Origin of the sequence: Aeromonas sp. R2-2 (assembly GCF_040908355.1) — a bacterium.
Lineage (GTDB): Bacteria > Pseudomonadota > Gammaproteobacteria > Enterobacterales > Aeromonadaceae > Aeromonas > Aeromonas veronii.
Map to the genome: position 1 here is coordinate 1 of NZ_JBFODQ010000089.1, position 57,164 is coordinate 57,164.

53 protein-coding genes (1 of these 53 running past the window's edge) are annotated in these 57,164 nt (G+C 60.1%); 21 read left to right on the forward strand and 32 right to left on the reverse strand.

Annotation, left to right across the window (positions count from 1 at the left end; genetic code table 11):
* From AB5Z09_RS18530 to AB5Z09_RS18540, 3 genes are all read right to left on the reverse strand, one after another.
* Positions 1-2,430, reverse strand: a 2,430-nt coding sequence (locus tag AB5Z09_RS18530) for a retention module-containing protein (protein ID WP_368195961.1), incomplete at its 3' end; no start/stop codon positions are given.
* A 231-nt stretch (positions 2,431-2,661) separates the two neighbouring features.
* On the reverse strand, positions 2,662-4,323 hold the full coding sequence (locus AB5Z09_RS18535; protein ID WP_005335335.1) for a putative transporter: 1,662 nt from the start codon (positions 4,321-4,323) through the stop codon (positions 2,662-2,664).
* Positions 4,324-4,450: 127 nt separating this feature from the next.
* Positions 4,451-5,086 carry a hemolysin III family protein gene (locus tag AB5Z09_RS18540; RefSeq protein ID WP_005335337.1) on the reverse strand — a complete coding sequence of 212 codons (636 nt, stop codon included), beginning with the start codon at positions 5,084-5,086 and terminating at the stop codon, positions 4,451-4,453.
* A 175-nt stretch (positions 5,087-5,261) separates the two neighbouring features.
* Between AB5Z09_RS18540 and AB5Z09_RS18545 the strand changes: the two genes are divergently transcribed.
* The 3 genes from AB5Z09_RS18545 to AB5Z09_RS18555 all read left to right on the forward strand — a co-directional run bounded on the left by AB5Z09_RS18545 (position 5,262) and on the right by AB5Z09_RS18555 (position 7,760).
* Positions 5,262-6,785, forward strand: coding sequence for an aminotransferase class V-fold PLP-dependent enzyme (locus AB5Z09_RS18545; protein ID WP_368195962.1), 1,524 nt, complete (start codon positions 5,262-5,264; stop codon positions 6,783-6,785).
* A gap of 90 nt (positions 6,786-6,875) precedes the next feature.
* Positions 6,876-7,439, forward strand: a complete 564-nt coding sequence (locus tag AB5Z09_RS18550; RefSeq protein ID WP_021229465.1) for a septation protein A — start codon at positions 6,876-6,878, stop codon at positions 7,437-7,439.
* A 24-nt stretch (positions 7,440-7,463) separates the two neighbouring features.
* Positions 7,464-7,760, forward strand: a complete 297-nt coding sequence (locus AB5Z09_RS18555; protein ID WP_005354350.1) for a YciI family protein — start codon at positions 7,464-7,466, stop codon at positions 7,758-7,760.
* A gap of 80 nt (positions 7,761-7,840) precedes the next feature.
* Here the strand turns inward: AB5Z09_RS18555 and cysQ are convergent, their stop codons facing one another.
* Both cysQ and AB5Z09_RS18565 read right to left on the reverse strand, forming a co-directional pair.
* Positions 7,841-8,596, reverse strand: a complete 756-nt coding sequence (gene cysQ, locus AB5Z09_RS18560; RefSeq protein ID WP_368195963.1) for a 3'(2'),5'-bisphosphate nucleotidase CysQ — start codon at positions 8,594-8,596, stop codon at positions 7,841-7,843.
* Between the two features lie 47 nt (positions 8,597-8,643).
* Positions 8,644-9,504 (reverse strand): DeoR family transcriptional regulator, encoded by an 861-nt coding sequence (locus AB5Z09_RS18565; protein ID WP_136501973.1) that lies wholly within the window; start codon positions 9,502-9,504, stop codon positions 8,644-8,646.
* A gap of 274 nt (positions 9,505-9,778) precedes the next feature.
* Here AB5Z09_RS18565 and kbaZ point away from each other — a divergent pair, with 274 nt between their 5' ends.
* The 8 genes from kbaZ to AB5Z09_RS18605 are packed head-to-tail and all read left to right on the forward strand — an operon-like array spanning position 9,779 to position 16,934.
* Positions 9,779-11,089 carry a tagatose-bisphosphate aldolase subunit KbaZ gene (gene kbaZ / locus AB5Z09_RS18570; RefSeq protein WP_368195964.1) on the forward strand — a complete coding sequence of 437 codons (1,311 nt, stop codon included), beginning with the start codon at positions 9,779-9,781 and terminating at the stop codon, positions 11,087-11,089.
* Positions 11,090-11,101: 12 nt separating this feature from the next.
* On the forward strand, positions 11,102-12,271 hold the full coding sequence (locus AB5Z09_RS18575) for an SIS domain-containing protein (RefSeq protein ID WP_368195965.1): 1,170 nt from the start codon (positions 11,102-11,104) through the stop codon (positions 12,269-12,271).
* Positions 12,271-12,744: a PTS N-acetylgalactosamine transporter subunit IIB gene (gene agaV, locus AB5Z09_RS18580; RefSeq protein ID WP_159157552.1), complete on the forward strand. Its 474-nt coding sequence runs from the start codon at positions 12,271-12,273 to the stop codon at positions 12,742-12,744. Before AB5Z09_RS18575 ends, agaV begins: the two co-directional genes overlap by 1 nt.
* Before the next feature lie 15 nt (positions 12,745-12,759).
* Entirely contained in the window at positions 12,760-13,533 is a 774-nt protein-coding gene (gene agaW, locus AB5Z09_RS18585; RefSeq protein WP_058053249.1) for a PTS N-acetylgalactosamine transporter subunit IIC, read from the forward strand.
* Complete coding sequence (agaE, locus tag AB5Z09_RS18590) at positions 13,523-14,401, forward strand: PTS N-acetylgalactosamine transporter subunit IID (RefSeq protein WP_005354370.1); 879 nt, start codon at positions 13,523-13,525, stop codon at positions 14,399-14,401. Before agaW ends, agaE begins: the two co-directional genes overlap by 11 nt.
* A gap of 48 nt (positions 14,402-14,449) precedes the next feature.
* Positions 14,450-14,890, forward strand: coding sequence for a PTS galactosamine/N-acetylgalactosamine transporter subunit IIA (agaF, locus tag AB5Z09_RS18595; protein ID WP_368195966.1), 441 nt, complete (start codon positions 14,450-14,452; stop codon positions 14,888-14,890).
* Entirely contained in the window at positions 14,890-16,089 is a 1,200-nt protein-coding gene (nagA, locus tag AB5Z09_RS18600) for an N-acetylglucosamine-6-phosphate deacetylase (RefSeq protein ID WP_368195967.1), read from the forward strand. The genes agaF and nagA overlap by 1 nt, the downstream gene beginning before the upstream one ends.
* Entirely contained in the window at positions 16,080-16,934 is an 855-nt protein-coding gene (locus AB5Z09_RS18605) for a tagatose bisphosphate family class II aldolase (protein ID WP_368195968.1), read from the forward strand. Before nagA ends, AB5Z09_RS18605 begins: the two co-directional genes overlap by 10 nt.
* Before the next feature lie 120 nt (positions 16,935-17,054).
* Here the strand turns inward: AB5Z09_RS18605 and pdxJ are convergent, their stop codons facing one another.
* The 10 genes from pdxJ to rpoE form a co-directional block, all read right to left on the reverse strand.
* The gene (pdxJ, locus tag AB5Z09_RS18610; protein ID WP_005335389.1) at positions 17,055-17,792 is read right to left on the reverse strand and encodes a pyridoxine 5'-phosphate synthase; all 738 of its coding nucleotides are present in this window, start codon (positions 17,790-17,792) and stop codon (positions 17,055-17,057) included.
* 84 nt (positions 17,793-17,876) lie between these two features.
* Positions 17,877-18,587: a DNA repair protein RecO gene (gene recO / locus AB5Z09_RS18615; protein ID WP_005335391.1), complete on the reverse strand. Its 711-nt coding sequence runs from the start codon at positions 18,585-18,587 to the stop codon at positions 17,877-17,879.
* Positions 18,588-19,487, reverse strand: coding sequence for a GTPase Era (gene era, locus AB5Z09_RS18620; RefSeq protein WP_005335393.1), 900 nt, complete (start codon positions 19,485-19,487; stop codon positions 18,588-18,590).
* Positions 19,484-20,155, reverse strand: a complete 672-nt coding sequence (gene rnc, locus AB5Z09_RS18625) for a ribonuclease III (protein WP_005335394.1) — start codon at positions 20,153-20,155, stop codon at positions 19,484-19,486. Before rnc ends, era begins: the two co-directional genes overlap by 4 nt.
* Positions 20,156-21,079, reverse strand: a complete 924-nt coding sequence (gene lepB / locus AB5Z09_RS18630; RefSeq protein WP_005335395.1) for a signal peptidase I — start codon at positions 21,077-21,079, stop codon at positions 20,156-20,158.
* 3 nt (positions 21,080-21,082) lie between these two features.
* A complete protein-coding gene (lepA, locus tag AB5Z09_RS18635) occupies positions 21,083-22,876 on the reverse strand; it encodes a translation elongation factor 4 (RefSeq protein WP_005335396.1) in 1,794 nt (597 codons plus the stop codon).
* A gap of 116 nt (positions 22,877-22,992) precedes the next feature.
* Entirely contained in the window at positions 22,993-23,454 is a 462-nt protein-coding gene (locus tag AB5Z09_RS18640; protein WP_139428717.1) for a SoxR reducing system RseC family protein, read from the reverse strand.
* Positions 23,455-23,547: 93 nt separating this feature from the next.
* A complete protein-coding gene (locus AB5Z09_RS18645; RefSeq protein WP_005335407.1) occupies positions 23,548-24,528 on the reverse strand; it encodes a MucB/RseB C-terminal domain-containing protein in 981 nt (326 codons plus the stop codon).
* 21 nt (positions 24,529-24,549) lie between these two features.
* The gene (locus AB5Z09_RS18650; protein WP_005335409.1) at positions 24,550-25,152 is read right to left on the reverse strand and encodes an RseA family anti-sigma factor; all 603 of its coding nucleotides are present in this window, start codon (positions 25,150-25,152) and stop codon (positions 24,550-24,552) included.
* A 22-nt stretch (positions 25,153-25,174) separates the two neighbouring features.
* On the reverse strand, positions 25,175-25,756 hold the full coding sequence (rpoE, locus tag AB5Z09_RS18655; RefSeq protein ID WP_005335411.1) for an RNA polymerase sigma factor RpoE: 582 nt from the start codon (positions 25,754-25,756) through the stop codon (positions 25,175-25,177).
* Positions 25,757-25,938: 182 nt separating this feature from the next.
* Between rpoE and nadB the strand changes: the two genes are divergently transcribed.
* Complete coding sequence (gene nadB / locus AB5Z09_RS18660; RefSeq protein ID WP_005335413.1) at positions 25,939-27,546, forward strand: L-aspartate oxidase; 1,608 nt, start codon at positions 25,939-25,941, stop codon at positions 27,544-27,546.
* A 156-nt stretch (positions 27,547-27,702) separates the two neighbouring features.
* Here the strand turns inward: nadB and AB5Z09_RS18665 are convergent, their stop codons facing one another.
* Together AB5Z09_RS18665 and AB5Z09_RS18670 are read right to left on the reverse strand one after the other, a co-directional pair.
* A complete protein-coding gene (locus AB5Z09_RS18665; RefSeq protein WP_159157559.1) occupies positions 27,703-28,095 on the reverse strand; it encodes a protein YgfX in 393 nt (130 codons plus the stop codon).
* A gap of 19 nt (positions 28,096-28,114) precedes the next feature.
* Entirely contained in the window at positions 28,115-28,384 is a 270-nt protein-coding gene (locus tag AB5Z09_RS18670) for a succinate dehydrogenase assembly factor 2 (protein ID WP_113739619.1), read from the reverse strand.
* 111 nt (positions 28,385-28,495) lie between these two features.
* Here AB5Z09_RS18670 and ygfZ point away from each other — a divergent pair, with 111 nt between their 5' ends.
* Positions 28,496-29,404, forward strand: a complete 909-nt coding sequence (gene ygfZ, locus AB5Z09_RS18675; protein ID WP_368195969.1) for a tRNA-modifying protein YgfZ — start codon at positions 28,496-28,498, stop codon at positions 29,402-29,404.
* Between the two features lie 6 nt (positions 29,405-29,410).
* On the opposite strand, the gene AB5Z09_RS18680 is transcribed toward ygfZ, so the two are convergent.
* Positions 29,411-30,292 (reverse strand): LysR family transcriptional regulator, encoded by an 882-nt coding sequence (locus tag AB5Z09_RS18680; RefSeq protein ID WP_368195970.1) that lies wholly within the window; start codon positions 30,290-30,292, stop codon positions 29,411-29,413.
* Positions 30,293-30,417: 125 nt separating this feature from the next.
* Here AB5Z09_RS18680 and AB5Z09_RS18685 point away from each other — a divergent pair, with 125 nt between their 5' ends.
* Positions 30,418-30,864 carry a PACE efflux transporter gene (locus tag AB5Z09_RS18685; RefSeq protein WP_368195971.1) on the forward strand — a complete coding sequence of 149 codons (447 nt, stop codon included), beginning with the start codon at positions 30,418-30,420 and terminating at the stop codon, positions 30,862-30,864.
* Positions 30,865-31,026: 162 nt separating this feature from the next.
* Here the strand turns inward: AB5Z09_RS18685 and AB5Z09_RS18690 are convergent, their stop codons facing one another.
* Entirely contained in the window at positions 31,027-31,383 is a 357-nt protein-coding gene (locus tag AB5Z09_RS18690) for a hypothetical protein (protein WP_368195972.1), read from the reverse strand.
* Between the two features lie 244 nt (positions 31,384-31,627).
* On the opposite strand from AB5Z09_RS18690, the gene cutA reads away from it, so the two are divergent.
* The 4 genes from cutA (at position 31,628) to AB5Z09_RS18710 (ending at position 34,706) form a co-directional block, all read left to right on the forward strand.
* On the forward strand, positions 31,628-31,945 hold the full coding sequence (cutA, locus tag AB5Z09_RS18695) for a divalent-cation tolerance protein CutA (protein WP_058056979.1): 318 nt from the start codon (positions 31,628-31,630) through the stop codon (positions 31,943-31,945).
* On the forward strand, positions 31,942-33,741 hold the full coding sequence (locus AB5Z09_RS18700) for a protein-disulfide reductase DsbD (RefSeq protein WP_368195973.1): 1,800 nt from the start codon (positions 31,942-31,944) through the stop codon (positions 33,739-33,741). The genes cutA and AB5Z09_RS18700 overlap by 4 nt, the downstream gene beginning before the upstream one ends.
* Positions 33,731-34,222 carry a GNAT family N-acetyltransferase gene (locus AB5Z09_RS18705; protein WP_368195974.1) on the forward strand — a complete coding sequence of 164 codons (492 nt, stop codon included), beginning with the start codon at positions 33,731-33,733 and terminating at the stop codon, positions 34,220-34,222. Before AB5Z09_RS18700 ends, AB5Z09_RS18705 begins: the two co-directional genes overlap by 11 nt.
* A gap of 70 nt (positions 34,223-34,292) precedes the next feature.
* Positions 34,293-34,706, forward strand: a complete 414-nt coding sequence (locus tag AB5Z09_RS18710) for a hypothetical protein (protein WP_139428700.1) — start codon at positions 34,293-34,295, stop codon at positions 34,704-34,706.
* A gap of 54 nt (positions 34,707-34,760) precedes the next feature.
* Here AB5Z09_RS18710 and AB5Z09_RS18715 read toward each other — a convergent pair whose 3' ends face one another.
* The 11 genes from AB5Z09_RS18715 to AB5Z09_RS18765 form a co-directional block, all read right to left on the reverse strand.
* Entirely contained in the window at positions 34,761-35,348 is a 588-nt protein-coding gene (locus AB5Z09_RS18715; RefSeq protein WP_368195975.1) for a hypothetical protein, read from the reverse strand.
* Between the two features lie 238 nt (positions 35,349-35,586).
* The gene (locus AB5Z09_RS18720) at positions 35,587-36,891 is read right to left on the reverse strand and encodes an NAD(P)/FAD-dependent oxidoreductase (RefSeq protein WP_368195976.1); all 1,305 of its coding nucleotides are present in this window, start codon (positions 36,889-36,891) and stop codon (positions 35,587-35,589) included.
* A gap of 158 nt (positions 36,892-37,049) precedes the next feature.
* The gene (fbaA, locus tag AB5Z09_RS18725; protein ID WP_042029694.1) at positions 37,050-38,129 is read right to left on the reverse strand and encodes a class II fructose-bisphosphate aldolase; all 1,080 of its coding nucleotides are present in this window, start codon (positions 38,127-38,129) and stop codon (positions 37,050-37,052) included.
* Positions 38,130-38,244: 115 nt separating this feature from the next.
* The gene (locus AB5Z09_RS18730; RefSeq protein WP_368195977.1) at positions 38,245-39,408 is read right to left on the reverse strand and encodes a phosphoglycerate kinase; all 1,164 of its coding nucleotides are present in this window, start codon (positions 39,406-39,408) and stop codon (positions 38,245-38,247) included.
* Positions 39,409-39,469: 61 nt separating this feature from the next.
* Positions 39,470-40,480, reverse strand: a complete 1,011-nt coding sequence (gene epd / locus AB5Z09_RS18735; RefSeq protein WP_005335438.1) for an erythrose-4-phosphate dehydrogenase — start codon at positions 40,478-40,480, stop codon at positions 39,470-39,472.
* A 60-nt stretch (positions 40,481-40,540) separates the two neighbouring features.
* Positions 40,541-41,470, reverse strand: coding sequence for an ROK family protein (locus AB5Z09_RS18740; RefSeq protein ID WP_368195978.1), 930 nt, complete (start codon positions 41,468-41,470; stop codon positions 40,541-40,543).
* Between the two features lie 111 nt (positions 41,471-41,581).
* A complete protein-coding gene (hemE, locus tag AB5Z09_RS18745; protein ID WP_368195979.1) occupies positions 41,582-42,649 on the reverse strand; it encodes a uroporphyrinogen decarboxylase in 1,068 nt (355 codons plus the stop codon).
* Between the two features lie 182 nt (positions 42,650-42,831).
* Positions 42,832-43,611, reverse strand: coding sequence for an NAD(+) diphosphatase (nudC, locus tag AB5Z09_RS18750; protein WP_368195980.1), 780 nt, complete (start codon positions 43,609-43,611; stop codon positions 42,832-42,834).
* 221 nt (positions 43,612-43,832) lie between these two features.
* Entirely contained in the window at positions 43,833-46,997 is a 3,165-nt protein-coding gene (putA, locus tag AB5Z09_RS18755; protein ID WP_368195981.1) for a bifunctional proline dehydrogenase/L-glutamate gamma-semialdehyde dehydrogenase PutA, read from the reverse strand.
* Between the two features lie 329 nt (positions 46,998-47,326).
* Positions 47,327-47,932 (reverse strand): TIGR04211 family SH3 domain-containing protein, encoded by a 606-nt coding sequence (locus AB5Z09_RS18760; protein WP_005335443.1) that lies wholly within the window; start codon positions 47,930-47,932, stop codon positions 47,327-47,329.
* Positions 47,933-48,078: 146 nt separating this feature from the next.
* On the reverse strand, positions 48,079-48,831 hold the full coding sequence (locus tag AB5Z09_RS18765; protein ID WP_005354446.1) for a potassium channel family protein: 753 nt from the start codon (positions 48,829-48,831) through the stop codon (positions 48,079-48,081).
* 101 nt (positions 48,832-48,932) lie between these two features.
* Between AB5Z09_RS18765 and AB5Z09_RS18770 the strand changes: the two genes are divergently transcribed.
* The 3 genes from AB5Z09_RS18770 to AB5Z09_RS18780 all read left to right on the forward strand — a co-directional run bounded on the left by AB5Z09_RS18770 (position 48,933) and on the right by AB5Z09_RS18780 (position 54,622).
* Complete coding sequence (locus tag AB5Z09_RS18770) at positions 48,933-50,183, forward strand: methyl-accepting chemotaxis protein (RefSeq protein ID WP_005362726.1); 1,251 nt, start codon at positions 48,933-48,935, stop codon at positions 50,181-50,183.
* A gap of 205 nt (positions 50,184-50,388) precedes the next feature.
* A complete protein-coding gene (gene glnE, locus AB5Z09_RS18775; protein WP_368195982.1) occupies positions 50,389-53,262 on the forward strand; it encodes a bifunctional [glutamate--ammonia ligase]-adenylyl-L-tyrosine phosphorylase/[glutamate--ammonia-ligase] adenylyltransferase in 2,874 nt (957 codons plus the stop codon).
* A 265-nt stretch (positions 53,263-53,527) separates the two neighbouring features.
* Positions 53,528-54,622, forward strand: coding sequence for a type I restriction endonuclease (locus AB5Z09_RS18780; protein WP_368195983.1), 1,095 nt, complete (start codon positions 53,528-53,530; stop codon positions 54,620-54,622).
* 30 nt (positions 54,623-54,652) lie between these two features.
* Here AB5Z09_RS18780 and AB5Z09_RS18785 read toward each other — a convergent pair whose 3' ends face one another.
* The gene (locus tag AB5Z09_RS18785; protein ID WP_368195984.1) at positions 54,653-55,216 is read right to left on the reverse strand and encodes a GNAT family N-acetyltransferase; all 564 of its coding nucleotides are present in this window, start codon (positions 55,214-55,216) and stop codon (positions 54,653-54,655) included.
* A gap of 95 nt (positions 55,217-55,311) precedes the next feature.
* Positions 55,312-57,164, reverse strand: partial view of a glycoside hydrolase gene (locus AB5Z09_RS18790; protein WP_368195985.1) — the 3' portion only. It continues 349 nt past the right edge of the window; only the last 1,853 of its 2,202 coding nucleotides appear in the window; its start codon lies beyond the right edge, outside the window — the gene reads right to left on this strand; its stop codon occupies positions 55,312-55,314.

Below are 57,164 nucleotides of genomic sequence, written 5' to 3' on the forward strand. Positions count from 1 at the left end.
GTCGCCTTCCCCGTTGGGCTCGTCAGTCACCTTGGTGGTCACCGTCTCTTTGCCCAGCGTCAGCTGCTCAAACTTGTCACCACCGCTCACACCGGTCAGGGTGGCGCTCAGGTCTTTCTGGCCACCGACGTACACATCATCCCCTGCGGTCACGGTCACGCTGCCGCTGGTCTGGCCCGCTGCAATCGTGATGGTCTGGCCGTTGCTCAGGGTGAAGCTCAGACCGTTGTGGCCGCTCACCGGCAGGCCGTCCTTGCTGGTCAGGGTCACGGTGTAGGTCACCGTGCCACCTTCGGACACGGTGGGCTTGTCTGCACTCAGGGTGGCAACCACTTCACTTTCGGTATCGCTGATGGTGACGGTGGCATCGCCACCAAGCTCCAGGTTCTCGAAGGTTTTGCCCACTACCGTGGCACTGTCGATGCCCACGGTCAGGGTATCGCCATCCTTGAACACGTCATCGCCCTGCGCCGCCGGGCTGTAGGTCACGCTGGTCTGGCCCGCCGCGATTGTCACACTCTTGCCATCGCTCAGGGTCACGGTCAGATCGCGATCCAGTACCTGGCTCACCTTGATGGTGAACACCGGCTGGTCAGCTTCGGTCACATCACCGTTGCTCTCGATGGTCACCGAAACCTTGTCGCCTTCCCCGTTGGGCTCGTCGGTCACCTTGGTGGTCACCGCCCCCGGCAACACCGGGGCCTTCTCGTAGCCACCGCCACTGGTCTCGCTCACGCTGACCTGGAACTGCTCGGCCGGCTCAGCATAGACGTCATCCAGGGTCGCCACGTCGAAGCTCACCGAGGTGGTGCCCGCCTTGATGACCACGTCGCGGGTCACCGCCTGGACATCACCGTTGTCGGTGGTGATATGACCCACCACCACCTTGACGGTCAGATCCGTTTTCGGGGCGTCGCTGATGCTCAGGGTGTAGTTGGCCTTGCCCCCCTCGACCACATTGGCATCGCCGGTCAGGGTCAGGGTCGGCGCATCCTGATCATCCACCACTTTATTGGTGATGGTGCCAGTGGTAACAACGCTCTCGTAATTGCCACCACTGGTCTTGTCGATAGTGACACTCAGTGACTCTTCACCTTGCTGATATATGTCATCTCCACGAACCGGTACCGGTTCACTGTTGGCACTGCTGCTGCCCACCGGAATGGTGATCACCACCCCGTTGGAGAGGGTCACGGCCAGCGGGCTGCCGGTCACCGGGTTGCTGACACTGGCGGTGTAGACAATGCTGCCGCCCTCGATCACGGTCTGGCCGTTGGTGGCCGAGCTCAGGGTCACGGTGGTAGTGTCTACAGTGTCGACCACGTCGGTGGTCACCTTGCTGCTGGTGTCCAGCTGTTCATAGTTGCCACCGCTGCTGCCGGTGATGCTCACCGTCAGGCTGCTGCCATCTTTGTAAACGTCGTCACTCGGGGCATCGACCGTCACACTGCCGCTCAACTCACCCGCCTTGATGGTGATGCTGGCGCCGTTGGACAGGGTCAGCACCAGGTCACTCTGCGGGGCGTTGTTGACGTTGGCACTGTAGGTGATCTGCCCACCTTCGTTGACCTGCGCCGGAGCACCCAGGGTGACGGTGGTGGTGTCGACAGTGTCGTTAATCTGGGTAGTCGTTGAAGGTCCAGTGATAATCTGGTTGAAACCACCACCCTGAGTACCGGTAATCGAAACGGAGATCGTTGACGGGTCGACATAAGGGCTGTCTGCTGGAGCAGCAACAGTGACTGAACCGGAACTCTGGCCGACGGGAATGGTGATCACTGCACCATTTGACAGCTGAATAACCAAGTCAGAACCAAAAACAGGTTCATCTAATGTCGCAGTAAAGGTGATAAACCCACCTTCATTCACCTGTACATCTGCACTCAAGACAAGGTTGGCGGAGGTAAAAAGAGGATCATCTTCACCAACGGCTTCAAGCGGTGGCTCACCATTGGCGTTGTAGGTGGTATCGAAGGTAGCTTCAGCAATGGTTGCAGAACCGGTACGGTCGATGGTGACAAAACCGCCGTTGCCACTGGCACCGGCTACGCCCCCAATACCGCCACCACCGGCAGCAGGTGCACCGCCTGCTGCAGAGGCTTCAAAGGCCTGGGTCGGGTCCGCGCCGCCCAAGATCGCCTGTTGCAGGGCATTGATATCATCAGGAGTACCTGCAGCGCCGTTTTGCGCCAGCTGGGGAGCATCTCCCTCTTCGGCAGGCTCACTCTGTTCGCTGGCTGGTTGCACATTGAACGACTGTCCACCGCCCATGAAACTGGCGCCATCCGGCGACATGATCACCGCCCCTTTCGGCAGCACATCACCTTCAGCCAACAGCTTCCGGCTGCCATCTGCGGCCACCAGATAAATTTGTCCTTTAAGTTGGGTTACGGTTACGCCCTGTTCCAAGGTAACGGCATTGGTAATCATGTTCTCTCCTGAATCCTGATTTGCATGCAATAAGCCACAGCCTACTTTGCAGACTGAGGGGGAAAATAACCAGCTCGAAAATTCGAAAGGATAGACTGATTTGAGGCTGAACTGTTCAGCCAGACAGAAGTGTGTAAAACGAGGTTGCGAGAATGGCAAAAACCAAAATTATCAATAGATTACAGAATAATGACAGGAGCATGACAAGGCATGCTCCCGTCAGGATTAACCCTAGGCTCCCGCCCAGAGGATGATAGCCAGCAACTGTGGCGAGATGATCCGCAGGAACATCACCAGCGGGTAGACAGTGGCGTATGAGAGCGCACTGGCGCCACTGGTCGGGTGCATGGCGTTAGCAAAGGCCAGCGCGGGAGGGTCTGTCATGGAGCCGGCCAGCAAGCCGCACAGGGTCAGATAATTCATCTTGCCGTAGAGGCGCGCCAGCACACCGACCACCAGCAGCGGGATCAGGGTGATCGCCATGCCGTAGAGCATCCAGGCCGGGCCATCACCGTTGATCAGGGTATCGACAAAACCGGCACCGGACTTGAATCCGACCACCGCCAGAAACAGCACTATGCCGATCTCCCGCAGCGCCAGGTTGGCGCTGGGGGGCATGAACCAGTAGAGCTTGCCGATGCTGCCGATCCGCGACAGGATCAGCGCCACCACCAGCGGCCCACCCGCCAGACCCAATTTGAGAGCGGCCGGGAAACCGGGCAGATAGAAGGGGATGGAGCCGAGCAATACGCCGAGACCGATCCCGATAAATACCGGCAACATCTGCACCTGCTGCAGTTTTTGCTGCACGTTGCCGACCACATTGGTCACCGCTTCGATGGCATCGAGGCGCCCCACCAGGTTGAGGATGTCACCAAACTGCAGGCTGGTCTGACTGGTCGGCACCAGTTCGATACCGGCACGGTTGAGACGGGAGATCACCACGTCATAGCGCTGTTTGATATCCAGATCGCGGATCTTCTTGCCAAGAACCTGCTCGTTGGTTACCACCACCCGCTCGACGCGCAGATCGGTGCCGCGGGTCGAGAGCGAGGTCTCCACCTCTTCACCCAGCACCAGCAACACCTTGTGCAGCGCGTGGCGCTCACCCACCAGATGCAGCAGGTCGCCCAGTTCGATACGGGATTCCGGCCGTGGCACCATCAGCTCGTCGCCCCGTTTGAGCCGTGAACAGATTACATCGGACTCGTCGAGACTCGGGATCTCGCTCAGCATCAGGCCGTGCATGTTGGGGTTGCGCACCGCGATGTTGATGGTCTGCAAGCTCTCCTTGGTTTTACCGGTTTGCAGCTCGAACTGGGCGGCTTCATCGTCGATCTTGATGCGAAAGAAGACCCTGACCAGCCACATGGTGAGCAAAATGCCACAGATACCAAACGGGTAGGCAACCGCATAGCCCATCCCCATCAAACCGGTAGAACCGGGCGCGGCGCCCAGCTCGGCCAGGATCTGCTGGCCCGCACCGAGAGATGGCGTATTGGTGACGGCACCGGAGAAGACCCCCAGAATGACCGGCAACGGCACATCGAAAAATTGATGCAAGCCAGCGGCCACCACGCAGCCAAGGATGACCAGCAAAGCGGCAAAGGCGTTGAGTTTGAGACCCGAACTGCGCAATGACGAGAAGAAACCCGGCCCGACCTGGATGCCGATGGTATAGACAAACAGGATCAGGCCAAATTCTTGAATAAAGTGAAGCGTTTGTGCATCCAGCGCGAGATCGGAGGCGCCTGCAAAGTGACCCACTATGATGCCGCCGAACAGCACCCCCCCTATCCCCAAGCCAACGCCATAGACTCGCCAGTTTCCCAGCCAGAGTCCTAGCACTGCCACCAGCGACAACATGCTGATGGAAAGCGCGATTTCACTCATTTCGTGCATCCTTTGCGAATTGAACTGGCCCTAGCTTGTCAGCAAACGCTGATGCCAACTGTGTGATACCGCACGAATTTATCCTTTTACGCGCTAAAAATACCAATTAAGGGCTAGTTGCAAGACGTTAGGCGACGTAGCCGTAAATGGCCATAAAGTGACAAACGCTGCCACCCAGCACAAAGAGATGCCAGATGGCGTGGTTATAGGGGATCTGCTTGGCCACATAGAAAATGACCCCGAGGCTGTAGATAAGGCCACCGAGCCCGAGCAGCAGCAGCCCCTCACCGGCCAGATGGATATAGAGCTGATAGATGACCACCAGCGACAGCCAGCCCAACATCAGGTAGGTAAAGAGCGACAGCTTCTTGAAGCGGTTGATAAACACCAGCTTGAACACCACACCAGCCAGCGCCAGGGCCCAGATCACCACCATCAAGCCCTTCGCCAGCGGCGTATCGAGCGCCACCAGCAGGAAGGGGGTATAGGTGCCGGCAATCAGCAGATAGATGGCGCAGTGATCAAACACCTTGCACCAGCGTCTGGCCCGCCCTTCCGCCATGCTGTGATAGAGGGTAGAGGCGAGATAGAGCAGCACCAGACTGCCGCCATAAAGGCTGTAACTCACCAGCGCCTGCGTGCCCTGCCCCCATCCCTTGATGAGCAACAGCACCAGCCCGACAATCCCCAGCAACAATCCCGCACCGTGACTCAGCCGGTTTGCCAGCTCCTCCCGGGGGGAGTAATCCATCACACCACTCATAACATCGACTCCACAATAACTGTGGCTCACTCTACCCAGCGCTATTTCGGAGTACAAGTGTTCGCTTAAAAAATGGAGTGGCTGTCACCTGCCCCCCTTTGGTGTATGCTCTGCCGCCGATGCCCGAGACAAGCGGCATAGACACCTACCCCGGTGACCTGGTCTGGAGAACCTGATGAAGTTGACTGAGCTGTTTGCACAAGCGGATCCCGCCTTTGGCGAGGCGATGAACACCTTGCTGGAGAGCTTCCACCACTCCGACGACAGTCAGGCCCCCTATCAGCGCGACCTGTTCACCCACCAGCTCGATCAATCCCGCATGCCTGCAGTCGGCCAACCTATCGAGGAGTATCTGGCGCGGCTGGCCACTCTGGTGCCCGGCGCCTCGCACCTCACCTCACCACGCTACATGGGCCACATGACGGCGCCCCTGCCGGCCTATACCGCCGAGCTGTCGCGCCTGCTGGTGATGCTCAACCAGAATCCGATGAAGATGGAGTCCTCCCGCCTGCTCAGCTTTCTGGAGCGGGAGGTGCTGGCCAAGCTGCACCGCCTCATCTATGACAGGGACGATGCCTTCTACGGCGAGCAGATGCATGCCAAGGATGCAGCCCTCGGCGTCATGACCAGCGGCGGCACCATCGCCAACGTCACGGCGCTGTGGCTGGCCCGCAACCGCGCCTGCGGCGACAACCTGTTCGCCCTCTATGAGCAGGGCTATCGCGGCGCGGTCATTCTGGGTTCCCGCTTGATGCACTACTCCTTCGACAAGGGGATGGATCTGCTGGGGCTGGGCGCCCGCAGCGTCTGGCGCCTCGAGACCGACGGGCAGAACCGGCTCAGTCTGGCTGCGCTGGAGCAAGCGCTGATCCAGTGCAAAGAGCAGAAATTGAAGGTACTGGCGCTGGTCGGCGTAGCCGGTAGCACCGACTTTGGCTCCATCGATCCGCTGCCAGAACTGGCGGCCATCGCCGAGCGCGAGCAGATCCACTTCCACGTGGATGCGGCCTGGGGCGGCCCGACCCTCTTCTCACCCCGCTATCAAGGTCTGCTTGCCGGAATAGAGCAGGCCGACACCGTCACGCTGGATGGTCACAAGCAACTGCTGGTGCCGCTTGGTACCGGCATGCTGCTCTGCCGCCAGCCCGACCTGATGATGGCAGTCAAGCGAGAGGCGCCCTACGCCATCCGTGCCACCTCGTTCGATCAGGGTCGCTTTACCCTGGAGGGCACCCGCCCGGCCAATGCCCTCTATCTGGACGCCGCCTTCCAGCTCTTCGGCCAGCAAGGCTATGCCGAGCTTATCGAAGCCAACTACGACCGGGCCCGACTAATGGCCGAGCTCATCACCAGTAATCCGGCCTTCGAGCTGATGTCTGCTCCGGTGATGAACCTGCTCTCCTATCGCTGCATCCCGCCCCACCTGCAGGGCAAGGTGCTGGATGAGACGGCAAATGCACAGATCAACGACTTCAACGTAGCGCTGCAAAAAGCCCAGCGGGCCGAGGGGCACAGCTTTGTCTCCCGCACCCAGCGGGCAGTAGTGCGCTACGGCGCCCAACCGCTCACCCTGCTGCGCGCCGTGCTGCTCAACCCCCTTATCGAAGAGCACCACATCGGCGAGCTGCTGGCCGATCAGCAGCGACTGGGGATCTCCATTGCACGTCAACTGTTTGGCGACAGCGCGGAACCGGCGTAAAAATGAGCGGTCTTATTCATTTGCCGTTGTCCACCGTGCAGGTAGACTGGGCGAAATTTGCAGGCCATCTTTGAGGACTAGGCGCCAGACATGAAGCAATTTATTGAATTTATTCCACTTATCGTTTTCTTCGCGGTCTACAAATTCTACGACATCTACATGGCTACCGGCGCACTGGTGGTGGTCACTGGTCTGCAGCTCGCCTATAGCTGGATCCGCTATCGCAAAGTCGAGAAGATGCAGCTCTTTACCTTCCTGCTGGTCGGCTTCTTCGGCGGCCTCACAGTTTTCTTCCACGATGACACCTTCATCAAGTGGAAAGTGACTGTCATCAACGTGCTGTTCGCACTAGGCCTGCTCATCAGCCGTTACGGCTTTGGCAAGAACCTTATCAAACAGATGCTGGCCAAAGAGCTGCAAGCACCCGATAAGGTCTGGGACACAGTCAATCTCGGCTGGGTCGGCTTCTTTACCGTCTGTGGCCTGCTCAACCTCTATGTGGCATTCAACATGCCGCAGGAGATGTGGGTCAACTTCAAAGTGTTCGGCCTACTGGGGATGACGCTGGTCTTTACCCTGCTGAGCGGCGTCTACCTCTATCGCCACATCCCTGCCGAGCAGTTGTCCCAGCAAAAAGACGAACCCAAAAAGTAACCCTCATCAGAAAAGGATCCTCTCATGTGGTATCTCATCTACTCCGAAGATGTCCCCGATAGCCTGCCACTGCGCAAGCAGGTTCGCCCTGCCCATCTGGCTCGCCTGCAAGCCCTGCAGGATGAGGGCCGGCTGCTGACCGCCGGTCCTAATCCTGCCATCGATGCCGAGGATCCGGCCGATGCAGGCTTTACCGGCAGCACCGTCATCGCCGAGTTTGCCTCGCAGGCGGACGCCCAGGCCTGGGCTGATGCCGATCCCTATGTGGCAGCTGGCGTCTATGCCAAAGTGACCATCAAGCCGTTCAAAAAGGTCTTCTGACCGCAAAGCGCATAGCGAAATAAAAAAGGCCGGACTGGAAGTTCATTCCAGTCCGGCCTTTTTGCATCCCGATATCTCGTTTATGCCTTGGCGACAAACCAGGGATTGAGGATATCGGGCTTGTTGTAGGCAAGGGGTGAGCCATCGAGCTGGGTGACGCTGCCACCCGCCCCCTCCAGCACCGCCTGTGCAGCGCCGGTATCCCACTCGCAGGTAGGGGCGAGGCGCGGATAGAGCTCGGCGCCCCCCTCGGCAATGATGCAGAACTTGAGGGAGCTGCCCATGGAGACCAGCTCGAGCTCGCCAAAAGGAGCCAAGAAATCGAGGGTCTCCTGCGACAGGTGGTTGCGACTGCCCACCACTCGCCACGCCTCGCCTTCACGATGAGGCCGGGTCTGGATAGGCTCGCGCTTGCCATCGGCGATGCGCCAGGCACCGAGACCCTTTCCGCCATACCAGAGCTTGTCCAGCACAGGGGCATAGACTAGCCCCCAGCGCGGTGCCCCCTCTTCAATCAGCGCGATATTGACGGTGAACTCACCGTTGCGGGAGACAAACTCCTTGGTGCCGTCGAGGGGATCCACCAACCAGTAGCGGGACCAGCCGTGGCGCGCCGCCTTCACCTCGAACCCAGACTCCTCCGACAATACGGGAATATCCGGAGTCAGCCGTGCCAACCCCTGAACGATCACATCATGAGCCCCCTTGTCGGCCGCCGTGAGCGGACTCTCGTCGCTCTTGTACTCCACCGCGAAGGGCTGGCTGTAGATGGCCATGATGGCCGCTCCCGCCGCACGGGCGACAGGTTCAAGTTCGGTGATATCGGGGTGGTACATAACAAACTCGATCAGTGAGTGAGAAACCCAGTCTATCGCGTTTGTCATCAACCGCTTATAGCTGATTGTACTGGATTATATTGCCCCTGCTTCTCCTGCCCCTTGCTGCCATCGGCTGGTACCAACAGCACTTCGATACCGGCATTGCGCAGGCCGGAAAGGATATCGGCAGGCACGGCATCGTCGGTGATCAGGGTGTGAATACGCAGGGTATCGATGATCTTGTGCAGACTGCGCCGGCCAAACTTGGTGGAGTCGGTGACCACCACAATCCGCTCGGCCACCTGACACATGCAGCGGTTAAGGCGCGCCTCGTCCTCATGATGGGTGCTGACGCCGCGCTCCAGATCGATGCCATCCACCCCGAGAAACAGCATGTCAAAGTGGTAGTTTTGCAGGGACTGCTCCGCTTGCGCACCGTAGAAGGAGAGCGACTTGCGGCGCAGATGTCCGCCCGTCATCAGCAGCTCCACCCCCTCTGCTTCGAGCAGTTCATTCGCCACATTCATGCCGTTGGTCATCACCAGGATCTCCTGATGTCCCTTCAGATGACGCGCCACCTCCAGTGTTGTCGTCCCCGAATCGAGGATAAGGCGACAACCGGAGGGCACCAGGGTCGCCGCCAGCGCACCGATCCGCTGTTTCACCGGGGTATTGAGCACACTCTTGTCGGCAATAGTGCGCTCCGGCACCGTCTGGCCCGGTTCACACAGCAGGGCGCCGCCGTAAGCCCGCACGGCCACCCCCTGCTTCTCCAGAAAGGCCAGATCGTTGCGGATAGTCACGGTAGAGACCTGATAGTGACTCGCCAGCTCGTTGACCTGAACGCTGCCATTGCTGCGCAGCTGCTGAATAATCCGCTCCCGCCGCTCGCTGGTTCCGAGCGCACCTTTTTCGCTTGTTTGCATAGTTCTTCTGCCGGAATGCTGTAGTGAATGATCGCTTTCACTTCGTTACGTTTGCATATTAACGCTCAGCGAAGGTGCCAAATCAAGCCTTCATTACGCTTTACCACCACTCTCATCATCTTTCCTCACTATTCAAAGCCTTTCGATACCTTTCTTTTTGTGATCCCTTTCAAGATCTGACGACTCTTTTGTTTCGTTTTCTTTTCCTCCCTACTACCGTAAAGAAAAGAAATCGAAAGAACATTTCCATACGCAGCAACCAAGGGACATCAAAATGAAATCCATGCTGGCACTGGTCGAAAGACACAAACAGGGAGAACAGACCGGGATCTACGCCGTCTGCTCCGCTCACCCGCTGGTGCTGGAAGCCGCGCTGCGGCTGGCCGCCGAAGGAGATGAGCTGCTGGTCGAGGCCACATCCAATCAGGTGGATCAGTTTGGCGGCTATACCGGCATGACCCCCGCCGACTTTCGCGATCGCCTCTACGAGCTGGCGGCACAATGTCACTTTCCGGCGCAGCGCCTCATTCTGGGGGGCGACCATCTGGGCCCCAACCGCTGGCAGGGGGAACCGGCCGAGCAGGCCATGGCCCATGCCGAAGCTCTCATCGCCAGCTATGTCGCTGCCGGGTTCAAGAAGATCCACCTCGACTGCAGCATGTCCTGTCAGGGCGATCCCGTTCCCCTGACCGATGAGCTGGTCGCAGAGCGAGCCGCACGGCTGGCGCAGATCGCCGAGCAAACCTGTCTGGCCACTTTTGGCGAGAGCGATCTGGTCTATGTGATTGGCACCGAGGTGCCGGTGCCGGGCGGTGCCCATGAAGATCTGGCCGAGCTGGTGGTCACCACGCCGGAGGCGGCGCGCCATACCCTCGAGGCCCATCAAGAGGCTTTCAACAAGGCGGGGCTGGCCCATATCTGGCCGAGAGTGATCGGTCTGGTGGTGCAACCCGGCGTCGAGTTTGACCATACCCGCGTCATCGATTACCGGCCCGAAAAAGCGGCGCCCCTTAGCCGGATGATCGAAGCCTATCCCCACATGGTGTTCGAGGCCCACTCCACCGATTACCAGACTCCCGAGGCCTACCGCCAGCTGGTACGCGACCACTTTGCCATTCTCAAAGTGGGCCCCGCCCTCACCTTCGCCCTGCGCGAAGCGCTGTTTGCCCTTGCCGCCATCGAGGAGGAACTGGTGGTTGCCAAGGCGTGCTCCGGTCTGCGCAAAGTGATGGAAGAGACCATGCTGGAGCGCCCCGACTTCTGGCGTAGCCACTATCAGGGCAGTGCCAACGAGTGCCGACTGGCCCGTGGCTACAGCTATTCGGATCGCATTCGCTACTACTGGCCCGATAGCCGGGTCGATGAGTGCTACGCCAGATTGCTGGCCAATCTGGCAGCGGAGCCCATCCCGCTCCCCCTGCTGAGCCAGCATCTGCCCCTGCAGTATCGCAAGGTGCGTCAGGGCTCGCTCTCGGCCAATCCCCACGACCTCATTCTCGATCAGGTGCAGGAGGTGCTGCGGCACTACGCCAGCGCCTGCACTGCGGCCTCTCGCCGCCATTCCCAGCTCGACCTTGTTGTATAAGGAGTTGCAGACATGATCCTTGGTTATCCAGAAGAGATGTTGCGCAGTGCCAATGGCCTGGCGACTGCCCGTGAAATTCGCCAGCAACCCGCCACCTGGCGCGAGACCCTCGCCATGGTCGAGGAGTGCCGTCCAGCATTGACCCGTTTTCTGACCCCCCTGCTCGCCCGACAAGAGCTGCGCATCATCCTGACCGGGGCTGGCACCTCCGCCTTTGCCGGTCGGGCGCTCGCCCCCTATCTCTCGGCCCACCTGCATGCCCGGGTCGAGGCGATCGCCACCACGGATATCGTCACCGATCCGGCCGAGTATCTGGCCGAAGATTGCCCGACCCTGCTTATCTCCTTTGCCCGTTCCGGCAACAGCCCCGAGAGCGTGGCGGCGGTCGAACTGGCCAGCCAGCTGCTCAGCCACTGCCACCATCTGGTGCTGACCTGTAACGGTGAAGGGGCGCTCTATCGCCGCTGCCAGCAAGATGCCCACTCTCTGGCCCTGCTGATGCCGCCCCAGACCAATGATCGCAGCTTCGCCATGACCAGCAGCCTCACCAGCATGATGCTGAGCTGTCTGGCTCTCTTTCTGCCAGAGCGGTTCAACCGCCAGCGCTGCGAGCAACTGGTCGCTACCAGCGACGCCATTCTGGAGCAGGTCGTACAGCGCGTGCCGGCCTGGAACGAGCCGTTGCCCGAGCGGGTCATCTATCTTGGCAGCGGCAGTCTGCAAGGGGTGGCGCAGGAGGCGGCACTCAAGCTGCTGGAGCTGACCGCCGGCCGTCTGGTCGCCATGTTCGATTCCCCCACCGGCTTTCGCCACGGCCCAAAATCGGTCGTCAACGAACAGACGCTCATCGTGCTGCTCATCTCCAACGACCCTTACACTCGGCAATACGATCTGGATCTGCTGCGCGAGCTGCGAAGCGATGGCAAGGCCGCTCGGGTGGTCGCCATCGCCGACCAGCACCATCCCGCCATCGAGGAGGGGGAGTACATCTATTTGCCCGCCACCCTGCATGGCGACGATGCCCAGCTCGCCTTCTGCTACCTGCTCTATGCCCAGTACTACGCCTTCCATACCTCGCTGGGGCTGGGGATCAGCCCGGACAATCCCTGCCCCACAGGTCAGGTCAACCGGGTCGTACAGGGGGTCAATATCTATCCGTTCCACCAAGAAGGAGTGCTGTGATGCCCAATATCGTATTGAGCCGGATCGATGAGCGTCTGATCCACGGTCAGGTCGGTGTCCAGTGGGTCGGCTTTGCCGGTGCCAATCTGGTGCTGGTTGCCAACGACGAAGTGGCAGAGGACCCCATCCAGCAGAACCTGATGGAGATGGTGCTGGCCGAAGGCATTGCGGTGCGGTTCTGGCCGCTCCAGAAGGTGATCGACAACATCCACAAGGCGGCAGATCGCCAGAAGATCCTGCTGGTCTGCAAAACCCCGACCGATTTCAACACCCTGGTTCAGGGAGGTGTCCCCATCTCCCGGATCAACGTCGGCAACATGCATTACGCCGACGGCAAGCGTCAAATCCACAAGACCGTATCCGTGGACGAACAGGACATCACCGCATTTCGCGCCCTGCGGGACGCCCGTGTCGAGTGCTATGTCCAGGGCGTGCCGACCGAACCGGCACAGGACATTTTCAATTTGCTCTGATTAAGGACAATTGTGATGGAAATCAGTTTTTTACAAGGTCTGCTGCTTGGCATCCTGGCATTTTTCGCCGGACTCGACCTGTTCAACGGTCTGACCCACTTCCACCGTCCCGTGGTGCTGGGGCCGCTGGTTGGCCTCATCCTCGGCGACCTGCCCACCGGTATTCTGGTGGGCGGTACTCTGGAGCTGGTCTGGATGGGGTTGGCCCCGCTAGCGGGGGCGCAACCGCCCAACGTCATTATCGGCACCATAGTCGGCGCCACCTTCGCCATCACCACCGGGGTCAAGCCGGATGTGGCGGTAGGGGTTGCCGTTCCCTTCGCCGTTGCCGTGCAGATGGGGATCACCTTCCTCTTCTCGGTGATGTCGGGGGTAATGTCCCGCTGCGATCGCATGGCCGAAGCGGCTGACGTGCGCGGTATCGAGCGGGTCAACTACTTGGCACTGCTGGCGCTGGGCACCTTCTACTTCCTCTGTGCCTTCCTGCCCACCTACTTCGGGGCCGAACATGCCAAGGCAGCCATCGACGTGCTGCCCGCCCGCTTGATTGACGGCCTCGGCGTTGCTGGCGGCATCATGCCCGCCATCGGTTTTGCCGTGCTGCTCAAGATCATGATGAAGAACGTCTATATCCCCTACTTCATCCTCGGTTTCGTCGCTGCCGCCTGGCTCCAGTTGCCGGTACTGGCCATCGCCGCCGCCGCGCTGGCCATGGCCCTGATCGACTTCATGCGCACCACTACCCCGCAAGCTCGTCCTGTTCAGGAGGAAACCGAAGATGGCATCTAACAACACTGCTGCGCGGATCATCTCCAGCGCCGAACCGCACAATACCCGGCCACAATCCGACGACACCTATGAAGATCAGCAGCTTGGCGCCGAGCTGACCAAGCAGGATATCAACCGCTTTGCCTGGCGCTCCCTGCTGCTGCAGGCCTCCTTCAACTATGAGCGGATGCAGGCCTCCGGCTGGCTCTATGGATTGCTGCCGGCACTGCAGAAGATCCACACCAATCCGCGGGATCTCTCCCGGGCGATGAAAGGGCACATGGGTTTCTTCAACACCCACCCCTTCCTGGTCACCTTCGTGATGGGGATCGTGCTGGCGATGGAGCGCTCTAAGCAGAACGTCAACAGCATTCAGAGCACCAAGATCGCAGTCGGCGCACCGCTCGGCGGGATTGGCGATGCCATGTTCTGGCTCACCCTGCTCCCCATCTGTGGTGGCATAGGGGCAGATCTGGCGCTGCAAGGCTCCATCATGGGTGCAGTGGTCTTCTTCCTGCTGTTCAACGTGGTCCACTTCGGCCTGCGTTTTGGTCTGGCGCACTACGCCTACCGCATGGGGGTAGCGGCCATTCCGGTCATCAAGGCCAACACCCGCAAGGTGGGCCATGCCGCATCCATCGTCGGTATGACGGTGATCGGCGCGCTGGTCGCCACCTATGTGCGTCTTGGCACCACGCTGGAGATCACTGCCGGTGATGCAGTCGTCAAACTGCAGGCGGATGTACTCGACAAGCTGATGCCCGCCTTTCTGCCGTTGCTCTACACCCTGGCGATGTACGCCCTGATCCGCAAAGGCTGGAGCCCGCTGCGCCTCATCGTCATCACGGTGGTACTCGGTATCGTCGGCAAGTTCGCCGGTTTCCTCTAATCCGGAGCCGGCAGCAAGCCGGCCCCCTTTGCAGTAAAGGAACAGACTATGTTGGGCATCATTATTTGTGGTCATGGCGGTTTCGCCAGCGGTCTGGAGCGCGCCATGCTGCAGATCCTCGGCGAACAGGAAGCGGTTATCGCCATCGACTTTCCCGAGAGCTCCACCACCGCCCTACTACAGGCACAGTGCGAAGCGGCGCTGACAGAGGTCGACAAGGGGGATGGCGTGGTCTTCCTGACCGATCTGCTCGGCGGCACCCCGTTTCGGGTCGCCTCAACCCTCTCACTGCACCAGACAGAGCGGGAGGTTATTACCGGTACCAACCTGCAACTGCTGCTGGAGATGGCGCTGGAACGCGATGGCCTCAGCGCCCGTGAATTCCGCCGGCAGGCCCTTGATTGCGGCCACCGGGGGCTCACCTCGCTGGCAGATGAGATGGGTAAAGAGCGTCAGACAGATGTCGCTCTCGCCGAGGAGGGCATCTGATGACCTCACGGATCCGTGCCCGTCGCCTGCTGACCGAACAGGGTTGGCTGGAACATCAGGAGCTGACCCATGAAGGGGGCATCATCACCGCCATTGCCCCCATCACGGATGGCGATCCGGCGCGAGATGTCGAGCTGCTGGTGCCTGCGCTGATCGACGGTCATGTCCACGGCGGTGCAGGCGTCGATGTCATGGATAGCGAGGACAATGCCTTGGCAACCTTGTCAATGGCCAAGGCGGCAGAAGGGGTCGGCGCCTTCCTTGCCACCACGGTCACCGCCCCACTCCCCGAGATAGAGCAAACACTTGCTCGGATTGCCGATGGCGTTGCCCGCGGCATGCCGGGCGCCGAGCTGCTCGGCTGCTATCTGGAAGGCCCCTACTTCACTCCGGACAACAAGGGCGCCCACGATCAGGCGCTGTTTCGGGAGCTGGATATTGCCGAACTGAACCATCTGCAACAGCTGGCGCGCGGCACCCTGAAAGTGGTCGCACTGGCACCGGAAAAAACCAATGCCATCGCGGCCATTCACCATCTTGCCGCAAATGGCATACGGGTGATGCTGGGCCACTCGGCGGCAGATCACGACACCACCATGGCGGCGCTGGCAGCGGGCGCCTCCGGGCTGGTGCACTGCTTCAACGGCATGCGCGGCCTGCACCACCGCGAACCCGGCATGGTCAGTGCAGGTCTTGTCCATCCCGCTGCCTGGCTGGAGCTGATCGCCGATGGCCATCATCTCCACCCGAGCGTGCTCAAGCTCTGTCACTGCTGCGCCGGCCAGCGCCTGCTCTTGGTCACGGATGCGATGCGCGCCGCCGGTATGCCCGACGGTCACTATCTGCTTGGCAACTATCGGGTCGAGATGAAAAACGGCGTGGTACGCACCGAAACCGGCGGTCTGGCGGGCAGCACCCTCACCCTGCTTGGCGCCGTACGCAACATGGTGCAGCTGGCGAACGTACCGCTCGATGAAGCCATCGCAATGGCCTCGCTGGCACCAGCAAAGATGCTCGGCATTGCCGATCGCCTCGGTTCACTGGCGGTTGGCAAACAGGCCAACCTGCTCGCCCTCACCACTGAACTCCATCAACAACACATCTGGCTAGCTGGCAGGGAGATAAACCCGACCCAGCTCTCCTCCCTTTTCTCAGGATCTCGCGTCAATCAGGACGCTCAGGAGTCACTATGTATCTGATCTCTTCCCATGAAATGCTCAAAGATGCCCAGCGCCGTGGCTATGCCGTACCGGCTTTCAACATCCACAACCTGGAAACCGTGCAGGTGGTGGCTCGCACCGCCGCTCGCATGCACTCTCCGGTGATTTTGGCTGGCACCCCGGGCACCTATCGCCATGCCGGGGTCGACTATCTGGTCTCCATCTGTCAGGCCGCGGCCCATGAGTACCGTATCCCGCTGGTGCTGCATCTGGATCACCACGAAGACGAGCAGGACATCCACAGCAAGGTCGAAGCGGGGATTCGCTCCGCCATGATCGATGCCTCGCACTTTCCGTTTGAAGAGAACATCGAGAAGGTGCGCAGCGTGGTCATCTTCTGCCACCGCATGGGGGCCAGCGTCGAAGCCGAGCTGGGTCAGCTGGGCGGTCAGGAGGATGACCTCATCGTCGATGCCGCTCACGCCAAATTTACCGATCCGCTCAAGGCTGCCGAGTTTGTCCGCCGCACCGGTATCGACTCGCTGGCGGTGGCCATCGGTACCGCCCACGGCCTCTACAAGGAGGAGCCCCGCCTCGACTTCGCCCGCCTCGCCGCCATTCGCGAGCAGGTGGATATTCCGCTGGTGCTGCACGGCGCCTCAGGCGTACCGGAAGCCGATGTGCGCCGCTGCATCGAACTCGGGATCTGCAAGGTCAACGTTGCGACCGAACTGAAGATCGCCTTCGCCGATGCGATGAAAGCCTTCCTTGGCTCTCATCCGGATGCCAGCGACCCGCGCCAGTATCTGGTGCCCGCCATGGCAGCCATGGAGGAAGTCGTCGAGGCGAAAATCCGTATGTGTATGAGCGAGGGAAAGCTGTGATCACGAGAGCTGACTCGCCATGCCGTGATTGACTTGGTTCAGCTAAAAACAACAAAGGACGCCGTGGCGTCCCTTGTTATTTTTGGCGGCCGGTCTCAGGCCGCGGGCCTATTTTGCAACTCAGATCCCCTGACGGGCTTCCTGCATCAGCAGGCGCATATCGCTCACGGCCTTGGCCAGACCATCGAAGGCGGCGCGGCCGATGATGGCGTGGCCGATGTTGAGCTCATAGAGCTCGGGGATAGCAGCGATAGCCTTGACGTTGTGGTAGTGCAGGCCGTGGCCGGCATTGACCTTGAGCCCCTTGCCAGCGGCATAGGAGGCGCCGGCGGCGATGCGCTTGAACTCGGCATTGCGCTCGGCATCGGTGGTGGCATCGGCGTAACGGCCGGTGTGGATCTCGATAAAGGGGGCACCACTCTCGGCAGCCGCATCGATCTGGATGGGATCGGCGTCGATAAAGAGGGATACCTGGGCCCCCACAGCAGAGAGGCGGGCAACTGCGTCAGTCACCTTGTCCAGCTGACCGGCCACGTCCAGACCGCCCTCGGTGGTCACTTCGGTGCGCTTCTCCGGCACCAGACAGACGAAGTGGGGCTTGATGCGGCAGGCGATGCCGATCATCTCTTCGGTCACCGCCATCTCCAGGTTCATTCTGGTCTGGATAGTCTGGCGCAGGATCTCCACATCGCGGTCGGTGATGTGGCGGCGATCTTCACGCAGATGCACGGTAATGCCATCGGCCCCGGCCTGCTCGGCCACGAACGCGGCCTGTACCGGATCCGGATACTGGGTGCCACGGGCGTTGCGCAGGGTGGCGATATGGTCGATGTTCACACCCAGATAGATTTCACTCATTGAGAACTCCTTGAAAGGCTTCATCTGTTGACTGCGCGGTCAGCGAATCACACCGCGCCAATATCCGTATGTCTGTAATCTGTGTCAGCCTTGCATGCTGGCTTTGCGTTTTAAAAACAGCTCCCGGCTCTTTAGCTGGCGCTTGCCCAGATAGGGTTGCAACGCCAATCGGCTGAAACGTTTGGCCGCCTGCAGCAAGGGAGGGGTATCGAAACGTCCCTCGGCAAAGGCGAGCAGGTGGGCACCGAGAAACAGGGTACGGGGATCCGGCGCCCGCTCGCAAGCAACAAAGCCCAATTCACGCTCGAAGCCATAGAGCAGGGTCGGCTCGATGGGCGACTCGTCGTCCGCCGTGTATTCGAAATCCACCGCATAGCCGAGCGCCTGCAACAGCAGGAACTCGAAGCGGCGCAGCGGCAGCTCCGGCGTCTCGCCATCGGCAAGCGCCATGATGGCACGGGCATAGGCATCGAACACTTCGGGGAACGGGGTGTGCGCTTCCAGCAGGTAGTAGACCAGCTCGTTGAGATAGAGGCCGTAGAAGAGGCGATCGCCACCGAGACGCAGGGAGTGATCCGGGCATTCGACCTGGGTGAGGTTCTTGAGATCACCCTTACCGCGCCAAGCGATGGTGAGCAGGGTAAAGGGTTGCAGCAGCCCCTTGAGAGGGGAGCGTGGCCCGCGAGAACCGCGAGCCACCAGAGTAAATCGGCCACTATCCTGGGTGAAGACCTCGACCAGCTGGCTGGTTTCCCGATAGGGCCGACTGTGGATGACGAAAGCCGGGGTCAGCAATCAGTCGTCGCCATACCCGAGGCTGCGCAGGGCGCGCTCATCATCAGCCCAGCCCGACTTGACCTTGACCCACAGCTCGAGGTGCACCTTGTTCTGGAACAGACGTTCCATATCGAGGCGCGCTTCGGTGCCGATGGTCTTGATCTTCTCACCCTTGTTGCCGATGACCATCTTCTTCTGACCATCGCGCTCGACCAGGATCAGGCCGTGGATGTGGTAGAGACCGTTCTCTTCCACCTTGAAGCGCTCGATCTCCACCGTCACCGAGTAGGGCAGCTCCTCACCGGTGAAGCGCATCAGCTTCTCGCGGATAATTTCGGAGGCCATAAAGCGGGAGGAGCGGTCGGTCACGTAATCTTCCGGGAAGAAGTGGACGTTTTCCGGCAGCAGATCCTTGGCCCACTCGCGGATCTTCTCCACGTTGGTGCCCTTTTCGGCACTGATGGGCAGAATATGGGCGAAGTTCATCTGTTGGCCCAGCCACTCGAGGTGGGGCAGCAGATCTTCTTTCTCTTTGACGTTGTCAATCTTGTTGACCGCCAGCACCACCGGGCACTTGAGATTGCGCAGCTTGCCCAGCACCATCTCGTCATCTTTGGTCCAGTGGGTACCGTCGACCATGAACACCACCATGGCCACATCACCCAGCGAACTGGTAGCGGCACGGTTCATCAGGCGGTTGATGGCCCGTTTCTCTTCAATGTGCAGACCCGGGGTATCTACATAGATGGTCTGGTAGTTATCCTCGGTGTCGATCCCCAAAATCCGGTGACGGGTGGTCTGGGGCTTCTTCGAGGTAATGCTGACCTTCTGGCCAAGCAGCTTGTTGAGCAGGGTGGACTTGCCCACATTCGGGCGGCCCACGATAGCGACAAAGCCGCAGTAGGTGGTATCTGTCATGACAGTTTTTCCAATGCTTGCTGCGCCGCGGCCTGTTCGGCCTTGCGACGGCTGGTGCCGACCCCGACGAGGGGACCATCCAGACCTTCCACGTCACACTGGACGGTGAACTCCTGGTTGTGGGCCTCGCCCTTGACGTTGGTCACAGTGTAGGTCGGCAGGGATTTGCGGCTTCCCTGCAAAATTTCTTGCAGACGGGTCTTGGGATCCTTCTGCTCGATGCCCGGCTTGATCTCTTCCAGGCGGCTGGCATACCAGCTCAGCAGCAGTGTCCGCACCGTCTCAAGATTGGTATCCAGATAGACGGCACCGATCACCGCCTCGACCGTGTCGGCCAGAATGGATTCGCGGCGAAAACCGCCGCTCTTGAGTTCGCCGGGACCGAGGATCAAGTGATCCCCGAGGTCGAACTCCCGGCCCAGTTCGGCCAGGGTCTTCTCGCGCACCAGGGTGGCGCGCATCCGGCTGAGATCCCCTTCCGCCGCTTGCGGGAAGCGGTGGAACAGATCGTCGGCAATCACCAGACTCAAAATGGAGTCCCCCAGAAATTCCAGTCGTTCATTGTGACGGGAACCGGCGCTGCGGTGAGTCAGCGCCCGGGTCAGCAGTTCCAGATCCGCAAAGACATGCCCGAGACGGGACTGCAGTCTGTTCATCTTGATATTCATTTACTTGATTCCGCCAATGCGGTTGAAGCGCACACCTGTCGGTACCCAACTTGGCAGCAGGGAGCCTTCTTCGCGCTCGAATTCAAAACTTATCCAGATAGCGACCGCCTTGCCGACCAGATTCTGTTCGGGCACAAAGCCCCAGAAGCGGCTGTCGGTGCTGTTGTCGCGGTTGTCGCCCATCACGAAATACTGGCCTTCCGGTACCACCCACTCGTCGGGGTAGGTGCCGGGCTGGCGATAGTAACGACCAACCATGTCGGGCATCAGCGGATTGCGCAGGGTCTCGTGGGAGACATCACCCAACTGCTCGGTATAGCGGTCAAGGGGGATCCCCATCTGGGTAAATTCGCCTCTTTGTTCAAACTTGACGTCGAGCTTCTTGAAGCCCGGGCACGTTTTCCCTTCCTGCTCTTCGCACTTGGGCCGGATCATCAGCTCCTTGTTGCGATAGATGACCCGATCACCCGGCATGCCGACCACCCGCTTGATGTAGTCAACGCGCGGTTCAAGGGGATACTTGAATACCACCACGTCGCCACGCTTGGGCTCGCCAGTCTCGAGGAACTTGGTGTTGGTCACCGGATCCCGCAGACCATAGGCAAATTTTTCCACCAGGATGAAGTCGCCCACCAGCAGGGTGGGCATCATGGAACCTGACGGGATCTGGAACGGTTCAAAAATGAACGAACGCAGGATCAGCACAAAGGTGATGACCGGGAAGACCCCAGCGGTCTGCTCAATCCAGACCGGTACGGGGGCCACCTTGGCCAGAGTCTTCTCATCCAGGTGGGCACCGCCATGGGCACGAGCCACGGCAATCTTGGCGGCGCGCTGCTTGGACCAAATCATCTTGTCCAGACACCAGATAACACCGGTGATCGCGCAGACCACCACCAGGATCAGGGAAAACGTGCTTGCCATCTATTAATCCTTTCCGACGTGGAGAATCGCGAGGAAGGCTTCCTGCGGCACGTCGACACGGCCGAGGGACTTCATCCGCTTCTTACCTTCTTTCTGCTTGTTCAGCAGTTTCTTCTTACGACTCACGTCACCACCGTAGCACTTGGCGGTTACGTCTTTACGCAGAGCCTTGACGGTGCTGCGAGCGATGATCTGGTTGCCAATGGCCGCCTGAATGGCGATATCGAACATCTGGCGCGGGATCAGCTCGCGCATCTTCTCCACCACCTGACGACCGCGATACTGGGCGTTGTCTTTGTGGGTGATGATTGCCAGGGCATCGACCCGCTCACCGTTGATCATGATGTCCAAACGGACCATGTCGGAGGTTTCGAAACGCTTGAAGCCGTAGTCCAGCGAGGCGTAACCGCGACTGGTGGATTTCAGGCGGTCGAAGAAGTCGAGCACCACTTCCGCCATCGGGATTTCATAGGTCAGCGCTACCTGCTTGCCGTGATAGACCATGTTGGTCTGTACGCCACGCTTCTCGATACAAAGGGTGATCACGTTGCCCATGTACTCCTGCGGCAGCAAGATATGACACTCGGCGATCGGCTCGCGCATCTCCTTGATGCTGGTGATGGCGGGCATCTGGGCCGGGCTGTCGATGTGGATGGTGGAGCCGTCGGTCAGCTCGATCTCGTACACTACGGTCGGCGCCGTGGTGATCAGATCCAGATCGTATTCACGCTCCAGACGCTCCTGAATGATCTCCATGTGCAGCATGCCGAGGAAGCCGCAACGGAAGCCGAAGCCCAGCGCAGTGGAGCTCTCCGGTTCGAAGAACAGGGAGGCATCGTTCAGGGAGAGCTTGTCGAGGGCGTCACGGAACGACTCGTAGTCATCGCTGGAGATGGGGAACAGACCCGCATAAACCTGCGGCTTCACCTTCTTGAAGCCAGCCAGCGCCTTGTCGGCACCGTTCTTGGCCTGAGTCAGGGTATCGCCCACCGGCGCGCCGTGGATGTCCTTGATACCGCAGACAACCCAACCTACCTCGCCGCAACCCAGACCCTGGGTATCCACCTGCTTGGGCGTGAAGATACCGATACGATCGACACCCCACACCTGACCGGTGCTCATCACCTTGATCTTGTCGTTCTTCTTCAGGGAACCATTCTTGATCCGCACCAGAGAGACAACGCCCAGATAGGAGTCGAACCAAGAGTCGATGATCAGCGCCTGCAACGGGGCATCCGGGTCACCTTCCGGCGCCGGGATCTTGGCGACGATCTCTTCCAGCACCAGATCAACACCCAGACCGGTCTTGGCGGAGCAGCGCACCGCATCGACTGCGTCGATACCGACGATGTCTTCGATCTCCTCGGCAACCCGCTCGGGTTCTGCGGCCGGCAGGTCAATTTTGTTCAGCACCGGCACCACTTCCAGATCCATTTCCATGGCGGTGTAGCAGTTGGCCAGAGTCTGTGCCTCAACCCCCTGGCCGGCATCCACCACCAGCAGCGCCCCTTCACAGGCCGCCAAAGAGCGGGAGACCTCGTAGGAGAAATCCACGTGGCCCGGGGTGTCGATAAAGTTCAGCTGGTAGGTGTTACCGTCTTGTGCCTGGTAGTTCAGGGTCACACTCTGTGCTTTGATGGTAATGCCGCGCTCGCGCTCCAGATCCATGGAGTCAAGCACCTGAGCCTGCATCTCGCGGTCGGACAAGCCACCGCAAGTCTGGATCAGACGGTCCGACAAGGTCGATTTACCGTGGTCGATGTGCGCAATAATCGAAAAGTTACGAATGTGTTTCATCGAGCAAGAGTCACTCAAAATTAGTTAAGGTCAGTTATGGAGGCGCGATTTTACTGGATAACCCGGCTGACGGCCATTCTTTAGTCGCCAGCACCAGTGAAATAGCGCCTGTTCAGTCAGGGGAGAATGCGGACAGGGACGACCACGCCGAGCATCTGCGGGCCGTAGCGCCCCTGATCCAGGCGGTTGGAAAAGTAACGAACCAGTAAAAAGCCCAGCACGCCCCCCAGCAGGCAGCAGAGAATGGTAATTCCCTCCCCGCCCGAGAGCAGCGGTGCCAGCCAGAGCTGCCCCAGCAAGGCGCCGGCCAACAGGCAGAAAAGCGGCAGCACATAGACCAGCGCCGCCCCGCGCAGCAGACTCTCCTGCGGGATACCGAGCCTCACTTGCTGGCCAACCCGCACCTCGGCGGTCAGCCTGACCCGCAAGCGGGGAGCTTTCAGGGGAAACGCCTTGGCCACGGTGCCGGTACCGCAGTTGGATTGCTGCTGACAACCACTGCAGGCGGAGCGACGCTCGCACTCCACCCAGGCATGGGCACCCTCAATGGCCACCACGGTCGCCAGCTCTTCACTCATCTCATTCACGGCAACACCTCGGGTTCACACAATCAGGGGATCTGACCACGACTCGCCACGCTCGGCAAGCGGTGAAGAACCCCGCATCCCCCGTTACTGCACCGCTTCGTTGCGGGCCAGCGGCTGGACCGACTCGGCGATGCGCTTGGCGGTTTCGGCAGGCACCTCACCGACCACGGTGATCTCGACCCCCACCTCGTTGACATAGCTCACCAGCGAGGTCGCCCCCTGGCGGATCAGCTGCTGGCGCACCGCCTGCTTGGGATCCACCCGGGAGACGTAGACCGAGAGATCCACCAGCCCGTCGGAGAGCATCATGTAGTCCACCGGCATACTGGTGGTCACCAGCTGGTGCCGGTCTTGCGACAGCACCTTGAAGCCATCGGGCAGCCAGGTGATCTGCCAGTTCAACTGCTGTTGTGGCGCCGGATAGGCATCCTCCAGCGCCAGCGCCGGAGGCTGCTTGCTGTTGGCCAGCTTCACCAGCCAGGGGGCCGGTTTGCTCTGCAGATCCAGCTCGACACCGAGCACCTGCTCCACCAGATTGCCTTCCCGCTCGACCATGTCGATCCGCAGCAGCAAGTGGCTCTGCTCATCAATCCAGAGCACGAAACCATATTTGTCGGCCTCTTTAGGCACCAGCCTTACCACCTGCGCCACCACACCGGCAACCCGGCTGCGGCCGGCCAGCACAGGATCATAGCTCTCCAGCACCTGTGCCAGCGGCATCTTCACCAGGGTCGACCAGATGCCGGGGAAGCGGGCATCCTTCAGGGTGTAGGGATCGTGGCTGTTTTCAAAGAAGGTGTATTCGTTCTGGCGCTGGAGATACTCGATCGCCTTGCCGTCGAGGTAACTGAGGTGGGCCACTTCCTTGCCGTTGATCACGGCATGGCTGATCCGGATCGGTTCAAGACGCCCCTGACGGGCCTTGACCATGGACAACTCGAAATTCTGTTGCTGCACGGCACTCTGCATCTGCTGCAACAAGGCCTCGGCCGACTTATCGTCGGCCGAGGCCTTGGCACTAATCAGCAGGAGAGAGGCCAGCAAAATACGGCTGGACTGGCGCACGTTTGTATCCCTGACAATTCGTTATTGTTGGATCTGTCTGTCTTGCAACAGGCGCTGCTGCAACTGGTGGTCACGCAAGAAGGCGTTAATCCGCTCCCGCTGCTCCTGCATCTGCTGTTCGGTCAGCCCTTGCTGACGGGCACGGGCGCCATCCTGTTGCGGATAGTGAACACTCACCGGCGCCGCACTGCCACCGATTGGAATGGTATTGAGCACCGGATTGGCCGGAACGCCATCCTGCCCCTGATACTGCTGCACCCCGAAGATAACGGCAGCGGCCACGGATGCCGCAATGGCATATTGACCCAGTTGCTGACCAACACGGCGGAACAACGGAACCACATTAGAATCTGTCTTGACCGGTGCAACGGCAGGTTGCAGCACGGGAGCCGTCTCGACCGGCTTGGGTGCCAGTATGGTGGGCTCATCCTCCAGCGCAGCCATGATGCTGTCACTGAGATCCAGTTGCAGATTGACCGGCAGGTCACCCCGCATGGCATCGCCGATCAGGTGGTAACGACCCCAGGTATCTTGCAAGTCGGAGTCCATCTCCAGCTCGTTCAGTACCTCTGCGTCACTCAGGTCACCATCCATCAGGGCAGAGATTTGCTCTTTATTTGCCATAAGTTAACCCGTCTTTCCCCAGTTAATTCTCGATCAGAGGTTGCAGCTTTTTATCGATTGCTTCCCTCGCCCGGAAGATACGGGATCTGACCGTACCCACTGGGCAATCCATGATTTCGGCAATCTCTTCGTAGCTCAGCCCTTCCAGTTCGCGAAGGGTGATAGCTGTCCTCAGGTCTTCCGGCAATGCCTCTATGGCTGAAAACACGGTGCGTTTGATCTCGTCAGTCAGCGCCAGGTTTTCAGGGGTTGAGACCTCTTGCAAGGCTTCACCACCACCATAAGACTCCGCTTCGTCAGCCTCCACATCACTGCTGGGCGGCCTGCGCCCCTGGGAGGTGAGATAATTCTTCGCCGTGTTCACGGCAATTCGGTACAACCAGGTGTAAAAAGCACTTTCGCCACGGAATGTCGGCAATGCACGGTAGGCTTTTATAAAGGCCTCTTGCGCCACATCGGGCACATCACCGGGATTGTTGACATACCTGGCAACCAGGTTGACCACCTTATGCTGGTATTTTTTTACCAACAGGTTGAAAGCTGCTTTATCGCCGCGCTGGACCCGTTCAACCAGCTGTTCGTCCAGTAGATTCTGGTCGCTCATCAGAGCCGTAAAACCCCCATCAGGTTATCGTTTTTCTTTTCCGGCCCTTCCTAAGCGCACAAGTTCAGACAGGGAGAATCAGAGAAAGTTCGCTTCAATTGAAAAAAATGTGATGCAGGCTGCATCCTCGCCCTCGCTTGGGCTACCATGGTGCCAGTTCTTAATCCAGGCCAATGATACTTATGAAAGCAAGTGTTGAATACCTTTGCGATGTACTGATCATTGGCAGCGGTGCCGCTGGTTTGTCCCTCGCGTTGCGATTGGCAGACCACGCCAAAGTCCTGGTTCTGAGCAAGGGGCCCATCAGTGAAGGGGCCACTTTCTATGCGCAAGGAGGCATCGCTGCCGTTTTCGACGAAACCGACAGCATCGAATCCCACGTGAGCGACACGCTCAACGCGGGCGCCGGGTTGTGTGACCCGGCAGTGGTCGAGTTCACCGCACGCCACGCCCGCGAATCCATCCAGTGGCTCATTCAGCAAGGGGTCCCCTTCGATCAGGAGGAGAACGCCGACGGCGAGTCCCAGTACCACCTGACTCGTGAAGGGGGCCACAGCCATCGCCGCATCTTCCACGCGGCGGATGCCACCGGCAAGGCGGTGCAGCTCACCCTGATCGATCAGGTGCGCGCTCACCCCAATATCCAGCTGATGGAGCGCTTCAACGCGGTCGACCTCATCACCACCCGCAAGCTCAACCTGCCAGGCAACAAGGTGCTCGGCGCCTACGTCTGGAACCGCAACGCCGAGCAGGTCGAGGTGATCCGCGCCCGTTTCGTGGCACTGGCCACCGGTGGTGCCTCCAAGGTCTACCAGTACACCTCCAACCCGGATGTGAGCTCTGGCGATGGCATCGCCATGGCATGGCGGGCCGGTTGCCGGGTGGCGAACCTGGAGTTCAACCAGTTCCACCCCACCAGCCTGTTCCACCCGGACGACCCCAACTTCCTGCTGACCGAAGCGCTGCGTGGCGAGGGGGCCTATCTGCGCCGCCCGGACGGCAGCCGCTTTATGCCGGAGTTTGATGAGCGGGCCGAGCTGGCACCACGGGATATCGTCGCCCGCGCCATCGACCACGAGATGAAGCGGCTCGGGGCGGACTGCATGTATCTGGATATCAGCCACAAACCGGCCGATTTCATCATCAAGCACTTCCCGACCATTTATGAGCGTTGCCTCGCGGTCGGCATCGACATCACCAAGGAGCCGATGCCCATCGTGCCTGCCGCCCACTACACCTGTGGCGGCGTGATGATCGACAACAACGGCCAGACCGATATCCCCGGCCTCTACGCCATCGGCGAAGTGACCTACACCGGTCTGCACGGCGCCAACCGCATGGCCTCCAACTCCCTGCTGGAATGCGTGGTCTATGCCCATCAGGCAGGGGCCGATATTCTGGCCAAGCTGCCGATGAGCGTGGAGCCGCCGCGCCTGCCGGTATGGGACGAGAGCAAGGTGGAAGATTCCGACGAACTGGTGGTGATCCAGCACAACTGGCACGAGCTGCGGCTGATGATGTGGGACTACGTGGGGATAGTGCGTACCAACAAACGCCTGGCCCGCGCCAAGCGCCGCATCGACCTGCTCAAGCAGGAGGTGCAGGAGTACTACGCCAACTTCCGCGTCTCCAACAACCTGCTGGAGCTGCGCAACCTGCTGCAGGTAGCCGAGCTTATCGTCAACTGCGCCCTGCAGCGCAAGGAGTCTCGCGGCCTGCACTACAACCTGGATCATCCGGATATGCTGCCGGACTCCAAGCCAACCGTGCTGACCCCGGAGCGGGATTAATCCCCCTTCCTGCCAAGCGTTGCAGCAATCAGTGACCCCGCCCCGGCGGGGTCACTTGTTTTCAACTGCTTTTCAGCCACAAAAAGAGTGTCGCCAGCCACATGGCAACAGCTTATCGCGATAAATCAGCGCATGGTCATCACGGTAAAGCAGGCATCAGCGCCGAGACGGCAGAAAGTGGATGGCTCGCGCCAGCAGGCGGTAATGTTCGGGGGAAAGGGCGTCGGAGAAGATCCACAGTTGCCGTGGCGACACAACTCCACTCTCTTGCTGCTCGGGACAAAGCGCCAACCTGAGCACGCCGGGCAGAATGCGGCTTTTCTTGTCGAGCTGATAGCGACGACCTTGCCACTGCAACCACTGGCCATCCCAGACGAGCTCGAACGGGGGCGCGGCGAGCGCACGCCAGCTCAGCCAGAGCGCCACGAGCCAGACGGGCAGCAACAGTGCCCACTGCCAACCGGCAATCAGGCCAGCCACCGGCCAGAGCAGCAACAGAAAGAGGGCCACCAGCAAACATTGCTGATGGCGGGAGGGGTGAACCGTCATGATCACCCGCTCCACAGGATTACCCCTGGCGGTCGTGGCGCGCCTGATTGCGCTCCAGGATCATCGGGATCATGGCGGCAAATGCCGGATCGGCAGGGACACCATGACCCATGCACCATTTGAACAGATCCGGATCGTCGCTCGTCAGCAGGCGGATAAAGGTCTGCTGATCGGCTTCGCTCAGGGAGTCGAACTCGTGTTCGAAAAAGGGCATAAAGATCACATCCAGCTCGAGCATACCGCGACGGCAGGCCCACTTCAGGCGGGATTTTTCAACTGGGCTCAACATGGCACTCTCCTTACAAAGACCGGGGGATGGTACCAGCTGGATTTTCCGGCTGACAAACATTAGTTACGTCTTTACCATGCAGCTCACATACTTTCTCTCTGGAATACCATCGTGAGCCTGCAACCACCTGTTTTTCCTGCCGAGCCGACCCGCTTCCCCCTGACCAAGCTGGCCATCACCCGTATCAGCGGCCAGGATCGCGCCAAATATCTGCAAGGTCAGGTCACCTGTGATGTCAACGCCCTGCAACCGGGGCAACAGACCCCGGGCGGCCACTGTGATCCCAAGGGCAAGCTGTGGAGCAATTTCCGCCTGCTCTGTCTCGACGACAGCCTGCTGCTGCTGACCAGCCCTTCAGTGCTGGAACGTCAGTTGCCGGAGCTGAAGAAATTTGCCGTATTCTCCAAGGTCGAGATCGCCGCCGATGAACGCCACGCCACCGGGATCGCCGGTACAGGCAGCGATGGGTGGATCGCCGCGCAGTTTGGCCTTGAGCAGAGCGGTCTTATCGACGGCGGCATGGCGGTGAAGATTGAGCAGGATCGCTGGCTGCTGGTGAGCAATAAGCAAGCCGACGCTCTGCCGCAAGGTGACGAGTCACTCTGGTGGGGGCTCGAGATCAAGGCGGGCCTGCCACACATGGAAGCGGTGCATCAGGGGGAGTTCATCCCGCAGATGCTCAACCTGCAGGCACTGGACGGCATCAGCTTCAACAAGGGCTGCTACATGGGGCAAGAGACGGTGGCCCGCGCCAAGTATCGCGGCGCCAACAACCGCGCCCTGTTCCTGCTGGCGGGGACTACCGGCGAGCCGGTCGCCAGCGGCGATATCCTGGAGCTGCAACTGGGTGACAACTGGCGCCGCAGCGGCATGGTGCTCAACGCCTGGCAACATCAGGGTCAGGTGTGGCTCACCGCCGTACTGCCGAAAGATACCGAGGCTGACGCCCAATTCCGTCTCAAGCAGGACGAAGGCTCCCGCCTCACCCTGCAACCCCTGCCTTACGCCCTGACCGAGTAAGGTCGGCTAGCGAGGCACCCGCGCCAGCAGTGCCTCCTTCAGCCAGCGCCCCGCCTGCCCCAGCGGGCGGGCGCGATGCCACTGCAACTCCAGCGCCAGCGCGTGGCTGGCGATAAAGTCCGGCTCCAGCACCACCACTTCGCCGCGAGCCAACGGCTGATGCAGCAGAAATTCCGGGATGGCGGACCAGCCAAGGCCCCGCTTGACCAGCTCCAGCACCCCGAGATCCCCCTCGACCCACCACACCTGAGCCGAGATGCGAAAGCGCTGACGCTCGCTCCCTTCCCGTCGGCCGGTGACCATCAGCTGGCGCGCCCCCTGCAGATCGACCTCCTGCAGCGGCTGCTTGCGGGCCAGCGGATGATCCGGTGACACCACCAGCGGCATGGTCACCTCCCCCAGCGAATGGGCGACAATCTCCCGCTGGGGATGCACTTTCTGATAGCTGATGCCGAGCTGGGCCCGCCCGGTCACCAGCATCTCGGTCACGTCCTCCATCAACGGGAAGAGCAGCTCCAGCTCCACGGTCGGATAGCGAGTGGCGAACTCCTCCAGCAGGGTGCCGAGCCAGGGGAGGTGGGAGTCATCATCGATGGCCAGAGTGAGCCGAGTCTCCACCCCGGCCGCCAGCTCCCCGGCAATGGATTGCAATCGTTCACTCTGCGCCAGCAGGATCCCCGCCTCCTGCACCATGCGGGCCCCCGCCTCCGTCAGCTGCGGATAGCGGCCGCTGCGGTCAAACAGGGTGAGCGCCAGATCGATCTCCAGATTGGCGATGGCGCTGCTCACCACCGACTGCGCCTTGCCCAGCTTGCGGGCGGCAGCGGAAAACGAGCCGGTTTCGGCGGCCGCCAGCAAGATCCTCAGTTGTTCCAGTGATGGCGTCATCTTATGGCCCTCCGGCAAGCCCTCTCATCCATCTATTTTAGCGATGGAGACCAACATGAATCTATCGCTAAAGATCTATAGATTAACCAGCAATCCGTGAATGAACCTGATTGAGAGAGTGACTTATGCGTACCCGTAACGATCGCCTGCGCCATGCGATTGGCTTTGAATTTATTGGCCTGCTGGTTGCCGCCCCGCTGGCCAGCTGGGTTACCGGGGTCGGGCTCAACCATATGGGCCCGCTGGCACTGTTCTTCTCGGTGCTGGCCACCGTCTGGAACTACATCTACAACATCGGGGTCGACAAGCTGCTGCTGAAATATCAGGGCCATACCCACAAGACCCTGTGGCAACGGGTGCTGCATACCTTCGGCTTTGAGGGCGGTCTGCTGATCGTCGCGCTGCCGGTCATGTCCTGGTGGCTGAGCGTCAGCATGCTGGAGGCGCTGGTGCTGGATCTGGGCTTCGTCGTCTTCTATCTGATCTATGCCTTCGTCTACAACTGGGGCTATGACAAGGTGTTTCCCATCCCCCGCGAAGTGCCGCACGGCATGCCCCAAGAGGCGCGCTAAGGCACGAATCAGTTGGATTGAAACCGAGAAGTGAAGGTCAACAAGGGAAGGCAACAGAAGAAACGACACGGCCTCACCATGGCAAACATGATGGGGCCGCAAGAGGGATCAGCGCAGGCAGGCCGGCTGATTCTGAGGTAAGGATTCAGGCCTGCCCGTGGCTCAAGCCTGGGCCTTGAGCTCTTCGCCGCTCTCGTCAGTTGCGACCACCTCTTCAGGCTGGGCCTGAGCGGTCTGCAGCGCTTCCAGCTCGCTCTGATAATCGCTCAGGATCTGCTGGGCAACCGCCATATCTCCCTTGTGTTTGCGCTCGAACAGATGGTGCTGCACCACGCCGTTGAGATACTCCACTGTAATGGGCTGCTCCAGGGTGGCCATCAGCTCCTCTTTCTCCAGCTCGGCATTGATTTCATCGGCGGTCGTGCGCAGCAGCCCGGCCAATTGAACCAACATGCGGCGCTCACCTTCGCGCAGCAGGCTCAACATGCGGTTTCTCTGCTGCTCATTCTGTTGGGTCATACATTTCCTTACGTCAATTGGGAACAAGCTCGCTCATTCTGCCCTGTCCCCATGACAGCGTCTATCTCATGCCCCCCACAAATTTTTGGCGCTGGCTCACAAATGGCTACAGATGCTATTTGAAGCGGCTCTGGGGTATAGTAGCCGCTGATTTTCGGGCGCTTTTTTCACCTTCATCCGCAGACAGGGATGAGACGGCAAGGGCGCCTGCCCGGTTTACCCCAACGAGGTGAAGATCCGCTTTATGACCGACGCCATTGTGGTGCTCTGCACCTGCCCAGATCAAACCAGTGCCGACCTTCTCTGCGAACAGCTGCTGAACCAGCGGCTGGCCGCCTGCATCAATCAACTGCCGGGCATTACCTCCGTCTATCGTTGGCAAGGCAAGGTGGAGCGCGCCACCGAGATCCAGCTCATCATCAAATCCCGCCAGTCGCGCTTTGCCGAGCTGCAGGCATGTATTCAGGCCAATCACCCTTATGAGGTGCCCGAGCTGCTGGCTCTGCCGGTGAGTGCCGGACTACCCGCCTATCTCGACTGGCTCAATGGGGAGACCTCATGACGTTCATCCGCTTGCTCTCTCCCCTGCTGCTGCTCTGTGCCCTGTTGACGACAGCGGTGGGCAGCTCCCCAGCCCACGCCAGCGGCGCCGATCTGCTCAGCTCGCTGGGTATTGAGGCCAACGCCAAGCCCAAATTTTTGCAGGTCGATGAGGCCTTTCAGATCGAGAGCGAACGGCGTGGCGATCAGCTGCTGCTAACCCTCCACATCGCCGACGATTACTACCTCTATCGCCACAGCCTGCGCTTCAAGGCGAACAACCTCACCTTCAGCGAGCCGACCCTGCCAGAAGGCACCGAGCACGAGGATGACTTCTTCGGCAAGACCCGGGTCTACTACCAGCAGGTGAGCATCGCGGTGCCGCTAAAGGAGGTGGGGGAAAATGCTACCCTGCGGGTGCGCTATCAGGGCTGTACCGACGGCCTCTGCTATCCACCGACCGACAAGCTGATCGATGTGGCCCCGCTGGTCACGGCAACCACAGCGTCAACTGCTGATGCGGCACAAAGCGTCGCACCGGTTAGCCAGCAGGATCAGCTGGCCGCCGCCCTCGGTAATCAGGGTTTTTGGCTCAGCATCGTCGCCTTCTTCGCGCTGGGGCTGGGGCTCGCCTTCACCCCCTGCGTCTTCCCCATGTATCCCATTCTGACCGGCATCATCGCCGGTGCCGGCCATCGCCTCTCCACCGGTCGCGCCTTCCTGCTCTCCTTTGTCTATGTGCAGGGGATGGCGGTCACCTACACCTTGCTCGGACTGGTAGTGGCCTCGGCTGGGCTGAAATTCCAGGCGGCGCTGCAACACCCCTATGTGCTGATCGGTCTATCGGTGATGTTCGTGCTGCTGGCCCTCTCCATGTTCGGACTCTATACCCTGCAACTGCCGAGCGGTTTGCAAACCCGTCTCTCCGGCCTCTCCAACCGCCAGCAGGGCGGCTCAGTAGTCGGGGTCGCCATCATGGGGATGATCTCTGGGCTGGTCTGCTCCCCCTGCACCACGGCGCCGCTCTCGGGGGCGCTGATCTACGTGGCCCAGAGCGGCGATCTCTGGCTCGGCGGGGCGGCGCTCTATGCGCTGTCACTGGGGATGGGTCTGCCGCTGCTGCTGCTCGGCACCTCGGGTGGCAAGCTACTGCCCAAGGCGGGCGCCTGGATGGATGTGATCAAGCAGCTGTTTGGTTTTGCCCTGCTGGCAGTGCCGATCCTGCTGCTGTCACGGCTATGGAGCGATCAAGTTACTACCCTCGCCTGGCTCGGCTGGGGGCTGCTGCTGTGCGGCTATCTCTATCACCACAACCAGCACCAGCCCCACTCGGTGGCCAAAAGCGTACGCGGCTTCGTGCTGTTGCTGGCGATGATCAGCGCCGTGGTGGTGGGCAAGGATCTGCTGCAACCGGCCACCCCTGCTGCCATCACGGCGGATGTCAGTCAAACGGCGCCGCGGTTTATCCGCGTCAAGACGCTGGATGATCTCAAGGTGCAGCTGGCCGCCGCCCGCGGCAAGCCGGTGCTGCTCGACCTCTACGCCGACTGGTGCGTCGCCTGCAAGGAGTTCGAGCACAAGACCTTCAGCGATCCCACGGTGAGGGAGCGCTTCGGCCAGATGGTGCTGCTGCAGGCGGATGTTACCGCCAACGACGATGCCGATATCGAGCTGCTCAACAGTCTCAATGTGCTGGGGCTGCCGACCCTGATCTTCTTCGACCGCGAGGGCAAGGAGCTGACAGGGCAGCGGGTCACCGGTTTTATGGGGCCTATCCCCTTTGCCAAACATCTCGAGATGGTAAGTGATGCACACTGAGTTGCGTCGGCTGCAGACAAGCGATGCACCTGCCTTGCAGCGGCTATTCGAGTTTGCCCCCTCCTATCAGGCGGCGGTGAGCAATGACCCTCTCTCTGCACTGGCGGGAGAAGAGGAACTTGTCGCCTGCCCACCCGGCCTGCCTCTCTCCGACAAACATCTCATCGGCCGCTGGGAGCAGGGAGAGCTCACCGCTGTCATTGATCTGCTGCGCGGCTACCCCAATCCAGACACCGCCTATCTGGGTCTGTTACTGGTGGGGGAACCCTGGCAAGGGAGTGGCCGTGGTCAGTCGCTCTATCTTCACGCCTGCACGATGGCAAGCTCATGGGGGGCTACCCGGCTTCGCCTGTCAGTGATTGCCAGCAATGAGAGTGCTCTATCCTTCTGGCTGCGCAGAGGGTTCACCGAGTGCTATCGCCGCGAGCTGGCAGGTTATCGGGCCGAGGCCATCGTGCTGGAACGTTCACTGGAACCGTGAGCCGAGGTTTGCCGCCGCGCATTCGCGTGGCACAATCGCCCCTCTCGTTTTGCACTTGTCCGGAGTTTTGATGAAAAAGTGGTTCATCCCCCTGCTAGCCCTCTGGCTTTATGGCTGCAGTGCAGGGCCCGGTGAAGAGGATATCCGCCAGCAGGTCACCGCCAAGCTGCTGGCCGAGACAGACGCCAACCTGTTCGATATCAGCGACTTCACCATCCTCAGCAAGGAGGAGCGGATGGAGGGGGTCTATCTGGTCAAGGTGAGTTACCAGCTCCACTTCAAGCAGGGGCTCGATCAGTTGCAGGTGTTGCACGACGAGGATCTGGTCTACGACCGGGTTGGCCCCTTCCAGCAGGAGATGGGGCTGATGGAGCTCGAGCGTAAATATGGCGAGTTCGAGGCAGGCCAAGTGCTGCCACAAGAGGGCGAGGTGTGGATGATGAAGGGCGAACAGGGCTGGCGACTGGCGGAACCGGCCCAATAAAGCGCTTTCCGCCCCTTATGCTCTGCAACGACTGGACTGCCGTTGCCAACCAGCTCAAACCTGGGTATCGACCCGATACCCTTTTCGCTCGGCAGGTTCGCTCGGCAGCTTGCTGGCCAACCCTGAGAGTACCTCCTTGAGGGTGACCCCGCTCTCTGCCGCACCACTGCTCTCCAGCAGCTTGGTCAGCTGGCTCTGCAAGGGATTGACCGCTTCACGCTCGGCTCCTTGCTCGCTCTCTTTTTCCTGTCCGCCCTGCTGATCCAGCTTCTCCAGCAGGCGCTCCAGATCCTGTTTGAGCGGGTTTTCGCTGCTGTCGGCGATGACGAGTTTGCGCTGTTCCTGCTCTTGCCGCTGTTGTTGCTGCAATGCCAACTGTTGCTCCTGCTGCTGTTGCAGGGAGCCCATCATGGTGTTGATGAACGCTTCCAGCGAATCTCTGATTGAAACAGTGCCACCGCCGCTGCTCTCCCCTTGCGCTGACAGTCCCAGCTCATCCAGCACAGCGCCAAGGTCGCGCACCAGGCTGTCACTGCCCGTTGATGGTGAAGTCGCAGCCCGCTCCTGTGCCTGCACGGCGGGAGAACCCTGCCGTTGCGCCAGCGGGCTGAGCCCGCCTGACGCGATTACATTTATCTCCATCTTGGCCCTCCTCTCCCCGCCCTCTGGCCATTTTCGGCAAATATTCCGGCAATCTGACAACCCTTTGCCCATTGGCAGATAACCGCTCTCACACCTAAAAGATAGCGCCAACCGGACGAGATTGGCGCGAATGCATCTTTTGGTCTATCAGGCGGAACGATAGTGCTAACCCGCTATAAACAAGAGGTTGGCAAGGGGGCTGGCGTTCAGCCATCACTGCGCAGGCTGACAATGGGGGTCAGAAGATATCCTTCATCCGGTGCCACAACATTCCCAGTGCCAGCAGCGGAGAGCGCAGCGCCGGGCCGCCGGGGAAGGTGATATGGGGCACGCTGGCAAAGAGATCGAAACCCCGGCTCTCGCCGCGGATCGCCTCGGCCACCAGCTTGCCCGCCATATGGGTGGCGTTGAGGCCGTGACCCGAATAGGCCTGGGCGTAGAACACGTTTGGGTATTCCTTCAAGCGGCCAATCTGCGGCAGCCGGTTGGCGCCGATCCCGATCATGCCGCCCCACTGAAACTCGATGGCAGTGCCAGCCAGCTCGGGGAAGACTCGCAGCATCTTGGGCAACATAAAGGCCTTGATATCCTTCGGGTCTCGCCCCGAATAGTTGCAGGCGCCGCCAAACAGCAGGCGGCCATCGGCAGAGAGGCGGTAGTAGTCGAGCGCAACATTCTGGTCGCACACCGCCATGTTTTGCGGCAGCAATCGCTGGCGCAAGCGGCGATCCAGCACCTCGGTGGCGAGAATGTAGGAGCCGGCCGGCAGCACCCGCCCTCCCAGCTCCGGATTGAGGTCATTGAGGTAGGCGTTGCAGCCGATCACCAGATAGTCGGCTGTGACCCGGCCGTGGGCGGTGGTCACTTCAACCTGCTTGCCGTAATCGATATGGGTCACTCTGGAGTGTTCAAACAGGGAAACCCCGAGGCTGGCGGCGGCGCGCGCCTCGCCGAGCGCCAGATTGAGGGGATGGAGATGGCCGGAGCCCATGTCGATGAGGCCGCCGATATAGCGATCCGACCCCACCACGCTATGGATATCTTCCCGCGGCACCAGTTTGAGTTCGTGCTCATAGCCCAGACTCGCCAGATGGTCGAGATCTTCCTCGAAGCCGGCCAGATGGCGCTGACGGGTGGCAAGGTCGCAGTAACCCCAGGTGAGATCGCACTCGATATTGAAACGCTCGACCCGCTCGCGCACCAGTTGCACCGCCTCCAGCCCCATCAGGTCGAGATCGCGCACCCCATCCTCACCAATCCAGCGGGCAAACTGGCTGGTATCGTGGCCGATACCGCGAATAAGCTGGCCGCCGTTGCGCCCGGAGGCGCCCCAGCCGATTCGGTTGGCCTCCAGCAGCACCACCTTGTAGCCTGCATCAGCCAGGTTGATGGCGGTGTTGAGGCCGGTAAAACCGCCGCCGATGATGCAGACATCCGCTTTCAGCTCGGCCTCGAGTTCCGGCCACTGCTGCGGATCGTTGCGGGTCGCGGCGTAGTAGGAGGCCGCGTGCTCCTGATATCCGATGTGCTTTCCTGCCTGCATGTTCAGCATCCTGCCTTGTTGCAAATTGTTTAATAAAATAAGCAAACTTGTTTCGATAATACCCAGCTACGGCACGGCAAACCAGCTACCACGGATCACAGAAATGCAAAAGGCGCCCCGAAGGGCGCCTTTTCATGCAATCAAGGTGCTGTAACGAATTACAGTACGTCGATGGCGTTCAGGTCGGAGAAAGCCTGTTCCAGACGCTTGATCATGGAAGTCTGACCTTCACGCAGCCATACGCGCGGGTCGTAGTACTTCTTGTTCGGCTTGTCGGCACCTTCCGGGTTGCCCAGCTGACCTTGCAGGTAAGCTTCGTTCTTCTTGTAGAAGTGCAGCAGACCTTCCCAGGTAGCCCACTGGGTGTCGGTGTCGATGTTCATCTTCACTACGCCGTAGGAGATGGACTCGCGGATCTCTTCCAGAGTGGAACCTGAACCACCGTGGAATACGAAGTCCAGAGACTTGGCAGGGATGCCGAACTTCTCGGAAACGTACTTCTGGGAAGCGTCCAGGATGGACGGGGTCAGTTTGACGTTACCCGGCTTGTATACACCGTGTACGTTGCCGAAGGAGGCAGCGATGGTGAAACGCGGGCTGATCTTGGACAGACGCTCGTAAGCGTAGGCAACATCTTCCGGCTGGGTGTACAGAGCGGACTGATCCATGTGGCTGTTGTCGACGCCGTCTTCTTCGCCACCGGTGCAACCCAGTTCCAGCTCCAGAGTCATGTTCATCTTGGCCATGCGGGTCAGGTACTCGCAGCAGATGTCGATGTTCTCTTCCAGAGACTCTTCGGACAGATCCAGCATGTGGGAGGAGAACAGCGGCTTGCCGGTTTCAGCAAAGTGCTTCTCGCCCGCTTCCAGCAGACCGTCGATCCACGGCAGCAGCTTCTTGGCAGCGTGGTCGGTGTGCAGGATTACCGGCACGCCGTAGGCTTCGGCAACAGCGTGAACGTGCTTGGCACCAGAGATGGCACCCAGGATGGCAGCTTTCTGACCTTCCAGCTTCAGACCCTTACCGGCGGTGAACACGGCACCACCGTTGGAGAACTGAACGATAACCGGCGCTTTAACCTTGGCGGCAGCTTCCAGTACGGCGTTCACGGAGTCGGTACCAACGCAGTTTACGGCCGGCAGAGCAAAGCCGTTCTCTTTAGCGATGGCGAACACTTTCTGAACGTCATCACCAGTGATCACGCCGGGTTTTACGAAGTCGAAAATTTTCTTAGACATGTTTAATCGTCCTGTCTCGTATGCCGTTAATAAAAAATGGGGGGTTCATCATGAACCGGCACAGCGGGCACATGATAAACGAAACGGGAGGCTTTTGCCCCCCGTTCCGGGTCAATTAGGCTTTGGCGCGCTGTTCCAGAATCGCAACAGCCGGCAGTACCTTGCCTTCTACGAACTCCAGGAAGGCGCCGCCGCCAGTGGAGATGTAGGAGACTTTGTCAGCGATGCCGAACTTGTCGATAGCAGCCAGGGTGTCGCCACCGCCAGCGATGGAGAAGGCCGGAGAAGCAGCGATGGCTTCAGCGATAACCTTGGTGCCTTCAGCAAACTGGTCGAACTCGAATACACCAACCGGGCCGTTCCACAGGATGGTCTTGGCGTTCATGATGATGTCAGCCAGGGCCTTGGCAGAATCCGGGCCGATGTCGAAGATCATGTCGCCGTCGGTCACATCGTTAACAGACTTGATGGTGGCCGGAGTGGACTCGGAGAACTCGGCACCTACAACCACGTCGGTGGTCACAGGAATGTTGGTCTCGGCAGCCAGTTTCTTGGCGGTGTCGATCAGGTCGTGCTCGCACAGGGACTTGCCGACGTTGTGACCGGCAGCAGCGATGAAGGTGTTGGCGATGCCACCACCGACAACCAGCTGGTCAGCGATCTTGGAGAGGGATTCCAGAACGGTCAGCTTGGTGGAGACCTTGGAGCCGCCAACGATGGCAACCATCGGGCGCTCGGGCTTCAGCATGGCTTTGCCCAGGGCTTCCAGTTCACCCGCCAGCAGCGGACCAGCACAGGCGACCGGTGCGAACTGAGCCACACCGTAGGTGGAACCTTCGGCGCGGTGAGCAGTACCGAACGCATCCATTACAAAGACGTCACACAGGGCGGCGTATTTTTTGGCCAGCTCTTCGGTGTTCTTCTTCTCGCCTTTGTTGAAGCGGCAGTTTTCCAGCACAACCAGCTCACCGGCAGCGACTTCTACGCCATCCAGGTAATCCTTGGCCAGGCGAACCGGGCAGGACAGAGCGTCTTTCAGATAGTTGACAACCGGAGCCAGGGAGAATTCTTCGTTGTATTCACCCTCGGTCGGACGACCCAGGTGGGAGGTGATCATCAGCTTGGCGCCCTTTTCCAGAGCCAGCTTGATGGTCGGCAGAGTCGCAACGATACGTGCATCGGAGGTGACCTTGCCGTCTTTTACCGGTACGTTCAGGTCAGCACGGATCAGAACGCGTTTACCCGCCAGATCCAGGTCAATCATCTTGATAACAGACATATTCAGTCCTCTATATTTTCCAGGTAATGTTAAAAACAGTAACCTTTCGCCCGGGGCAGGCTCAGCCTGCGGCCATCATGGCCCGGGTGGTATCCAGCATCCGGTTTGCGAAGCCCCATTCGTTATCGCACCACATCAACATCTTGACGAGGTTGGCATCGCTCACCCGGGTCTGGGTACCATCAATGATGCAGGAGTGTGCATCATGATTGAAGTCTACGGAGACCAGCGGTTCTTCCGTGTAATCCAGAATACCGTGTAATGTACCTCTGGATGCCCGTTGCAGGGCTTGATTTACGTCAGTAACTGTCACTTTTTTACGAACAGTAATACTGAGATCCATCGCTGTTACATTGATGGTCGGCACCCGCACCGCGATCGCCTCGAACTTGCCGGCGAAGTGGGGCAGGATACGCTCCAGCCCCTTTGCCAGCTTGGTGTCCACCGGAATGATGGACTGACTGGCAGCGCGGGTTCGGCGCAAGTCACTGTGGTAGGCATCGATGACTTGCTGATCATGCATGGCCGAATGAATTGTCGTAATAGTACCACAATTTATCTCGAATTCTCGATGCAATGTTTCAATCACCGGCACCACGCAGTTGGTGGTACAGGAGGCGTTGGAGACGATCCGCTCCGCTCCGGTGAGGGTATGATGGTTGACCCCGTAGACCACGGTGGCATCCACATCGGCATCCGCCGGGTGGGAGAAGAGCACCTTGCCCGCCCCCGCCGCCAGATGCAGCTCGGCATCAGCCCGCGAGCCAAACACCCCGGTGCAATCGAGCACCACATCCACCCCCAGCGCCCGCCACGGCAGCTTTGACGGATCCCGCTCGGCAAACAGGGAGATGAGATCCTCCCCCACCAGCATGCTGTTGCCCGCCAGTTGCACCGGATGGTGGAAGCGACCGTGACTGGTATCGTAACGGGTCAGGTGCACCATGGCCTCGGGGGCCGCCAGCTCGTTGATGGCAACGATCTTGATGGTCTTGTCGCGCCCGCTTTCATAGAGGGCTCGCAACACGTTGCGACCGATCCGCCCGTAACCATTGATGGCAATCTTGATCATCGAGAATCCGTTTCCTTGAACCAGCAACAGGGCGGCGCACCGGCCGCCCGAGAGCCCCGGCTACGACAGCAGGGCCTCCTTGAATTCACCGCGGGCCAGCAGTGCGGCCCCGAATACCCCGGCACTGTCACCAAGGGCAGGAGCAATAATGGGGGCTCTGAAGCGGGGATTAAAGAGGAAGGGCAAAATTGTCTGTCGTCCGGCGCTGTAAAGGCTCTGCACATTGCCCACTCCACCACCGATGACGATCACATCCGGGTCGAGAATGTTGACCACATTGGCCAGCGCCTGACCAAACAGCAGGTGCAGCCGGTCGATGGTGAGCTTGGCGATGTGATCGTGGGCGGTGGCAGCCGCGATTTGGGCGAGCGAGAGGTGGCGCTTGGCCTTGGCCTCGTACCAGGCCTCCAGCGCCGGACCGCTGATCAGGGTCTCGACGCAGCCACGCTTGCCGCAGTAGCACTCGGGGCCATCAGGGGAAAGCACATTGTGGCCCCACTCACCGGCGATGCCGTGGTGGCCGTTGAGGATCTGGCCGTTGATGACGATGCCGGAGCCGACCCCGGTGCCCATGATGATGCCGAACACCACTTTCGCATCGGGATGGTGCTGGCGCACTGCACCGAGATGAGTTTCTGCCAGCGCGAAGCAGTTGGCATCGTTGGCGATCAGCACCGGCACGCCCAGTTTGCGCTCCAGATCCTCCTTGAACGGCTTGCCGTTGAGCTCGGTGGTGTTGCAGTTCTTCATCAGGCCGGTCTGCGGATCACGCGCCCCCGGCGTGCCCATGCCGATGACGGCCGGGCGCTGGCCAATCTTCTCGGCGCACTCTGCCACCAGCTTGGCGATCTGGCCGATCATGTGGTCATAACCGCCCGCCCGCTCGGTGGGGATGCGGTGGCGCAGCAGCACCTCGTCGCCATCCAGCACCACACATTCACACTTGGTACCACCAAGATCGATACCCCAATCCAGTGACTTGCTGCTCATCTTGCCTCCTGCACTGGCGCCACGTTCTCGTCGTTGCAGCGCCTATTTCAATGTAAAACGGGGCCTGACGGCCCCGGATTTCAAACACACTCTTCTTCTCTCGCCCCGGTCTTAGCGACCGTGGTACTGGGCGGAGAGCTCGTGCACCGCGTTGACGAACACACCGGCGTGCTCCGGGTTCACATCCTGATGGATACCGTGGCCGAGGTTGAAGACGTGGCCATTGCCGTGACCGAAACCGGCCAGAATGGAGGCGACCTCTTCACGAATGCGAGCGGGAGTGGCGTAGAGCATGGAGGGATCCATGTTGCCCTGCAGCGCTACCTTGTCACCGACCCGGCGCTTGGCATCGGCGATGTCGGTGGTCCAGTCCAGCCCCAGCGCATCGCAACCGGTGGCGGCGATCTGCTCCAGCCACTGACCGCCGTTCTTGGTGAACAGGGTGACCGGCACACGGCGACCGTCGTGCTCGCGGATCAGGCCATCGACAATCTTGTGCATGTAGTGCAGGGAGAAGTCGAGGTAATCGCGAGGAGTGAGCACGCCGCCCCAAGTGTCGAACACCATGACCGCCTGGGCACCCGCCTTGATCTGGGCGTTGAGGTAAGCAATCACGCTGTCGGCCAACTTGTCGAGCAGCAGGTGCAGGGTTTGCGGCTCTGCGTACATCATCTGCTTGATCTTGGTGAACGCCTTGGAGCTGCCCCCCTCCACCATGTAGGTGGCCAGAGTCCATGGGCTGCCGGAGAAGCCGATGAGCGGCACTTCACCCTTCAGCTCGCGGCGGATGGTGCGCACCGCGTTCATCACATAGCCCAGCTCATCCTCCGGATCCGGAATGGGCAGCGCCTGCACATCGGCCATGGAGGTGATCGGACGCTCGAAGCGCGGGCCTTCACCCTGCTCGAAGTAGAGACCGAGCCCCATGGCATCGGGCACGGTGAGGATGTCGGAGAAGAGGATGGCGGCATCGAGCGGGTAGCGGCGCAGCGGCTGCAGAGTGACTTCACAGGCCAGCTCGGCATTGCGGCACAGAGACATGAAATCCCCCGCCTGGGCGCGAGTCGCCTTGTATTCCGGCAGATAACGGCCAGCCTGGCGCATCATCCATACCGGGGTCATGTCTACATCCTGACGCAGCAAAGCGCGCAGGTATCGATCGTTCTTCAGCTCTTTCATCCCAGTTCCTGAGTTCGTATCACGCATAAAATGGCGGCCATAATACCACTTTGCCCACCGGATCGGACTGCCCAAAACGTGGCAAATGGGCGCACGGTTGCAAAGATGTGAAGGGGCGCAAACCAGAGCGCCCCGTTTTTAAAAAGAAGTGCAAAAAGGTTGGCGAAAAGATAAGCGCCTCGTTACCCCTCGCCAGCCAGTGACAACTCGATCAGCCGCCGGGCAATGGTGCCGTGGGGCGGCAAACGCGGCAGCCGGTCAGCAGCAAAGAAAGCGGCGGCAACCAGTTCGTCATCCTGCACCCGGATTTCGCCGCTCTCGTAGTCGGCGGTAAATCCCATCATCAGGCTGTGGGGAAAGGGCCAGGGCTGGCTCGCCACATAGCGCACATTGCTCACTCGGATGCGGCTCTCCTCGAACACCTCCCGCGCCACGCACTGCTCGAGATTCTCCCCCGCCTCCACAAAGCCGGCCAGCACGGTATACATGGGATCGTCCGCCTGATAGTGACGGCGATGGGCCGCCAAGAGGATCTCCGGCCCCTTGCGCACCGCCACGATAATGCAGGGGGAGATACGCGGATAGGCCGTGTGGCCGAGGTGGCACACCTGCGCCCACTCCCCTGCCTTCGGGGTCATGGGGGCGCCGCACTCGCCGCAGAAGCGGTGGGTGCGGCGGAAGGTGGCGAGCTGCCAGGCGCGGCCAGCAAGACGAAAGCCCTCTTCACCCCCCGCTACCATCAACTGGCGCAGGGGGGCCATCATAGTCGTGTCGGCCTCAGCCCCCAGATCCAGCAGATAGCAGGGCAGCCCCTGCCACTCATCAAAACGCTCGAAATGGGCACCGGCCAGCGCTGCGGGCAGACACGCTTTACTTCCTTGTGGCACCTCTCCCTGCTGATCGAGCAGTACCAGATGATCGCCCCCCAGCACGAACCAGCGGGCTTGTTCGGTTAATGACATCAGATAAACACTCTCGTTAAAACAGAACCCTGACCACGGCTGGCCGAGCAAGGGGCAAACGCCATGCGAATGGCTCCCATCTTACGACCAGCACGGGTCGCTGACGACCCCGCAGTGGCCGATTGTCCCATTCGTAAAAAACGGATGGCGCAAATAAAGATGCCGCCCGAAGGCGGCCCGTTGTTATCCGGTATCCCGTATCCGGCCTCTATCGACGCGGATCAGGCATCGCCCATCGCCAGCAGGGAGGCGTTGCCGCCCACTGCAGTGGTGTTGATGGTGCGGGTCTTTTCGGTGACGAAACGGCTCAGGTAGTGAGGGCCGCCCGCCTTGGGACCGGTGCCGGAGAGCCCCTGGCCGCCGAACGGCTGCACCCCGACCATGGCGCCGATCTGGTTGCGGTTGATGTAGACGTTGCCCACGTTGATGCGGCTCGCCAGCTCCTCAGCGTGGGATTCATTGCGGCTGTGGATCCCCAGCGTCAGGCCATAGCCGGTGCCGTTGATATCGCTGATCACCTTGTCCAGATCCCGGGTGGCGTAGCGCACCACGTGCAGGATGGGGCCGAACTGCTCCTTGACCAGCTCGCGGATGGAGCCGATCTCCAGTGCGGTCGGCTGGACAAAGTGCCCTTCCATGGTCACGGCGGGCATCGGCGCCTGGGCAATCAGGCGAGCACGCGGGATCATGTAGGCGAGGTGGGCATCGAGACCGGCCTTGGCATCGGCATCGATCACCGGGCCTACGTCGGTGTTGTGCTCGGCCGGGTTGCCCACTTTCAGCTCCTGCATGGCGCCGGTGAGGATCTCCAGCACCCGCTCGGCGATCTCCTCCTGCAGATAGAGCACCCGCAGGGCCGAGCAGCGCTGACCGGCGCTCTGGAAGGCGGCGCTCACCACATCGCGCACCACCTGTTCCGGCAGTGCGGTGGAGTCGACGATCATGGCGTTCTGGCCGCCGGTCTCGGCGATGAGTGGCAGGATGGCGCCATCGCGCTGGGCCAGGGTCATGTTGATGAGCTTGGCCGTCTCGGTGGAGCCGGTGAAGCAGACGCCGCCAATGCGAGCATCCGCCGTCAGCTTGGCGCCGACAGTAGCACCATCACCGGGCAGCAGTTGCAGCACGTCGCCCGGAATACCGGCCTGGTGGGCCAGAGTCACCGCCAGATGGGCGATAAGGCCGGTCTGCTCCGCCGGTTTGGCGATAACGGTGTTGCCGGTGGCCAGCGCAGCTGCGATTTGGCCGAGGAAAATCGCCAGCGGGAAGTTCCACGGGCTGATGCAGACAAACACCCCACGCCCCTGCAGGAACAGCTCGTTCTGCTCGCCGGTGTAACCGGGCAGCAGGGTCGCCAGCCCCATCAGGCTGCGCGCCTGCACCGCGTAGTAGCGGCAGAAATCGACCGCTTCACGCACCTCGTCGATGCCATCTTGCAGCAGCTTGCCCGCCTCGCGGGTACAGAGGGAGACAAACTGCTCGCGGTTCGCTTCCAGCAGATCTGCCAGCTTCTCCAGCGCGGCGGCCCGCTCGCTCACCGGGGTTTCGCGCCAGCGCGGGAAGGCAGTGTGGGCCGATGCCAAGGCCTGCTCCACCGCCTGCTCGTCGGCCCAGTGGATCTTGCCAACAGTCAGGCTCACATCCTGCGGGCTCAGCACGGTGCGCGCCTCGCTGCGCTTGAGGGTCTCGCCATCGACGATGGGGCCCGCCAGCCACTGCTTGCTCTCCAGCTCTTTCAAGCGGGCAAAGAAGGGGCGCTGGATGGAGAGGATGTTCATGTTGACGCCGCTGGAGTTCTTGCGGTCGGTGAAGAGGTTCACCGGCTGCGGAATGCGGTCGTTGGCAAAGCCGGAGTAGCGCTTGAGGGTGCGCAGCGGATGCTCGGCCAGTGAATCTACCGGGGTGTTGGGGTCCACCAGCTTGTGAACGAAGGAGGTGTTGGCCCCGTTCTCCAGCAGACGGCGCACCAGATAGGGCAGCAGATCCTTGTGCGCACCGACCGGCGCATAGATGCGGCAGTGCAGGCCGGGATTGTCGTTCAGCACGGCGTTGTGCAGCTCCTCCCCCATGCCGTGCAGACGCTGGAATTCAAACTGGCGATCACCGGCCATCTCCAGAATGCTGACCACGGTATTGGCGTTGTGGGTGGCAAACTGAGGAGCGATAAAGCCGCGGGTCGGTTCGCTCAGCAGGTAGCGGGCGCAGGCGAGGTAGGAGATATCGGTGCCCGCCTTGCGGGTAAAGAGCGGATAGCCGGGCAGGCCCGCCTGCTGGGCATATTTCAGTTCGCTGTCCCAGTAGGCGCCTTTTACCAGTCGCACCGGAATGAGGTCACCCTGCTCGCGAGCCAGTGCGGTGAGCCAGCAGAGTACCGGCAGGGCGCGTTTGGAGTAGGCCTGCACCACCATGCCGAGCTTGCCCCAGCCACGGTTGGCGTCGGAGCGGTAGAGCTGCTCGAACAAGTCCAGCGACAGCTCGAGGCGGTCCATCTCCTCGGCATCGATGCTGATGGCCACATCCTTGTCGCGGGCCAGCCGTACCAGCCCCACCAGCCGCTCGCACATTTCGCCGAGCACCCGTTCGCGGTTGGCCACGTCATAGCGCGGATGAAGCGCCGAGAGTTTGATGGAGATGGAAGGGGCCGGGCCGCCGTCGCTGATCCGCTCGTTGCCCACCGCCTCGATGGCGTTGCGGTAATCGGTCAGATACTTGTCGGCATCCTGCATGGTCAGCGCCGACTCGCCCAGCATGTCGTAGGTGTGGGTGTAGCCCAGCTCGCGGGATTTGCGGCTCGCCTTGAGCGCCTCTTTCATGTCACGCCCCAGTACGAACTGCTTGCCCATGATCTTCATGGCGGCATACATGGCAGAGCGCACCACCGGCTCACCCAGCTTGTTGACCATACGCCCCAGCAGGTTGGCCGGGTTGCCGTCGAGCTTCTTGTCCAGCTTGATGATCTTGCCGGTCAGCATCAGCCCCCAGGTGGATGCGTTGACCAGAGCAGAGTCGCTCTTGCGGAAATGAGATGACCAGTTGGCGCCGGAGAGCTTGTCCTTGATCAGGGCGTCAGCGGTCTCGGCATCGGGAATGCGCAGCAGCGCCTCGGCCAGACACATCAGAATGATCCCCTCCTGGGTATCCAGGCTGTACTCCTGCAGGAAGGCGTCGATACCGTCACCGGAGCCGCTCTCCTTGCGCACCTTGGTCACCAGGGTACGGGCACGCTGGGTCACCTGCTCCAGCGAGGCGCCATCCCCCGGCAACATGGCCGACAGTTCGGCCAGATAGGCATTTTCATCCACCACATAGTTCTGGGTGATGGCTTCGCGCAGGGCGGCCAGATCGGAGGGGATATAGTCAGCGGCAAGCACTTGAGTAGCTTTGAACATATGGGGTCTTCCTGTACGCCCTAGGGCTGATATCGACAAAGGCGGACGCGCCGCCGAAACGCCGACAATGTATACAATATCTTCCCCTATATGAAATGAATTTGTTGCCACTCTTTAACAAAGATCGCTAATTCACCCTATTCATTCCCTTTTGAAGCCAGCCTGCCAGTAAACATGAGGGTCATCTGACTTCATTTTGTATACGATCTGCCACCGCCCTGTCGCAAAGCAGCCACGCATTCCGCCCAATAGCGGATGTCCCCAATGTGCCCAAAAAAAGAAGGGCCGCCACGGCGACCCTTCTCATCAATTCAGTCAGCCAGAGGCTGTCAGTTCATCCAGCGATCGCCACGGCTGCGACGACGGGGCAGCATGGGCAGCAGGATACCAAGCAGGATACCGGCACCCACCATGGCACCACCACGGATAAACCAGTCCATCTGCATGTCGTGCTCCTGGTTGTCGTAGCTTTGGGTCAGGGCATCATTCTGCTCTTTGAGATTGCTCATCTCCTCACCCTGACTGACCAGCTGGGCCTTGAGAGCGGCGATCTCCTTGCTCTGGGCAGCGATCTGGCCATCCTTCTCGGTGAAGCGTTTCTCGTTGTCACCGTTAAGGTTCTGCAAGCGATCTTTAAGCTCATCGCGCTCTTTTTCCACCTGGGGCAGACGCTCGCGCAGGCTGATCTGGCTCTGCAGTTCGCTGTTTTTGATCCACCCCTCGCGGCCACGACCGTCCACCACCTGGGTGAAACCGGCCTCGCTGTTCACCGCCTTTACCTCCAGCGGTTCACCAGCCTTGACGCTGCCAAGGATCCGGTACTGGGTACCCGGGCCATTGTGGATATAGGTAAAGATGTTGTCTGAAACATAACGGGTATCGGCCAGTGCCTGTTGGGCACACAAGCAGATCAAAATCCCGAGAAGGGCGCGCATGGTCGATCGGTTCTCTTTTTCAGGTTTGGACAAGAGGTTGAATGTTAAGCCGCCAGCAGGTTAAAGGACAAGCAAAGAAAAAGCACCTCCCCCGGGATAATACGCGCAGAGTTGCGAGTCACCTCGCAACTTGCCCGTCTGCGGCCTCACTTGTTTTTCAGCTCCTGCACCTCGCTGCGCAGGGCACGGATCTCCCGCAGCAGCTCCTCTTGCTGGTTGTTGTAGTGATGACGCCACTTGTCGGTCTCGCCATCCCCCTTGTTGGGCTGCAAAAACAGGCTGGCCATGAAACCGCTGATGGCACCGAACAGACCGACCCCGAACAGGATCAGCAGGCTGGCGACAAACCGCCCCTCCTCGGTCTTGGGCACCAGATCGCCGTAACCCACTGTCGAGAGGGTCACCAGCGTCCACCAGAACGCGTCATAGGGTGTCTCAATCTGGCTGCCGGGCTGGCCTGACTCAATCCAGTACATGACGCCGGAGCCCACCCCCAGCAGCAGGAAGAACAGAAACAGGATGCCGGAGAGAGTGGTCTCGTTGCGCTCGCGACGGAACATGGCCCAGAGATCCGGGTGCTCCTTGAACAGCTGATAGACCCGCCACAGCTGGATCAACCGCGCCCAGCGCAGTTGCTCCGCCATCGGCAGGCTACCCGGCAGATAGATCCAGTTGGCCTTGAAATAGGCCTTGCGATCGGAGGCCCGGATCCAGCCATAAGCAAAGTGCGCGAGGAAGAAGTAGCAGATCAGACTGTCGAGGTCATAGAAGAGCTGCAGGGTCTGTGGTGTCAGGCTCTCATGGCCCCACCAGCGGGCCGTCACCAGCACAACCGAGATAATCGACAGAAATGCCATCAGCAGATCCATCGCCCGCAGATGAGTTAAGTGATGTCGCATACATTTTCCAACTTTAAGCACAGTGCAAATTAATAAAAGAGAAGATAATGCCGATAGTCCTGAGGGCAAAGGAAAAAACGGCTTTTAAAAGGAGAATGACAATGCAGCTGAACCTGCTGGAGAAAAGAATGAGCAACATCCGGTTGGTACCCAAAGTGGTGCTGCTGATGGTGTTCAGTACCCTCCTGCTACTGACAAAACTCTGGTTTGACGCCAACAATCTGGAAGCGACCTTGCTCAGCGAAGGGCTCGATCCCGCCAAGGCGGATGCGATCTCCAATCGCCTGCTCTGGACCGGTCTGATGGAGACCGCCATCATGGGGCTGCTGTTCGTGATCCTGCTGCTCACCGGCTCCCGCCTGATGGTCAAGCAGGTGCACTATCTGGTGGGCCTGCTGGAGCGCTTCGCCAAGCGGGACCTCAGCCACAAGGTACTGCTCAAGTCTCGTGACGAATTCGGTGACATCGCCAAGGCGGTCTCCCACTCGCAGGAGAATCTCAAAGAGGTATTTGGCAACCAGCGCGCCGCCTGCAAGGAGCTCAACGACATCGCCTCCCAGGTGACCCTTTGCATGGAAGAGGCCAACGAAGCGATCAACGAAGAGTTCACCCAGATCGAACAGCTGGCCAGCGCCATGAGCCAGATGGTCGGCGCCATTCGCGAAGTGGCCGCCCATGCGGATCAGGCCTCTCACGCCACTGCCGAAACCAGCCAGCTGGCGGAAGAGGGGAGCCGCTGCGTCGCCGACACCGTCAGCACCATCGATACCCTCTCCGGCAACATCCAGCGCTCCGCCACCGTGGTCAACGAGGTGGAGCAGGGGGTCGAGCGCATTGGCTCTGTGGTCGACACCATTCGCGGTATCTCGGAGCAGACCAACCTGCTGGCACTGAACGCCGCCATCGAAGCGGCTCGCGCCGGTGAAGCGGGTCGTGGCTTTGCCGTGGTGGCCTCCGAAGTGCGTGAGCTGGCCAACCGGGCTCAGGCCGCCACCGTCGAGATCCAGAAGATGATCGAACAGCTGCAGGGCAATGCCCATCAGGCTGGCGAACTGATGGCCCAAAGCGTACAGCAGGCCGACAAGGGGGTGGAACAGGTGACCCAGGCCGGTACCCAGCTCGCCACCATAGTGCAGCGGGTACAGGGTGTCGCCGACATGAACCGCCACATCGCCGCCGCCTCCGAGCAACAGAGCTCGGTCGCCGAAGAGATGCGCGGCAATCTGGAGCAGGTCAAGCAGATCGCCGAAGGCTCCGTCGTGGTGCTGCGCGAGCTGCAAGAGGCCTCCGAGCTGGTCGAGCAGCACAGCAAAGAGCTCGACAGCCAGATCCAGTCCTTCAAACTGGCGTGACCACAGCGAATAGACAGAAAGGCCCTGCGGGGCCTTTCTTTATATCCCCACAAGCAACCCATTTTCCTTGCCGGATCATGCTTCTCGCCCCTGCGCTGTGACGCGGGGGCCTGACAGTGCTAGATTGGCAGCCACCATTTTGAACCGGCAGCGTTGTTAACCTCGTGTCGTTAACCCGCTGTCGTGAACCACAAGGACGGCAACCGTGGCCCAGCACTCTCCCTCTTTCTCCGCCCTCTCCCCCCTGCTGCAAGAACAGGCCGAGCGCCAGTGGCAGCGACTGGTCGAGCTAGCCCCCGACTATGGCTCGCTGCCCGAGCCCGTTCGCCAGACCCTGCTGACCCTGCTCGGCCTCTCTGATTTTGTCGCCGACTCCCTCTTCAAACAGCCGGAGTTGCTGACCGAGCTGCTCGCCTCCGGAGATCTGGAGCGCTCCGAGCGCTGGCCCGCCTACCAGAGTGACCTCACAGCCCTGCTCGCCGAGGTAAGCGATGAAGAGGCGCTCAAGTGTATCCTGCGCCAGTTCCGCCGCAGCCGCATGCTGGTGATCGCCTGGCGCGAGCTGCTGGGCCATGCGGCGGTGGAAGAGAGCTTTATCCACCTCACCAAACTCGCGGATGCCCTCATCAGCTCCGCCCGCGACTGGCTCTACGCCAAACAGTGTGGCGAGCTGGGCACCCCGATGGACGGCAATGGCAACCCGCAGCCGCTGCTCATTCTCGGTATGGGCAAGCTCGGGGGCGGCGAGCTCAACTTCTCCTCGGATATCGACCTTATCTTCACCTTCCCCGAGAACGGCTACACGGTCGGCGGGCGGCGTGAACTCGCCAACCAGCAATTTTTCATCAAGCTGGGCCAGCGCATCATCAACGCCCTCCACCAGCCCACTCAGGATGGTCAGGTGTTCCGGGTCGATATGCGGCTGCGCCCCTTTGGCGACGCAGGGCCGCTCGCCATCTCCTTTGCCGCCATGGAGGATTACTACCAGCACCACGGCCGCAACTGGGAACGCTACGCCATGGTCAAGGCGCGGATAATGGGGCCCCAGTGCGAACAAGCGGTGGAGCTGGCCGAGATGCTGCGCCCCTTCGTGTTTCGCCGCTATATCGACTTTGGCGTTATCGACGGCCTGCGCCAGATGAAGGCGATGATCGCCGCCGAGGTGCGCCGCAAGGGGCTGGAGGGCAACATCAAGCTGGGGGCTGGCGGCATTCGCGAAGTGGAGTTTATCGCCCAGGCGCTGCAACTTATTCGCGGCGGCCGTGAACCGGCACTGCGGGTGCGTCACCTGCCGGAGGCGCTGGCCGCCATCGCCCAATGTGGCGCCCTCGAATCTGCCCATTGCGACCGCTTGCTGGATGCCTATCGCTTCTTGCGCCGGGTCGAGAACATATTGCAGGAGATCGGCGATCAGCAGACCCAGACCCTGCCCACCGAAGAGCGGGATCGCCAGCGGCTGATCGCCGCCCTCGGTTTTGCCGACTGGGGCGCCTTTATGACTCATCTGGATGAGGAGATGGCCGCCGTCCATCAGGAGTTCGCCGCCGTGGTGGGGGAAGAGAAAGAGGCACCCGCCCATCTGGAGCAGCTCTGGCTCGATCTCTGGCGCACCGAGCTCGACGCCGCCGAGCTGGAAAAATTGCTGACTGCGCAGGGGGTGGCCGAGCCCGCCCCGCTCTGCGCCGCGCTGCTGCGTTTCAAGGAGGAGTACAAGCGCCGTCAGGTAGGGCCGCAGGGGCGCATCGCGCTGGACTGGCTGATGCCGGAGCTGCTGCGGCTGGTGGTCGCCAGTGAGCAACCCGCCCGCCTGTTCGAGCGGGTGTGTGAGCTGCTGACCCGCATCTTCACCCGCAGCGCCTATTTGCAGCTGCTGGCGGAGAACCCGGGCGCCCTGCGCCAGCTGGTGCGGCTGTGCGACGCCAGCCATCTGGTGAGCGAACAGCTGGCCCGCTACCCCATCCTGCTGGATGAGCTGCTCGATCCCCAGCACCTCTACCACCCCACCCCGCTCGACCAGTACAAGCCCCAGCTGCGCCAGTTCCTGCTGCGCATCCCCGAAGAGGACGTGGAGCAGCAGATGGAAGCGCTGCGCCAGTTCAAGCAGGTGCAGTTGCTACGCATCGTGGCGGCCGACATCGCCGGCGCCCTGCCGCTGATGAAGGTGAGCGACCACCTCACCTGGCTGGCGGAGGCGATCACCGAAGAGGTAGTCAATCAGGCGTGGGCCCAGATGAGCGAGCGCTACGGGGTGCCGCCTGAGGTGGCAACCAGCGGCCAGCGCGGCTTTGCGGTGGTGGCCTATGGCAAGCTGGGCGGTATCGAGCTCGGTTACGGCTCGGATCTCGATCTGGTGTTTCTGCATGGCGGCGACCCCAACAGCTACACAGATGGCCGCAAGCCCATCGACAGCCGCCAGTTCTATCTGCGTCTGGCGCAGCGGATCCTGCACCTGTTCAGCACCCGCACCCCGTCCGGCATTCTCTACGAGATCGATATGCGGCTGCGCCCTTCCGGCGACTCCGGCCTGCTGGTCTCGTCGCTGTCGGCCTACGAGCAGTATCAGCAAAACGAGGCGTGGACCTGGGAGCATCAGGCGCTGGTGCGGGCCCGTCCCATCTATGGCGATGACGCCATCATTGCCGAGTTTGCCCGCATCCGCCGCGATGTGCTGGCCAAGGAGCGGGAGCTGCCGACTCTGGCCCGCGAGGTGCGCGAGATGCGCCACAAGATGCGGGATCACCTGCTCAAAGCCGGTGCCGGCGAGTTCGACCTCAAGCAGTCCCCCGGCGGCATGGTGGATATCGAGTTTATCGCCCAGTATCTGGTGCTGGCCCACGCCTGCGGCGAGCCCGATGCCCTCACCCGCTGGTCCGATAACGTGCGTATCTTCGACGAGTGCGTGATGGCGGGGGTGCTGACCCTGGAGCAGGCGGAGGGGCTGAAGCAGGCCTATCTGGAGATCCGCAACCTCGGCCATCGCCTCAACCTCTCGGAGATCTCCCGCAAGGTGAGCGACGATCAGCTGCAAAACGAGCGCAGCCATGTGCTCGCCGTCTGGCAAACCTTGCTGGGGGAGTGAGATAAACCACAGCAGGTTCAACGAGAAAGGGGCGCTTGGGCGCCCATTTCTAATATAAATATCAGCTACAAGCTCATATTTTCTTCATATAACACTCAATAGCGGTGAGCTGGATCCTGTTTCAGGCATACCAGCCTTGGAATCGTATGGCACTTTGCTGAATATACGTAGAGATAAACCGTCTCTATGACCTCACCTGATTTTGGCCAGATATGACGGGTGAATATCAACTCAACAATTCCAGTCCCAGCGCAGAGAGGAAACAATGGATTTTTCAGAGCAGCTACAGAGTCTAGCCAAAAAGATTGCTCAACAGTCATCGATGATCACCACAGAAGAAGCAACCAAAAACGCATTTGTCATGCCATTTCTCAATCGTGTACTTGGTTATGATGTGTTTGATCCTACGGAGGTGATTCCGGAATTCACCGCAGATACAGGCATCAAAAAAGGGGAAAAGGTTGACTACGCCATTCTCAAAGATGGCCAAGTGCAAATTCTGGTTGAGTGTAAAAAATACAGTGAAAAACTCTCGGCCAAGCACTCTGGTCAACTCTTTCGCTATTTTTCAGTTACCAATGCTCGAATCGGCATTCTTACCAATGGGGCACAATATGAGTTCTACACAGACCTTGATGCCCCAAACAAAATGGACGAAAAACCATTTTTGACGCTCGATCTGGAAGACATAGATGAACACATAGTGCCTGAGGTATTAAAACTAACCAAAACCTCTTTCGATGTTGATTCAGTTGTCGATGCAGCTGGTGAACTGAAGTACCTTAGCCAGATCAAAAAATTGCTAGCCGAACAATTTGGCTCACCGGAAGAAGACTTTGTTAAGTTTTTTGCATCCAGAATCTATGACGGTGTACTGACGGCAAAGGTCAAACAGTCCTTTACCGACATTACCAAGAAGGCACTTAGCCAATTTCTGAATGACAGCATCAATGCAAGATTGAAATCTGCGATTGGTGGCAGTGTCAACTCCTCAACTATCCAACCGGCATTTGATAGTAATCCATCAAGTGATAACAATAATGCCGAAGGCTGTAGTGAGGAAAAATCACAGGTCGATACAACGATTGAAGAGATGGAAGGCTTTAATGTTGTCAAAGCAATTCTGAGACAGCGATTTGATGTAACAAGAATCGCAGCAAGAGATACCCAAAGTTATTTTGGTATTCTCCTCGACGATAATAATCGCAAGCCGTTATGCCGGTTGCATTTTAATGCAAGACAGAAATATATCGGTTTATTCGATGCAGACAAAAAAGAGACTAGGCATCCTATTTCCTCGATCGATGAAATCTTTACGTTTGCAGATCAGTTGCTGACCGCGACATCAGTCTATGAATAGTTGAAATTAGGAGGGGGGATAATCCCTCCTTCATCTCGCAATGAACATCCCCGTTTTACAACTCAAGCCGTGATCCATCACCGTCTCCACCAGCATGCTGTTGAAACGCTGATAGGCCTCTTCCTCAAGGAGCCCCGGATAGCTCAACACCCGCAGCGCATGACCTTGATAGTCAGGATGATAGGGTGGGTGGAGATGGGCATAATCGTTGAGACAAAAGCCCAGCCCCTGATAGAAGCGCAGACGGCGAATGGCAATCTCATCCTCTGGCGGATCGATCTCGAGAATGACGGTTTTGCCTGCCCGCTCGCAAAATTCGGCCAGCAGGCGGCTGCCGTAGTTGCGGCCGCGCAGCGCCGGATTGATGGCCAGATGTTCGATATAGATCTGCTCGCCACACGCCCACCAGAAGATAAAACCGAGCAGCAGGCCGTCCTGATAAAAGATTTGGCAGTGATAGCGAGGATCCCGCATCTTCTGCGGCTGATGCTGTGACTGGCGCTGTTCGTAGCGGGGAAAACTCTCGCCATAGATCTGCCAGACCAGCGGCCACGCCGGATGGTTTACCTCTCTAATCACTTCACTCTCAATCATCAGAACTACCTCTAATCCATTTTGCAGAACGTTCATCTATACATAAAAAGTTCCGCCACATCATCCTCTAATGAAATAAAAGCCAGAACGCCCGATTAGCGGGCGCCATCCGGTTGCGAAACAAACTGCTGCTGGCTGCCATCGGGCAGCAGCGCCAGCACGCTTTGAGCGGCCAGTTTTATCCCTGCCAGCTCGGTGGCCGAACCGAAGTTGGCAATCAGTCGAGTGCCATCGGCAAACTCGCTCTGCTGCACCTCTCCTCGTTTGTCGAGCCAGCGAAAACCGGTGAGTGGCTGGTTGTAGAGCCGCTCATGCAGCGGACGGAAGAAAGCATCGAGCCCCCTGAGGTAGGGAATGCGCGCGCTGGCACTATCCAGACTGAGATTGAGCAGGGGCGGCACGTTATAGAGCTGCTGCAACAGTTCGGTGAACTGACGGCTCTCCCTGAATTTGAGGCTATCCATCGTCCAGTGGTGGGTGGTCACTATGCTGTCGTGAAAGACGCCCTGGAACAGCGGCAACCGCAGCGCCGGATCGAAGTAGAGCCCCTGATACTCAGGTTTTAGATGGCTCTGGCGAAAGAAGAACGCGGGCTGATAGTCGGGATACCAGGCTCCCAGATAGTAGGGAGAGCGCTTGTTGCGGCGCATATCGGGATCCTGCCAGCCAAAGCCGCTGGTCTGGGGGCCGTGGGCAAAGGCCGCGGTGCGGTTGGCAACCGCGCCGCCCTCCTCGGAGCCCACCAGCACCCCCTGACTCTTGGCAATCCACGCCATTCCCGCCATCCGGTTCTGTGCATCCTGCGCCTGAGTGGTCGGCTTGGCCGGATCGAAGTCGTCAAACACCATGCCGGTCGCCGCCACATCGAGGAACCAGCTGTTGTAGTGGCTCGCCTGCTGCAACTTGGGCACTCGCTGCTCCATCACCGGGCGCACGCAGGCCTGATTGGTGTAGACGCCGCTGTTTTGAAAGCCGCTCTTGCGCCGCCCGTTCTCCTGCATGATGCCGCAGCGCAGGTAGATATCCTGCCCCATCTGGGCGGTGAGCCAGCTCTGCTGCCGATTCCCCTCCGGCAGCGCAGTATCGTAGGAGTCGTAAGGGGCGATGAGATAGCCCGCCTGTTTGGCAAGTTCAATCCCCTCTGGCGCAGCAAAGCCCGCCGTCCACTGGGGCAGCCCCAGCCAGAGTCTGGATAGTCCAGCCTGCTTGAGAGCGGCGATCATCTTGGCCGAACTGCCATCGCCCCAGCTCTCTGGCTCGTTGAGCGCAGCCCCCAGTTGCCTGGCAGCCAGCGTGCGCCGGGCAGCGAAATCGGCCGGTTGCTGACCCGGATGGCGCAGCGCCAGCGCCTGCTCAACTCCGGTCAGCACCCGGTTTTGCAGATAGCGGTTGCGGGCCAGATCGGGGGCCTGCAGCGCCGTTTTGCTCTCCCCCTTGAGCCAGTCGGCGGGCATCAGGCGGCGCAACGCGGGCCAGCTCTTCACATCCTGTGGCACCAGTAGTCGCTCGCCCCAAAGGTAGAGGTGAGAGGCGCCGATCAGCCGCTTGCCATCCGGTACCGCCGCCAGCTTGCTCTCGAGCGAGACCAGCTCGCCCCGTGCCTGCAACCAGCTGCGATAGGCCTTGGCCGCCGCCAGCCAGTCATTGCCCGGTTGCAGCGACACCGCCACCTCATAGGGGTCAGCCAGATTGAGGTGGTTGACGCTATGGGTCGCCGTCAGGGCAATGCCATCTTGCTTCGGAGCAAAGGTGAGCCGGTTGTTGAAGGGATTGGCAAAGAGGATCGCCAGCTGCTGATCACCGTGATCCAGCCCAACCAGTGGCAGGGTGAGATTTTCGGTGGTGTTGATCCCCTGATACTCCTGCGCCAGCGCCTTGCGCCACGCAGTGTGCGTAGCCGGAATGCGAAATCCCTCATGGATCGGCAGCATCAGCGCCTGCGCCCCTG

Excerpts from the sequence above, each read along its gene's own strand:
- AB5Z09_RS18535 (WP_005335335.1), bottom strand. The coding sequence starts at position 4,323 with ATGAGTGAAATCGCGCTTTCCATCAGCATGTTGTCGCTGGTGGCAGTG.
- AB5Z09_RS18540 (WP_005335337.1), bottom strand. The coding sequence starts at position 5,086 with ATGAGTGGTGTGATGGATTACTCCCCCCGGGAGGAGCTGGCAAACCGG.
- AB5Z09_RS18545 (WP_368195962.1), top strand. The coding sequence starts at position 5,262 with ATGAAGTTGACTGAGCTGTTTGCACAAGCGGATCCCGCCTTTGGCGAG.
- AB5Z09_RS18550 (WP_021229465.1), top strand. The coding sequence starts at position 6,876 with ATGAAGCAATTTATTGAATTTATTCCACTTATCGTTTTCTTCGCGGTC.
- AB5Z09_RS18555 (WP_005354350.1), top strand. The coding sequence starts at position 7,464 with ATGTGGTATCTCATCTACTCCGAAGATGTCCCCGATAGCCTGCCACTG.
- cysQ (WP_368195963.1), bottom strand. The coding sequence starts at position 8,596 with ATGTACCACCCCGATATCACCGAACTTGAACCTGTCGCCCGTGCGGCG.
- AB5Z09_RS18565 (WP_136501973.1), bottom strand. The coding sequence starts at position 9,504 with ATGCAAACAAGCGAAAAAGGTGCGCTCGGAACCAGCGAGCGGCGGGAG.
- kbaZ (WP_368195964.1), top strand. The coding sequence starts at position 9,779 with ATGAAATCCATGCTGGCACTGGTCGAAAGACACAAACAGGGAGAACAG.
- AB5Z09_RS18575 (WP_368195965.1), top strand. The coding sequence starts at position 11,102 with ATGATCCTTGGTTATCCAGAAGAGATGTTGCGCAGTGCCAATGGCCTG.
- agaV (WP_159157552.1), top strand. The coding sequence starts at position 12,271 with ATGCCCAATATCGTATTGAGCCGGATCGATGAGCGTCTGATCCACGGT.
- agaW (WP_058053249.1), top strand. The coding sequence starts at position 12,760 with ATGGAAATCAGTTTTTTACAAGGTCTGCTGCTTGGCATCCTGGCATTT.
- agaE (WP_005354370.1), top strand. The coding sequence starts at position 13,523 with ATGGCATCTAACAACACTGCTGCGCGGATCATCTCCAGCGCCGAACCG.
- agaF (WP_368195966.1), top strand. The coding sequence starts at position 14,450 with ATGTTGGGCATCATTATTTGTGGTCATGGCGGTTTCGCCAGCGGTCTG.
- nagA (WP_368195967.1), top strand. The coding sequence starts at position 14,890 with ATGACCTCACGGATCCGTGCCCGTCGCCTGCTGACCGAACAGGGTTGG.
- AB5Z09_RS18605 (WP_368195968.1), top strand. The coding sequence starts at position 16,080 with ATGTATCTGATCTCTTCCCATGAAATGCTCAAAGATGCCCAGCGCCGT.
- pdxJ (WP_005335389.1), bottom strand. The coding sequence starts at position 17,792 with ATGAGTGAAATCTATCTGGGTGTGAACATCGACCATATCGCCACCCTG.
- era (WP_005335393.1), bottom strand. The coding sequence starts at position 19,487 with ATGACAGATACCACCTACTGCGGCTTTGTCGCTATCGTGGGCCGCCCG.
- rnc (WP_005335394.1), bottom strand. The coding sequence starts at position 20,155 with ATGAATATCAAGATGAACAGACTGCAGTCCCGTCTCGGGCATGTCTTT.
- lepB (WP_005335395.1), bottom strand. The coding sequence starts at position 21,079 with ATGGCAAGCACGTTTTCCCTGATCCTGGTGGTGGTCTGCGCGATCACC.
- lepA (WP_005335396.1), bottom strand. The coding sequence starts at position 22,876 with ATGAAACACATTCGTAACTTTTCGATTATTGCGCACATCGACCACGGT.
- AB5Z09_RS18640 (WP_139428717.1), bottom strand. The coding sequence starts at position 23,454 with ATGAGTGAAGAGCTGGCGACCGTGGTGGCCATTGAGGGTGCCCATGCC.
- AB5Z09_RS18650 (WP_005335409.1), bottom strand. The coding sequence starts at position 25,152 with ATGGCAAATAAAGAGCAAATCTCTGCCCTGATGGATGGTGACCTGAGT.
- rpoE (WP_005335411.1), bottom strand. The coding sequence starts at position 25,756 with ATGAGCGACCAGAATCTACTGGACGAACAGCTGGTTGAACGGGTCCAG.
- nadB (WP_005335413.1), top strand. The coding sequence starts at position 25,939 with ATGAAAGCAAGTGTTGAATACCTTTGCGATGTACTGATCATTGGCAGC.
- AB5Z09_RS18665 (WP_159157559.1), bottom strand. The coding sequence starts at position 28,095 with ATGACGGTTCACCCCTCCCGCCATCAGCAATGTTTGCTGGTGGCCCTC.
- AB5Z09_RS18670 (WP_113739619.1), bottom strand. The coding sequence starts at position 28,384 with ATGTTGAGCCCAGTTGAAAAATCCCGCCTGAAGTGGGCCTGCCGTCGC.
- AB5Z09_RS18680 (WP_368195970.1), bottom strand. The coding sequence starts at position 30,292 with ATGACGCCATCACTGGAACAACTGAGGATCTTGCTGGCGGCCGCCGAA.
- AB5Z09_RS18685 (WP_368195971.1), top strand. The coding sequence starts at position 30,418 with ATGCGTACCCGTAACGATCGCCTGCGCCATGCGATTGGCTTTGAATTT.
- AB5Z09_RS18690 (WP_368195972.1), bottom strand. The coding sequence starts at position 31,383 with ATGACCCAACAGAATGAGCAGCAGAGAAACCGCATGTTGAGCCTGCTG.
- cutA (WP_058056979.1), top strand. The coding sequence starts at position 31,628 with ATGACCGACGCCATTGTGGTGCTCTGCACCTGCCCAGATCAAACCAGT.
- AB5Z09_RS18700 (WP_368195973.1), top strand. The coding sequence starts at position 31,942 with ATGACGTTCATCCGCTTGCTCTCTCCCCTGCTGCTGCTCTGTGCCCTG.
- AB5Z09_RS18705 (WP_368195974.1), top strand. The coding sequence starts at position 33,731 with ATGCACACTGAGTTGCGTCGGCTGCAGACAAGCGATGCACCTGCCTTG.
- AB5Z09_RS18710 (WP_139428700.1), top strand. The coding sequence starts at position 34,293 with ATGAAAAAGTGGTTCATCCCCCTGCTAGCCCTCTGGCTTTATGGCTGC.
- AB5Z09_RS18715 (WP_368195975.1), bottom strand. The coding sequence starts at position 35,348 with ATGGAGATAAATGTAATCGCGTCAGGCGGGCTCAGCCCGCTGGCGCAA.
- AB5Z09_RS18720 (WP_368195976.1), bottom strand. The coding sequence starts at position 36,891 with ATGCAGGCAGGAAAGCACATCGGATATCAGGAGCACGCGGCCTCCTAC.
- fbaA (WP_042029694.1), bottom strand. The coding sequence starts at position 38,129 with ATGTCTAAGAAAATTTTCGACTTCGTAAAACCCGGCGTGATCACTGGT.
- AB5Z09_RS18730 (WP_368195977.1), bottom strand. The coding sequence starts at position 39,408 with ATGTCTGTTATCAAGATGATTGACCTGGATCTGGCGGGTAAACGCGTT.
- epd (WP_005335438.1), bottom strand. The coding sequence starts at position 40,480 with ATGATCAAGATTGCCATCAATGGTTACGGGCGGATCGGTCGCAACGTG.
- AB5Z09_RS18740 (WP_368195978.1), bottom strand. The coding sequence starts at position 41,470 with ATGAGCAGCAAGTCACTGGATTGGGGTATCGATCTTGGTGGTACCAAG.
- hemE (WP_368195979.1), bottom strand. The coding sequence starts at position 42,649 with ATGAAAGAGCTGAAGAACGATCGATACCTGCGCGCTTTGCTGCGTCAG.
- nudC (WP_368195980.1), bottom strand. The coding sequence starts at position 43,611 with ATGTCATTAACCGAACAAGCCCGCTGGTTCGTGCTGGGGGGCGATCAT.
- putA (WP_368195981.1), bottom strand. The coding sequence starts at position 46,997 with ATGTTCAAAGCTACTCAAGTGCTTGCCGCTGACTATATCCCCTCCGAT.
- AB5Z09_RS18760 (WP_005335443.1), bottom strand. The coding sequence starts at position 47,932 with ATGCGCGCCCTTCTCGGGATTTTGATCTGCTTGTGTGCCCAACAGGCA.
- AB5Z09_RS18765 (WP_005354446.1), bottom strand. The coding sequence starts at position 48,831 with ATGCGACATCACTTAACTCATCTGCGGGCGATGGATCTGCTGATGGCA.
- AB5Z09_RS18770 (WP_005362726.1), top strand. The coding sequence starts at position 48,933 with ATGCAGCTGAACCTGCTGGAGAAAAGAATGAGCAACATCCGGTTGGTA.
- AB5Z09_RS18780 (WP_368195983.1), top strand. The coding sequence starts at position 53,528 with ATGGATTTTTCAGAGCAGCTACAGAGTCTAGCCAAAAAGATTGCTCAA.
- AB5Z09_RS18785 (WP_368195984.1), bottom strand. The coding sequence starts at position 55,216 with ATGATTGAGAGTGAAGTGATTAGAGAGGTAAACCATCCGGCGTGGCCG.